This is a genomic window from Sciscionella sediminilitoris (genome assembly GCF_000737195.2).
In the GTDB taxonomy this organism is placed as follows: domain Bacteria; phylum Actinomycetota; class Actinomycetes; order Mycobacteriales; family Pseudonocardiaceae; genus Sciscionella; species Sciscionella sediminilitoris.
Genome location: NZ_JALM01000061.1, coordinates 1 through 44,364, shown reverse-complemented (window position 1 = coordinate 44,364; position 44,364 = coordinate 1). Strand labels below are relative to the sequence as shown.

Annotated in this window: 40 protein-coding genes and 2 riboswitches; of the genes, 12 read left to right on the top strand and 28 right to left on the bottom strand. The window is 69.7% G+C overall.

The window, feature by feature from the left end:
* Nucleotides 1-33: 33 nt before the first annotated feature.
* Nucleotides 34-714 (bottom strand): cache domain-containing protein, encoded by a 681-nt coding sequence (locus AD72_RS22605; protein WP_156365329.1) that lies wholly within the window; start codon nucleotides 712-714, stop codon nucleotides 34-36.
* Nucleotides 715-805: 91 nt separating this feature from the next.
* Complete coding sequence (locus AD72_RS22600; RefSeq protein ID WP_031468562.1) at nucleotides 806-1,537, bottom strand: FadR/GntR family transcriptional regulator; 732 nt, start codon at nucleotides 1,535-1,537, stop codon at nucleotides 806-808.
* Nucleotides 1,538-1,673: 136 nt separating this feature from the next.
* Here AD72_RS22600 and AD72_RS22595 point away from each other — a divergent pair, with 136 nt between their 5' ends.
* From AD72_RS22595 to AD72_RS22565, 7 genes are all read left to right on the top strand, one after another.
* Nucleotides 1,674-3,098, top strand: a complete 1,425-nt coding sequence (locus tag AD72_RS22595; protein WP_082469101.1) for a gamma-aminobutyraldehyde dehydrogenase — start codon at nucleotides 1,674-1,676, stop codon at nucleotides 3,096-3,098.
* 13 nt (nucleotides 3,099-3,111) lie between these two features.
* The gene (locus tag AD72_RS22590) at nucleotides 3,112-4,215 is read left to right on the top strand and encodes an ABC transporter ATP-binding protein (RefSeq protein WP_051898894.1); all 1,104 of its coding nucleotides are present in this window, start codon (nucleotides 3,112-3,114) and stop codon (nucleotides 4,213-4,215) included.
* Complete coding sequence (locus tag AD72_RS22585; protein ID WP_031468559.1) at nucleotides 4,215-5,420, top strand: ABC transporter substrate-binding protein; 1,206 nt, start codon at nucleotides 4,215-4,217, stop codon at nucleotides 5,418-5,420. The genes AD72_RS22590 and AD72_RS22585 overlap by 1 nt, the downstream gene beginning before the upstream one ends.
* Nucleotides 5,421-5,575: 155 nt before the next feature.
* Nucleotides 5,576-6,367 carry an ABC transporter permease gene (locus tag AD72_RS22580; RefSeq protein ID WP_425480779.1) on the top strand — a complete coding sequence of 264 codons (792 nt, stop codon included), beginning with the start codon at nucleotides 5,576-5,578 and terminating at the stop codon, nucleotides 6,365-6,367.
* Between the two features lie 7 nt (nucleotides 6,368-6,374).
* A complete protein-coding gene (locus tag AD72_RS22575; RefSeq protein ID WP_031468557.1) occupies nucleotides 6,375-7,178 on the top strand; it encodes an ABC transporter permease in 804 nt (267 codons plus the stop codon).
* A gap of 59 nt (nucleotides 7,179-7,237) precedes the next feature.
* A riboswitch (guanidine-III (ykkC-III) riboswitch) is annotated at nucleotides 7,238-7,305 on the top strand.
* A gap of 8 nt (nucleotides 7,306-7,313) precedes the next feature.
* Nucleotides 7,314-7,628, top strand: a complete 315-nt coding sequence (locus AD72_RS22570; RefSeq protein ID WP_031468556.1) for a DMT family transporter — start codon at nucleotides 7,314-7,316, stop codon at nucleotides 7,626-7,628.
* Between the two features lies 1 nt (nucleotide 7,629).
* The gene (locus tag AD72_RS22565) at nucleotides 7,630-7,998 is read left to right on the top strand and encodes a DMT family transporter (RefSeq protein ID WP_031468555.1); all 369 of its coding nucleotides are present in this window, start codon (nucleotides 7,630-7,632) and stop codon (nucleotides 7,996-7,998) included.
* On the opposite strand, the gene AD72_RS22560 is transcribed toward AD72_RS22565, so the two are convergent.
* A complete protein-coding gene (locus tag AD72_RS22560; RefSeq protein ID WP_037346996.1) occupies nucleotides 7,967-8,521 on the bottom strand; it encodes a dienelactone hydrolase family protein in 555 nt (184 codons plus the stop codon). The genes AD72_RS22565 and AD72_RS22560 overlap by 32 nt on opposite strands.
* Before the next feature lie 44 nt (nucleotides 8,522-8,565).
* Here AD72_RS22560 and AD72_RS22555 point away from each other — a divergent pair, with 44 nt between their 5' ends.
* A complete protein-coding gene (locus tag AD72_RS22555; RefSeq protein ID WP_031468553.1) occupies nucleotides 8,566-9,183 on the top strand; it encodes a nucleoside/nucleotide kinase family protein in 618 nt (205 codons plus the stop codon).
* On the opposite strand, the gene AD72_RS22550 is transcribed toward AD72_RS22555, so the two are convergent.
* Complete coding sequence (locus AD72_RS22550; RefSeq protein WP_051898893.1) at nucleotides 9,099-10,667, bottom strand: flavin-containing monooxygenase; 1,569 nt, start codon at nucleotides 10,665-10,667, stop codon at nucleotides 9,099-9,101. The genes AD72_RS22555 and AD72_RS22550 overlap by 85 nt on opposite strands.
* A 137-nt stretch (nucleotides 10,668-10,804) precedes the next feature.
* Here AD72_RS22550 and AD72_RS22545 point away from each other — a divergent pair, with 137 nt between their 5' ends.
* Nucleotides 10,805-11,869, top strand: coding sequence for a hypothetical protein (locus AD72_RS22545; RefSeq protein WP_031468551.1), 1,065 nt, complete (start codon nucleotides 10,805-10,807; stop codon nucleotides 11,867-11,869).
* Between the two features lie 7 nt (nucleotides 11,870-11,876).
* On the opposite strand, the gene AD72_RS22540 is transcribed toward AD72_RS22545, so the two are convergent.
* The 4 genes from AD72_RS22540 to AD72_RS22525 all read right to left on the bottom strand — a co-directional run bounded on the left by AD72_RS22540 (nucleotide 11,877) and on the right by AD72_RS22525 (nucleotide 16,569).
* Nucleotides 11,877-12,758 carry an RluA family pseudouridine synthase gene (locus tag AD72_RS22540; RefSeq protein ID WP_051898898.1) on the bottom strand — a complete coding sequence of 294 codons (882 nt, stop codon included), beginning with the start codon at nucleotides 12,756-12,758 and terminating at the stop codon, nucleotides 11,877-11,879.
* Between the two features lie 41 nt (nucleotides 12,759-12,799).
* Nucleotides 12,800-13,432 (bottom strand): signal peptidase II, encoded by a 633-nt coding sequence (lspA, locus tag AD72_RS22535; RefSeq protein ID WP_037346981.1) that lies wholly within the window; start codon nucleotides 13,430-13,432, stop codon nucleotides 12,800-12,802.
* Nucleotides 13,433-13,437: 5 nt separating this feature from the next.
* Entirely contained in the window at nucleotides 13,438-14,781 is a 1,344-nt protein-coding gene (locus AD72_RS22530) for an aminotransferase class V-fold PLP-dependent enzyme (RefSeq protein ID WP_031468548.1), read from the bottom strand.
* Between the two features lie 39 nt (nucleotides 14,782-14,820).
* Nucleotides 14,821-14,934, bottom strand: a riboswitch (SAM riboswitch).
* Nucleotides 14,935-15,090: 156 nt separating this feature from the next.
* The gene (locus tag AD72_RS22525; RefSeq protein WP_031468547.1) at nucleotides 15,091-16,569 is read right to left on the bottom strand and encodes a potassium/proton antiporter; all 1,479 of its coding nucleotides are present in this window, start codon (nucleotides 16,567-16,569) and stop codon (nucleotides 15,091-15,093) included.
* Nucleotides 16,570-16,637: 68 nt separating this feature from the next.
* Here AD72_RS22525 and AD72_RS22520 point away from each other — a divergent pair, with 68 nt between their 5' ends.
* A complete protein-coding gene (locus tag AD72_RS22520; RefSeq protein WP_051898896.1) occupies nucleotides 16,638-17,708 on the top strand; it encodes a methyltransferase in 1,071 nt (356 codons plus the stop codon).
* Nucleotides 17,709-17,733: 25 nt separating this feature from the next.
* Here AD72_RS22520 and ileS read toward each other — a convergent pair whose 3' ends face one another.
* The 20 genes from ileS to mraZ form a co-directional block, all read right to left on the bottom strand.
* Nucleotides 17,734-20,880, bottom strand: coding sequence for an isoleucine--tRNA ligase (gene ileS / locus AD72_RS22515; RefSeq protein ID WP_031468545.1), 3,147 nt, complete (start codon nucleotides 20,878-20,880; stop codon nucleotides 17,734-17,736).
* 227 nt (nucleotides 20,881-21,107) lie between these two features.
* On the bottom strand, nucleotides 21,108-22,028 hold the full coding sequence (locus AD72_RS37685; RefSeq protein WP_031468544.1) for a hypothetical protein: 921 nt from the start codon (nucleotides 22,026-22,028) through the stop codon (nucleotides 21,108-21,110).
* 80 nt (nucleotides 22,029-22,108) lie between these two features.
* Entirely contained in the window at nucleotides 22,109-22,990 is an 882-nt protein-coding gene (gene wag31, locus AD72_RS22505; RefSeq protein ID WP_031468543.1) for a DivIVA-like cell division protein Wag31, read from the bottom strand.
* 37 nt (nucleotides 22,991-23,027) lie between these two features.
* Complete coding sequence (locus tag AD72_RS22500) at nucleotides 23,028-23,312, bottom strand: YggT family protein (protein WP_031468542.1); 285 nt, start codon at nucleotides 23,310-23,312, stop codon at nucleotides 23,028-23,030.
* Between the two features lie 20 nt (nucleotides 23,313-23,332).
* Entirely contained in the window at nucleotides 23,333-23,917 is a 585-nt protein-coding gene (locus AD72_RS22495) for a cell division protein SepF (RefSeq protein WP_031468541.1), read from the bottom strand.
* 63 nt (nucleotides 23,918-23,980) lie between these two features.
* The gene (locus tag AD72_RS22490) at nucleotides 23,981-24,715 is read right to left on the bottom strand and encodes a YggS family pyridoxal phosphate-dependent enzyme (RefSeq protein ID WP_031468540.1); all 735 of its coding nucleotides are present in this window, start codon (nucleotides 24,713-24,715) and stop codon (nucleotides 23,981-23,983) included.
* Nucleotides 24,712-25,416, bottom strand: coding sequence for a peptidoglycan editing factor PgeF (pgeF, locus tag AD72_RS22485; protein ID WP_031468539.1), 705 nt, complete (start codon nucleotides 25,414-25,416; stop codon nucleotides 24,712-24,714). The genes AD72_RS22490 and pgeF overlap by 4 nt, the downstream gene beginning before the upstream one ends.
* Before the next feature lie 9 nt (nucleotides 25,417-25,425).
* On the bottom strand, nucleotides 25,426-26,793 hold the full coding sequence (gene ftsZ, locus AD72_RS22480) for a cell division protein FtsZ (RefSeq protein ID WP_031468538.1): 1,368 nt from the start codon (nucleotides 26,791-26,793) through the stop codon (nucleotides 25,426-25,428).
* Between the two features lie 198 nt (nucleotides 26,794-26,991).
* Nucleotides 26,992-27,723 (bottom strand): cell division protein FtsQ/DivIB, encoded by a 732-nt coding sequence (locus tag AD72_RS22475; protein WP_051898892.1) that lies wholly within the window; start codon nucleotides 27,721-27,723, stop codon nucleotides 26,992-26,994.
* Nucleotides 27,724-27,736: 13 nt separating this feature from the next.
* Entirely contained in the window at nucleotides 27,737-29,122 is a 1,386-nt protein-coding gene (gene murC / locus AD72_RS22470) for a UDP-N-acetylmuramate--L-alanine ligase (RefSeq protein WP_231644934.1), read from the bottom strand.
* A gap of 47 nt (nucleotides 29,123-29,169) precedes the next feature.
* Complete coding sequence (gene murG, locus AD72_RS22465; RefSeq protein ID WP_031468535.1) at nucleotides 29,170-30,294, bottom strand: undecaprenyldiphospho-muramoylpentapeptide beta-N-acetylglucosaminyltransferase; 1,125 nt, start codon at nucleotides 30,292-30,294, stop codon at nucleotides 29,170-29,172.
* A complete protein-coding gene (gene ftsW, locus AD72_RS22460; protein WP_031468534.1) occupies nucleotides 30,291-31,700 on the bottom strand; it encodes a putative lipid II flippase FtsW in 1,410 nt (469 codons plus the stop codon). The genes murG and ftsW overlap by 4 nt, the downstream gene beginning before the upstream one ends.
* An 8-nt stretch (nucleotides 31,701-31,708) precedes the next feature.
* Nucleotides 31,709-33,046 (bottom strand): UDP-N-acetylmuramoyl-L-alanine--D-glutamate ligase, encoded by a 1,338-nt coding sequence (gene murD, locus AD72_RS22455; protein WP_031468533.1) that lies wholly within the window; start codon nucleotides 33,044-33,046, stop codon nucleotides 31,709-31,711.
* The gene (gene mraY / locus AD72_RS22450) at nucleotides 33,028-34,107 is read right to left on the bottom strand and encodes a phospho-N-acetylmuramoyl-pentapeptide-transferase (protein ID WP_031468532.1); all 1,080 of its coding nucleotides are present in this window, start codon (nucleotides 34,105-34,107) and stop codon (nucleotides 33,028-33,030) included. The genes murD and mraY overlap by 19 nt, the downstream gene beginning before the upstream one ends.
* The gene (locus tag AD72_RS22445; protein WP_031468531.1) at nucleotides 34,104-35,588 is read right to left on the bottom strand and encodes a UDP-N-acetylmuramoyl-tripeptide--D-alanyl-D-alanine ligase; all 1,485 of its coding nucleotides are present in this window, start codon (nucleotides 35,586-35,588) and stop codon (nucleotides 34,104-34,106) included. The genes mraY and AD72_RS22445 overlap by 4 nt, the downstream gene beginning before the upstream one ends.
* Nucleotides 35,589-35,629: 41 nt before the next feature.
* Nucleotides 35,630-37,198, bottom strand: a complete 1,569-nt coding sequence (locus tag AD72_RS22440; RefSeq protein WP_051898891.1) for a UDP-N-acetylmuramoyl-L-alanyl-D-glutamate--2,6-diaminopimelate ligase — start codon at nucleotides 37,196-37,198, stop codon at nucleotides 35,630-35,632.
* A gap of 128 nt (nucleotides 37,199-37,326) precedes the next feature.
* The gene (locus AD72_RS22435; protein WP_231644933.1) at nucleotides 37,327-39,216 is read right to left on the bottom strand and encodes a peptidoglycan D,D-transpeptidase FtsI family protein; all 1,890 of its coding nucleotides are present in this window, start codon (nucleotides 39,214-39,216) and stop codon (nucleotides 37,327-37,329) included.
* 46 nt (nucleotides 39,217-39,262) lie between these two features.
* On the bottom strand, nucleotides 39,263-39,901 hold the full coding sequence (ftsL, locus tag AD72_RS22430; protein WP_051898890.1) for a cell division protein FtsL: 639 nt from the start codon (nucleotides 39,899-39,901) through the stop codon (nucleotides 39,263-39,265).
* The gene (gene rsmH, locus AD72_RS22425; RefSeq protein ID WP_031468527.1) at nucleotides 39,901-40,869 is read right to left on the bottom strand and encodes a 16S rRNA (cytosine(1402)-N(4))-methyltransferase RsmH; all 969 of its coding nucleotides are present in this window, start codon (nucleotides 40,867-40,869) and stop codon (nucleotides 39,901-39,903) included. Before rsmH ends, ftsL begins: the two co-directional genes overlap by 1 nt.
* Nucleotides 40,870-40,997: 128 nt before the next feature.
* The gene (gene mraZ, locus AD72_RS22420) at nucleotides 40,998-41,429 is read right to left on the bottom strand and encodes a division/cell wall cluster transcriptional repressor MraZ (protein ID WP_026197385.1); all 432 of its coding nucleotides are present in this window, start codon (nucleotides 41,427-41,429) and stop codon (nucleotides 40,998-41,000) included.
* Between the two features lie 481 nt (nucleotides 41,430-41,910).
* Here mraZ and AD72_RS22415 point away from each other — a divergent pair, with 481 nt between their 5' ends.
* Complete coding sequence (locus AD72_RS22415; RefSeq protein ID WP_037346974.1) at nucleotides 41,911-42,996, top strand: AAA family ATPase; 1,086 nt, start codon at nucleotides 41,911-41,913, stop codon at nucleotides 42,994-42,996.
* 11 nt (nucleotides 42,997-43,007) lie between these two features.
* Nucleotides 43,008-44,240, top strand: a complete 1,233-nt coding sequence (locus AD72_RS22410; protein ID WP_231644932.1) for a DUF58 domain-containing protein — start codon at nucleotides 43,008-43,010, stop codon at nucleotides 44,238-44,240.
* Nucleotides 44,241-44,364: the final 124 nt, after the last annotated feature.

Sequence of the window (44,364 nt, the reverse complement as noted above, 5' to 3'; positions counted from 1 at the left end):
TTTTGAAACCATCTCTAAAGCATTTCCGGCGGGCTACGGCAATTCCAGCAGGGCGAGCGGAAGCTGCCCGCAGTGGTAGAGCGGGCCGCCCGCGCCGTTCTCCCATAGCTGCACCACATCCGGGGAACGCACCAGGGAACCGGTCACCTGGCGGACCGAAGTGGACACGACCACCCTGCCGTGCGCGTTGACGAGCGCGATCCGCCCGCCGAGAGAACGCAGCAGCGGCATCAGCACCCGCTCGAGCCCGCGCACGTACACATCCGAACCGACGACACCGACGAACTGGTCCCCGTCATGCACCGGGAGCGTGAACGTGAGCGAGTACTCGTCGGTGCACAGATAATCCACGTAGGGCCCGGTCACGTGCCGCTGCCCGGTACTGCGCGGCGTGCTGAACCAGGGCTGGCGGGTGTAGTCGAGGAATTCCTCGCTGGTCGGGTCGAGGCTGACCTGCAGCCGCACCGGATCGTTGGGCACCTCGCCCTTCCACCACTCCAGCCAGCGGGGCCGGTCGGCGAGCATGCCGACATCGGTGATGAACCCGCAGCCGACCACGAGCCCGCGCTCGGTGCCGAGCATCCCGATGATCTGGCCGCGCAGGGCCTCCAGATCGGCGACCCCGGGGAACGCCCCGGTGCCGGTGCGCTCGGCATAGACCTGTTCGACGCTGGTGCGCAGCGTGCCGAGCGCGGCGAAGATGCGCTCCAGCATCGCCGTCACCTCATCCGCGACGCTGGTTACGGTCAACGTTGGCATCTGTAACACCGGTGCTCCAGGTGGTAATCGCTCCGACGAAGGCACCTTACGTCGTGGAGAGCCGCATGTGTAGTTCCGCGAGCTGTTCGATCGCTTCGAGTACGTGTTTCTCGGTCAACTCCCGCGCCCGCGGTCCGTCCGCATCGGCGATCGCCGCGGCGATGGCCGTGTGCGCCTCGCGTGCCGCGCGAAGTGCCCCCTGCTCGCTCGTCGGCAGCCACAGCAGCGCACCGAACTCCCCCTGCAGCCGCACCTCCAGCTGGGTCAGCCGGGGTGACTGCCCCGAGGCGGCCACCTCGAGGTGAAAGGTCCGCTCTGCCCGCTGCACGCCCGATTCGCCCGAACCGAGCTCATCGACACTGGTGCCGATCCTGGCGATGTCCTCGGCGGAGGCCCGTTCGGCGGCGAGCCGCGCCGCGGTGCCCGCGATGGCCGAATACTCGTCCCCGATATCGCGGATCTCGGCCAGGGTCATCTCGCGCAGCCGTGCCCGCACGGTGGCCTTGGCGCGGTCCGCAGGAGTGCGCACGAAACTGCCCCCGCCACGGCCGCGCCGCGTCTCGACGAGTTCCTGCTGCCGCAGCGCCGTCAAGGCCTCGCGAATCGTCACCGTCGACACGCCGAACCTCGCGGCCAGCTCCGACTCGCTCGGTAACTGCTCCCCGTCCTCGAGCAGCCCGAGGCTGATCGCATCGGTCAGCCGCTTGGCCACCGTTTCGGCTCTACCCCGCTGTTCGAGCGGTGCGAACACCGCCGAACGCGCCGCGCTCTCCGTCATCAAGGCACCCGTCACTCGATCCACCGCACGCACTCTGACGAGAATTCTGCCCGAAACTCTTGAACTTTGACATATAATCCCATAGGTTTTAGCACTCTCGGCAGGCGAACGACTACGGATGAGCAAAGGAGCTCTCGTGCGGCAGCTCAGCAACTTCGTGTACGGCGAAGCGAGGCAGGCACGTTCGGGCAGGTGCACCGAGCTGATCGACCCGGTACGCGAAGGTGTGAACGCCACCGCGCCGCTCTCCGGGCCCGAGGATGTCGCGGACGCGGTCGACGCTGCCGGGGCCGCGTTCGAGTCCTGGTCGGCGACCACTCCGGCGCAGCGCCAGCTGGCGCTGCTGCGGCTCGCCGAGGCCATCGAGTCCCGGGCCGAGGAGATCATCCGCGTCGAATCGGAGAACACGGGCAAACCGCTCGCGCTCATCCGGTCCGAGGAGATCCCGATGATGCTCGAGCAGCTGCGGTTCTTCGCCGGAGCAGCGCGCCTGCTCGAGGGCAAGGCAGCCACGGAATACCTCGCCGGGCACACCTCCTTCGTGCGCCGCGAGCCGATCGGGGTGTGCGCGCAGATCACTCCGTGGAACTACCCGCTGCTGATGGCGATCTGGAAGATCGCGCCTGCACTGGCCGCGGGCAACACCGTGGTGCTCAAACCCGCCGAGACGACGCCGGCGAGCACACTGCTGCTCGCCGAGCTCGCCGCCGAGCACCTCCCGCCCGGGGTGCTCAACGTGGTGTGCGGGGACCGGGAAACCGGCCGCGCGCTCGCCGAGCATCCGCTCCCGGCGATGGTTTCGATCACCGGATCGGTGCGCGCGGGCATGGAGGTGGCGCGCACCGCCGCGGAGGACCTCAAGCGGGTGCATCTTGAACTGGGCGGGAAGGCCCCGGTGCTCGTGTTCGAGGACGCCGATCTGGCCAAGGCCACGGCCGGGATCGCCGAGGCTGGGTTCTTCAACGCCGGTCAGGACTGCACCGCGGCCACCCGGATCCTGGTGCAGTCCGGTGTCTACGAGGAATTCCTCGCCGCGCTGACCGGACAGGCTGCGGCGACCCGCACCGGGAACCCGGACGAGGACGTGCTCTACGGGCCGCTCAACAACGCGGCGCAGTTCGCGAGGGTCGCCGGGTTCGTGGACCGGCTGCCGGACCACGCGAGGGTGCATACCGGCGGCGAACGCGTTGGCAGTCAAGGGTTCTTCTACGCGCCGACGGTGATCTCGGGTGTCCGGCAGGAGGACGAGATCGTGCGCGAGGAGGTGTTCGGCCCGGTGCTGACGGTGCAGCGATTCGATACCGAGGCCGAGGCGCTGCGGCTGGCCAACGACGTCGAGTACGCGCTCGCTTCGAGCGTGTGGACCCGCGATCACGGTACCGCCATGCGCGCGGCGAGACGGCTGGATTTCGGGACGGTGTGGATCAACGCGCACATCCCGCTCGTCGGGGAGATGCCGCACGGCGGATTCAAGCACTCCGGCTACGGCAAGGACCTCTCCGCCTACGGGCTCGAGGACTACACCCGCATCAAGCACGTGATGAGCAACATCGAGGAATGAAGGGCAGGCGCCGATGTCCGTGGCGGCGGAAACGCAAACCATTGCGGCACAACGAGAGGAACGCCCTCCGGCCATCCGGTTACGCGGGCTGCGCAAATCCTTCGGGACCGCGCGGGCCGTGGCCGGGGTGGATATGGACATCGCCGACGGGGAGTTCTTCGCCATGCTCGGCCCATCGGGTTCGGGCAAGACCACGATCCTGCGCATGATCGCGGGGTTCGAACAGCCCAGCGGCGGCACGATCACCCTGGACGGCAAGGATGTCACCGGGCTCGCCCCGTTCCAGCGGGATGTGCACACGGTCTTCCAGGATTACGCGCTCTTCCCGCACATGACCGTGCTGGAGAACATCGCCTACGGGCTGCGGGTGCGCCGGGTTCCCAAGGGCGAACGCCTCGACCGCGCGCGGGAGGCGCTGGACACCGTCCGGCTCGGGGACTACGCGGACCGCAAACCGAATCAACTCTCCGGAGGGCAGCGTCAGCGCATCGCCCTGGCCCGCGCACTCGTCAACCGTCCCAAGGTGCTGCTGCTGGACGAACCGCTCGGCGCGCTCGATCTCAAGCTGCGCACCGCGATGCAACTGGAACTCAAACAGCTGCAGCGCGAGGTCGGGATCACCTTCGTGTTCGTCACCCATGATCAGGAGGAAGCGCTGACCATGAGCGACCGGATCGCGGTGATCAACGAGGGGAACATCGAGCAGATCGGCACCCCCGCGGAGATCTACGAGGCACCGGGGAGCGCGTTCGTCGCCGGTTTCGTCGGTACCTCGAATCTGCTCGAACCGGCCGCCGCCGAACAGATCGTCGGCGAACGCGCCACTTTCAGCGTCCGGCCGGAGAAAATCCGGCTCGACACCGAGCTCGGAACCCCGGCCGCGCCGGACGAGTTCACCGCACCGGGTGTGCTGCGCGAGGTCGTGTTCACCGGTCCCTCGACCAGATACGTGGTCGAGCTGGACGCCGGTGGCACGCTCTCCGCGCTCCGGCAGAACGACGGCGCCACGAACGCCGGACCGCGGACCGCCGACCGAGTCCGCCTGAGCTGGGCGTGCGAACACAACTTCCGGATCGCCAGCTCCACCACGAATGAGTCAACAACCGGAGGAAAATGATGCGCAAACCAGGAAAACTCGGCGCCATCGCCGGGCTTCTCTCCCTCGGGGTCGCCCTGACCGCCTGCGGAACGAGCGGAAACGCCGGGGAAAGCAAGGGCGGTAACGGTCTCAATCCACCCAAACTCGAGGCCATGAAACAACTCGGCGCGGGCGAAGGACAGGTGAACGTGCTCGCCTGGCCCGGATACGCGGAGAACGGCTCCAATGATCCCAAGATCAACTGGGTCGGCCCGTTCGAGAAGGAGACCGGCTGCCAGGTCAACGTGAAGACCTTCGGCACCTCGGACGAGGCGGTCAACCTGCTCAAGTCCGGTCAGTACGACGTGGTCTCCGCCTCCGGGGACGCCTCGCTGCGGCTGATCGCCTCCGGGGATGTGGAGCCGATCAACACCAAACTGGTGCCCAACTACGCCGATATCCAGCCGTTCCTGAAGAACCGTGCCTGGAACAGCGTCAAGGGAACCTCCTACGGCATCCCGCACGGCTGGGGCGCCAATATGCTCACCTACCGCACGGACAAAGTGAAGCCCGCGCCCGATTCCTGGGACGTGATGTTCGGCGAGAATTCGCCGTACAAGGGCAAGATCGAGGGCTACGACTCCCCCATCCACATCGCGGACGCGGCGCTCTATCTCAAGGCGCACAAACCGGAACTCGGCATCAAGAACCCGTACGCCCTGGACGACAAACAGTTCAACGCGGCCGTCGACCTGCTCAAGAAACAGCGGCCGAACGTCGTCGAGTACTGGTCGGACTACCTCAAGGAAGTGCAGTCCTTCTCCAGTGGCAACGCCCATGTGGGAACCGCATGGCAGGTCATGGTGAACACCGCGAAGAAGAACGGCGCCCCGATCGCCGATGTGCTGCCCAAGGAAGGGGCGACCGGCTGGTCGGACACCTGGATGCTGTCCAGCAAGTCCAAGCACAAGAACTGCTCCTACAAGTGGATGAACTACATCACCGGACCGCAGGTGCAGGCACAGGTCGCCGACTACTTCGGTGAGGCTCCGGCGAACGCGAAGGCCTGCGATGTCGCCGAGGACAAGACGGTCTGCGACACCTATCACGCCAAGGACGCCGATTTCGCGAACAAGATCCAGTACTGGACGACCCCGATCGAGCAGTGCCTCGACGGGCGCACGGACGTCAAGTGCAAGGACTACAGCGACTGGACCAAGGCCTGGACCGAGATCAAGGGCTGACCTGAGGAGGGACGGGGTGGAGCGGTCGAGGCCGCTCCACCCCGGTCGAACCGATGACTACGAACACCGCACAACGCACCCGATTCGCCGACCGGATCTCCAGCTTCGGCTACGCACGGCCCCGGCTCCGCCTCGCCGGGCTGCTCTCGCTGCCCATGCTCTGGCTCGGCCTCGCCTATCTCGCCGCGCTCGCCGCCCTGTTCGTCTCCGCGTTCTGGACGACCGACAGCTTCACCGGGGAGACCGTCCGCGACTGGAACGTGGACAACTTCGTCAGCCTGTTCTCCGACGGGGTCTATCGCTCGATCACCTTTCGCACGCTCGGTGTCGCCGTCGGGGTGACCCTCATCGACGCGCTGATCGCCTTCCCCATGGCCTACTACATGGCGCGCTACGCATCCGTTCGCGCGCAACGGATCCTGGTGATCGCGATCCTCACCCCGCTGTGGGCGAGCTATCTGGTGAAGGCCTACGCCTGGCGCACCATGCTGGCGCCGAACGGGCTCATCGGCTGGCTGCTGCATCCGTTCGGACTGGACAGTCCCGGTTACGGCGTCACGGCCACCCTGATCACGCTTTCCTATCTGTGGCTGCCGTACATGATCCTTCCGGTGTACGCCGGGCTCGGACAGCTGCCACAGTCCCTGATCGAGGCCTCCACGGACCTCGGCGCGCGCGGCTGCCGCACCTTCCGCTCGGTGATCTTCCCGATGGTGTTCCCCTCGGTGATCGCCGGTTCGATCTTCACCTTCTCGCTGTCCCTCGGGGACTACATCGCGGTGCAGATCGTCGGCGGGACCTCGCAGATGCTCGGCAACGTCGTCTACGCCAATGTCGGTGCCGCGAACAATCTTCCGTTCGCCGCGACCGTGGCCACCATCCCCGTGGTGATCATCCTGCTCTACCTGTTCGCCGTGCGCCGCACCGGTGCGCTCGACAATCTGTGAGACAACCATGACCCGATCCCGTACCTCGCGGAACCTGCTTCTGCTCGCCCTGATCGCCGGGCTGGTGGTGATCTATTTCCCGCTGCTCGTCGTGGTGCTCAACTCGTTCAACGCCGACACCACCTTCGGCTGGCCCCCGGTGCGGTTCACCCTCGACTGGTGGGGCCGCGCCGCGGGCAACTCCGGCGCCATCGACGCGCTGGTGACCAGTGTCGAGGTGGGCCTGATCGCCACGGTCATCTCCCTGCTGCTGGGCACGATGGCCGCGTTCGCGCTGCAGCGCTACCAGTTCTTCGGCAGGGACACGGTTTCCCTGTTGCTGATCCTGCCGATCGCGCTGCCCGGGATCGTCACCGGTATCGCGCTGAACAATGCCTTCCGCACGATGCTCGGGGTCGAGCTCGGCTTTTTCACCGTGGTGGTCGCGCATTCCACGTTCTGCATCGTCACCGCCTTCAACAACATCCTCGCCCGGCTGCGCCGCAGCGGCACCAATCTGCAGCAGGCCTCGATGGACCTCGGCGCGAACGGGTTCACCACCTTCCGGCTGATCACCTTCCCGGTGCTGCGTTCGGCGCTGCTCGCCGGTGGACTGCTGGCCTTCGCGCTCTCCTTCGACGAAATCATCGTCACCCAGTTCACCATCGGCGCGGGTATGAAGACGCTCCCGGTGTGGATCATGGACAACCTCTCGCGGCCGAATCAGGCTCCCGTGGTGAACGTGGTCGCCACGGTACTGATCCTGGTCTCCACCGTCCCGGTGTACCTGGCCCAGCGACTGTCCGGGGACACCGCGACCGGGCACCGGTGATGACCGGCCTCACCACCTCGACCCCTTGCCCTGGACCGGCCGGTTGCTATCATCAGGGATAGGAGCCGCCTGGACGCGGCTCGCGGACGAGGGAGCAGTACCCGCACAGCGACAAGACTGCCGCGAAGGTTCGTCATGAGCTGGATTGTGTTGATCTGCTCCGGAATGCTGGAAGCGGTGTGGGCCACCGCGCTCTCGGCTTCGAACGGATTCCGGAAACCCAAACCGACGATTCTGTTCCTCGTCGCCCTGACCGCGAGCATGGCCGGGCTCTCCTTCGCCATGACCGCCATCCCGACCGGCACCGCCTATGCCGTGTGGGTCGGGATCGGCGCGGTACTGACCGCGGTACTCGCGATCGTGCGCCGCGAGGAACGTGCCACGCTCGTCCGCACACTGCTGTTGCTGGTACTCATCGGGTGCGTCGCCGGGCTGAAGGTGGTGAGCTGACATGTCCAGGCAGTCGAACACGAACACCGGATCGTCCTGGCTCGTGCTGCTGCTCAGCGCGGTGCTCGAGGCGGTGTGGGCCACCGCGCTCGGCGCCTCGGACGGATTCACCGAACCGGTCGCGGTGGTGATCTTCGCGCTCGGCCTGGTGCTGAGCATGACCGGGCTCGGTTACGCGATGCGCGGGATCCCCATCTCCACCGCCTACGCGGTGTGGACCGGGATCGGGGCGGCGCTGACCGTCACCTACGCCATGCTCACCGGTGAGGAGGCGGTCTCCGCGGTCCGGCTGGCGCTGCTCGCCGGGATCGTGGGCTCGGTGATCGGGCTGAAACTGGTCAAGCCCCCTGCGCGGCGAGGAACTCGGTGATCCGGGACCAGGTCTGCCCTGCCGCGGCGGTGTCCGCTTCCCGGTGCTCGGCCGTCGCGCCATCGGTGTACAGGTGCGAGCAGCCCGGGTAGCGGAACACCTGCGCCCCGTGCCCGGACCAGGCAGCGAGATCCGGCTCGTCCACGAACTCGTCCGGTTCGGCGACGTGGATCTGCGTGGGCAGCGGCGCCACCTCGGGAAGGTAGCTCGCGTCGTGCAACAGCACGAGCGCCGAGAAGGCGAACCGCTCGGCGATCCGGACCCCGAGTGAAGCGCCGAGGGAGAACCCGAGGAACACCGCGCCCGGCGGCAGATCCGCACAGGCCCGCTTCGCGCGTTCGTCGAGCACATCCCTGCCGAGCTCATCGCGATAGGCCAGCCCGTCGGCGATCCGGTCGAACGTGTTGCCCTCGAACAGATCGGGGACGCGTACGGTATGTCCGGCGGCGCTCAGCCGGTCCGCCGCCGCGTGCACGGCCGGACGCAGTCCGTACACCGAATGAAAAACCATGATCTCCGCCATCGGATCACGGTAGCCACCCGGAAAAAGCACGGCAAGGAGGATCGATGCGGGCGATCACCCCGGAGGCGCTGCGTACCGAGCTGGCCGAGCAGATCGGGGACCGCGCCCGCACCGGGCGTTGCGCGGTGCTCGTGGACGCCGCTCCGCTCGCCGAACCCGAGCGGTTCGCCGAGGATCTCGTGGATCCCTTGCGGGAACGGGGTTTTCCGGTGCAGCGGGTGGACGCGCGGGATTTCCTGCTGCCCGCCTCGCTGCGGCTCGAGCGCGGCCGGGAGGATCCGGACTCCTACTACGAGGACTGGCTCGACGCCACCGGTCTGCGCCGCGAGGTCTTCGACCGGTGGACCCGCACCGGCCCGTGCTCGGTGCTCCCGTCCCTGTGGGACGCACGCACCGACCGCGCCACCCGGGCCGAGTACCGCGAGCAGCCGGAGCACGCGGTACTGCTACTCGCCGGAACCTTGTTGCTGCACAAGGGTTTTCCCAGCGATCTCACGGTGCACCTCGGTCTTTCCGAGCGCACCCTGGAGCGTGAGCTGCCCGCGCGGGATCGCTGGACACTGCCCGCTTTCCGCCGCTACCGCGCCGAATTCGATCCCGAGGCCAGCGCCGATGTGCTCGTCCGCTTCGACCACCCGGACCGGCCAGCGGTGCGTCCCTGACCGTAGCGGACGTCGAACTGCCGCAGATCGATCCCGCGCATCGTCAGGCGCTGGTGCGGCGCCGATCCCGGCCAGGCGATCCGGTTGACCCGGTTCTCGTCGATGAAATAGCTCGTGCAGCCACCGATGGACCACACCGCCTCGCGCAGTTTTCCGTGCGCCCATTCGGTGAATTCCCGTTGCGCGCGCTCACCGACCTCGATGCGGCTGATCCCCTGTCTGCGCATCGCGGAGATCAGCCGGACCACGTGCGCGCTGTTCGCCTCGATGGTCAGCAGGAACGAGGTGTGCGCGAGTACCGAGTTCGGCCCGACGATGGTGAACACGTTCGGCGCCCCGCGCATCGCGATCCCCCGGTACCCTTCCAGGCCCTCCCGGTCGATCCGGTCCACGAGCGAATCCCCGTCCACGCGCAGATCCGGGAAGTACTTGTACATGTCCTGCACGTGGAATCCGGTACCCCAGACGATCGCGTCCACCTCGGTGCGCCGCCCGGTCTCGTCGATGACCCCGGTCTCGTCGATCTCGGTGACCCGGTCGGTGATCAGGTCCACGTTGTCCCGGGCGAACGTGCGGTAGTAGTTGTTCGCCACCATGGGCCGTTTGCAGGAGAACCGGTAGTCCGGGGTGAGCTTCGCGCGGGTCTCCGGATCGGGCACCTGGTTGCGCAGCGCGCGCAGGCACAGCGCCTCGAAGGCACCGAGCAGCCGGGGATTGAACTGCGCGTGGTGCAACAGCTCGTGTCCGCTGAAAATGGCGGCACGCAAGGCTTTCTGCGCCAGTGGGAGGTTGCGGAACGCGGCCCGGACCGGAGCGGTCAGCTCCAGGTCGAGTTTGGGCAGTACCCAGCCCGCCGAACGCTGGTACACGGTGAGCCGCTCCGCACGCTTGGCCAGTTGCGGCACGAACTGCACCGCGCTCGCCCCGGTGCCGAACGAGGCGATGCGTTTCCCGGTGACGTCGTAGTCGTGGCGCCAGCGCGCGGAATGGAACGAGGGCCCGGTGAATCGGTCCCGCCCCGGAATGTCGGGAATGTGCGGGAAATGCAGGCTGATACAGGCGAGCACCACGATCCGGGCGCGCACCGGGACACCCGAGGTCTCCAGCGACCACATGCCCTCGTCCTCGTCGAAGCTGCCGCCCAGCACCTCGGTGCCGAACCGGGTGCGCTCGCGCAGCCGGTACTTGGCGGCGAGCTTGCGTGCGTAGCCGAGCAGCTCCTCCTGCCCGGCGTAGGTGCGCGACCAGTCCGGGTTCGGTTCGAAGGAGAACGAGTAGAGCGGGGAGGCCACATCCACGGTGCAGCCCGGGTAGGTGTTCTCCCGCCAGGTGCCGCCGACCTCCTCGGCCTTCTCCAGGATCACGTAGTCGGTGATCCCGGCCTCGGCGAGCTTGATCGCGGTGCACATGCCGGAGAATCCGCTGCCGACAATCGCGATCTCGGTGACGATCCCGGTCCCGTCCCGCTCGTTTTCGGTGCGCATACGGCCTCCTTGCCGCCCGCGAGGATGACTTACCTGCAGTACTGACGGTATCTTCTCGCGGGCGGGCGGGCAATGCTCCGGCCCCGCACCTCCCCCGCACCGGACCCGCCCGATCGGGGTAGCGTGCGCACGTGACCATGCCGAACCCCACCGATCCCGCCGATCTGCGACTGCTGGCGCTGCTCGCCGAGGAAGGCAAGGGGGCCGTGCACGAGTTCGCCGCGCGCCTCGGGATGGACCCCCGCGAGGTGGCCACCCGGTTGATCAACCTCTCGGCGAGCGGGCTCCCGCTCGTGGTCGGCGCGGAATGCGATCAGCAACGGCTGCGCGGGACGGTCGCCGCCGCTCAGGCCGCGCAACGCCAGCCCCAGCATCCGGGCAGCCAGTACCCCGGCCAGCAGTACCCGGGCCAGCAGCATCCCGGATACGCCCGGCCCGGCTACCCGGCGCAGCAGCCGCCCCAGCCGTACCCGGCGCCGAACCAGGCGGCGCCCTATCCGGCTCCCGGCCCCTATCCGGCGCCGAGTCCGGTTCACCATCCGGCACAGCAGCCAGGGCCGTATCCGCAGCCGGGCGCGCAGAGCGGGCCCTATCCGGCCGCCGCACCGCAGCAGGCGGGTTCGGTGGCGCGCATTCCCGCGGTCGCCGAGCCGCCCGCGCCCCAGGATCCGCCGTCCGACGATCCGCTCAGCATCTTCGGGCCGCCGCAGAGCGCGTCCTGGACGCGTGGGGACAAACCGGTCGCGGGCACGGAGAAGCCGGGCCCGAACAACCCGGACGGCCCGGCCGCCAGCGGGAAGGTCGGCGAACGGCTGGACACCACGGGACTGGAGGGTGATCCGATCAGCGTCCGGCTCGTCGAGGTGGTGGATCCCGCCGATTCCCTCTACACCGCGGCCGGGTACACCCTCGGCGGGACCGAGCGCGCGGTCGTGGTGCACACCGAGCTCACCAATCGCGGCTCCCGCACGTACCAGACGCTGCCCGATCAGTATCTGATGCTCTACACCGCGGAGGGGCACTCCATCGGCAAGGCGGCGATCTCGCTGTCCTCGCGGCCACCGCACACGATGGGGGTTCCGCCCGGGGAAACCGTCGGCGGGCACGCGGTCTACATCCTCAACGAGCGCACCCGTGTCCTCGAGATCCGCTGGCTGGCCCGCCCCGACTCGCAGCGCGGCGGGCTCACCTGGGAGCTGTAGCGAACTTTCAGGCGCTGCGCAGCTTCTCCAGCGCGGCGGCCAGATCGGCCGGGTACTCGCTCGAATAGGACACCCGCCTGCCGTCGCCGGGGTGCTCGAAGGAGAGTTCGTGCGCGTGCAGCCACTGGCGGGTGAGCCCGAGCTGCTCGGCCAGCCGCGGATCGGCACCGTAGGTGACATCGCCGGCGCAGGGATGGCGCAGCGCGGAGAAGTGCACCCGGATCTGGTGCGTACGACCGGTCTCCAGGTGCACCTCGACCAGGGAGGCCGCCGGGAAGGCCTCGATGACCTCGTAGTGGGTCACGCTCGGTTTCCCGCCCTCCACGACCGCGAACTTGTAGTCGTGCCGCGGATGCCGGTCGATGGGTGCGTCGATGGTGCCCTGCGTGGGATCCGGATGCCCTTGCACGACCGCGTGATAGACCTTGTCCACGGTCCGTTCCTTGAACGCGCGCTTGAGCAGGGTGTAGGCGCGCTCGCTCTTGGCGAGCACCATCACGCCGGTGGTGCCGACATCCAGGCGGTGCACCACGCCCTGGCGTTCGGCGGCACCCGATTCGGCCAGGTGCACCCCGGAGGCGGCGAGCCCGCCGATCACGGTGGGGCCGGTCCAGCCGGGCGAGGGATGCACGGCCACCCCGACCGGTTTGTCCACCACGATCAGGTCGTCGTCCTCTGCCACGATGCGCAGCCCGTCGACCGGTTCGGGACGCGCGCGCAGCGGCTGCTCCGGTTCCGGCAGGGTCACATCCAGCCAGGCCCCGGGCACCAGCCGGTCGGACTTGCCCACCGCGGACCCGTCGAGCAGCACATCGCCCTCGGCGGCCAGCTCGGCGGCGACCGTCCTGGACAGACCGAGCAGTTTCGCCAGGCCCGCGTCCACCCGCATCCCGGCGAGCCCTTCGGGGACCGGGAGGGTGCGCTGCTGCCTCACGCCTTCGCCCCGTTCCCGGACTTGCCGTCCTCGTCGTCCGGCTTGTCCTTGGTGCGCCGTCCGTCGTAGTCCCTGCCGAGCAGTACGAGCAGCACGATCAGCGCACCGCCGACGGTGATGCCGGTGTCGGCGAGGTTGAAGATCGCGAATCCGGTGCCGTACGGGTTCAGGAAGGACAGAAAGTCCACCACGTGCCCGCGCAGCGGCCCGGGTGCGCGGAAGATCCGGTCGGCGAGGTTGCCCAGCGCCCCGGCCAGGACCAGGCCGATCCCGATCGCCCAGCCGGTCGAGCGCAACCGGGGCGCCATCCAGACGATGGCCACGATCACCGCGATCATGATCAGCGAGAGCACCCAGGTCATCCCGTTGGCCATGCCGAAGGCGGCACCGGGGTTGCGGGTCACCGAGATCCACAGCAGCCCGCCGAGCAGTTTGATCGGGGCGTGCCCCTCGACGTTGGCCACGATGAGCAGCTTGCTCACCACGTCCACGGCGAGCCAGACCAGGGCGACGATCGCCAGCACGCCGATCCTGCGTTTGGCCAGCGGCCGGGTGTGTTCGGCCACCTCCGGACCATCCCCCGTCCGTGCGCCCTCGGGGTGCGCCGTGTCCTCGCCGCCTTCGCTCACCCCGCCTATTCTTCCAGGAAGGCGGGCAGCGGGCGCGGGTCGGGGCTCGGGGCGTACTTCCCGTCCACGATCGCGTAGTCCCAGGACGGCCCGTACAGCACGATCGCACGCAATGCGGCGAGCAGCCGTTCGATGTGCTCGGCCCGGGTGCCGAGCCCGATCGAGACCCGCACCGCGGTCTCCGCCTCGGCCCCGGACTCGGCGAGCAGCCGCCCGGTGGCGATGTGCGCGCAGAACTTCCCGTCCCGCACACCGATCCCGTGCTCGGCGGAGAGCACCGCGGCCAGCAGCCCGGACTCGATCCCGTCCAGGGTGAAGCTGACCACGCCGACCCGCTCGCGCGCACCGTCGAACAGGGAGAGTTCGCGCACCCCGGGGATCGTGGCCAGCCCGGCACGCAACCGGTCCAGCAACGCGTTCTCGTGCTCGGCGACCGCCTCGGCGCTGCGCCCGAGGGTCTTGGCCGCCACCGCGAGCGCGTGCACCCCCACCACGTTCGGCGAACCGGCCTCGTGCCGCTCGGGCACCTTCGCCCAGGAGACCCCGAGCTGCTCGTTGACCAGTTTGGTGGCGCCCCCGCCCGCGAGGTACGGCTGCGCGGCGTTGAGCCAGTCCGCGCGGCCGATCAGCGCACCGGCCCCGTACGGCGCATAGCACTTGTGCCCGGAGAGCACCACGTAGTCCACGTCGAGCGCGCGGATGTCCACCGGGCGGTGCGGGGCGAGCTGGGCCGCATCGAGCACGGTGCGGGCACCGTGGCGGCGGGCGATCGCGGCGAGTTCGGCGACCGGCCACAGTTCCCCGGTCACGTTCGAGGCGCCGCACACGACGAGCAGCCGCGGTCCCTCCGGGCTCTCTGCCAATGCGGTGTCCACTTCGGACAGTGCACTGTGGACATCGCGCGGGGTCGGCACGTGGGTGACCCGGCCGCGCCAGGGAAGCAGGGCCGCGTGGTGCTCGGTGTCGAAGAGCACCACGGAAGTGCCGCGGGGCACCGATTCGGCGAGCAGGTTGAGCGCATCGGTGGTGTTACGGGTGAACACCACCGCATCCCGCTCGCGCGCCCCGGTGAACGCACGCAGGCTCGCCCGCGCCCCCTCGTACACCTTGGTGGAGATCTGCGAGAAATAGCCCGCCCCGCGATGCACGCTCGCGTAGTAGGGCAGGAATTCGTCCACGGCATCGGCGACCGCGTCCAGACACGGGGCGCTGGCCCCGTGATCGAGGTTCGCGTATTCCACCCGGCGCCCGTCCACGAGCGGGGCGGGCACCCCGGCGCAGCGGACACCGGGAACGGCGGCGCGCACCGGGGCGGGGTAAGTGGCGGGGCGAACTGGTGCGATGGTCATCGAGTTTTCCCTCCGGGGGTCGAGGACCCTTCCGCGAGGGGTCCGCGCTTGCCCGTGGCGTTCCCACGTGGCCAGGTCGTCACCCGGGGCACCCCACCGCGGAAGGAGGGTTGCCGGCCAGCTAGCCGGGGCTTGTCGCTGGCACTCATGACCTTTCGCGAAAGACCATAACGGAATCGCCGCGCACCGGTAAACCCCGAACACCGTGCGCTGAGATCCAGACCACAACTCTGAAAAGCGGCGAAGCCGCTCTCACCACCCACGCAGCTCGCACCGCGGCCGGACCCACCGAGCATCCCGGCCCGGGGATCAGCGACCCGTCTCTCCGCGCCAGGCGGCGTGCTTACCCGCCCGGTCCACGGCCCGAATCCGCCGTTCGGTCTTCTCCCGCGCGGCTTCGGTGGCCACCACGAGCAATTGGTCGGCCCGCCGCAGCCGGGTGGACGAGTCCGGGGTGAATCCCTCGCCCTCGCGCACCACGAGGCTGACCGTCGCCCCTTTGGGCAGCCGCAGTTCGGAGAGGTAGACACCGTGCAGTTTGGAGCTCTCCTGGATGCGCACCTGCAGCAGTTCGGCGCCGAGGGTGTCCAGTGGTGCGGCGTCCACTTCGAGTTCGGTCGGCTGGCCGCGCTGGCGCAGGCCGAGGATCCGGGCGAGTACCGGGAGGGTGCCGCCCTGGAACAGGGTGAGCAGCACGACGAGCACGAAGACCGTGTTCACGAGCAGCTCAGCGCGCGGTGCTCCCTCGGTGAGCGGGATCATGGCGAGCACGATGGGCACCGCCCCGCGCAGCCCGGACCAGGACAGGAATATCTGTTCGCGCCAGGGCAGCCGGAACGGCGCCGTGGACAGGAACACCGAGGCGGGCCGGGCGAGCAGCAACAGCACCAGTCCGGCCACGATGCCCGGCAGGATCGCCTCGAGCATCCTCTCCGGGGACATGTACAGCCCGAGCAGCACGAACAGTCCGATCTGGGCGAGCCAGCCGAGTCCCTCGGCGAAGGACAGCGTGTCCGAGCGGTGCGGCAGCTGGGAGTTCCCGAGCACCACCCCGGACACGTAGGTGGCGAGCAGCCCGGAGGCGCCCGCGAGCTCGCCGGTGGCGTAGGCGAGCACGCAGATGGCCACGGCGGCGAGCGGGTACAGACCGGTGGAGGGCAGCGCGGCGTGCCGCAGCAGCCAGGATCCGCCGAGCCCGAGCAGGCCGCCGATGATCGCGCCCGCGACGAGTTCGTAGACCACGAGCAGCGGGGTCTGCCAGCCGAGCGGGGCACCCGAGGCGAGCAGCACGACGGCAAGGTAGACCGGGGCGTCGTTGAGGCCGGATTCGAGCTCGAGTGCCCCGGCGATGCGTTTGGGTACCCCCACGGTGCGCAGCACGCTGAACACGGCGGCCGCATCGGTCGAGGAGAGCACCGCGCCCCAGAGCAGTGCGGTGCGCCAGTCGAGGTCGAGCAGATAGTGCAGCGCGGTTCCGGCGATCCCGATGGACACGATCACCGCGCCCGTGGACAGCGCGATCCCCACCCCGAGCGCGGGCCGGACCTCGCGCCATTTGGTGGTGATACCGCCTTCGGTCAGGATGAGCACGAGCGCGGCGATGCCGAGTGATTCGGTCAGTTTGGCGTTGCTGAACTCGATGCCGAAACCGGATTCGCCGAGCACGACCCCGATGCCGAGATAGAGCAGCAGGGAGGGAAGACCGAGGCGGGAGGAGACCCGGACGGCGAGCACCGCGAGCAACAGAACGAGCGCGCCGACTCCGAGTACCTCGCCGAGTTCCTCCACGCCACCTCCCAGTTCTCCGATACATTTTCTCGTGCGGGTGCGAACCAGACGAAACGGGGTGCATGGCGATGGGCGATCGACCTGGTACTACCCGCACATCCCCGGGTTCCGGACCCGGCCCGGATGTGGTGCGTGGCACCGATGAGCTGACCGCCGATGCGGCGTATCGGCTCACCCGTTCCGGGACCCGCATCGAGTGGCGCGGGGATTACCAGAACGCCCGCCAGTTGCTGGCGGCCATGGGCCGGCGGGCCCGCAAAGGCAAACCACCGCGCGATTTCGCGGCACAGCGCCGCGCCACCGCGGAACAGGCGGAGATCCTGGGCCGGTTGCTGATCCCCGTGGAGCCCGGCTGCGTCATCCCGCTGCGCCGCGCCCCGGATGTGCGGCAAGCCTGCCTGGCCGCGGGATGCCCACCGGATGAGGCGTTCACCCTGTCCCTGCGCGAGCTGCTCGGCATGATCGGCGCGCAGCAGTGGCGGGAGAAGGGCGTGTACGTTCCCGCGCTCGCCGAGCGGATCCACCCGCACTACGGCGTGTTCTCCCCGGTACGCGGGGAATACGTGGATCTGGTCGCCGAGGCCCCGTTGCCCGGCGGTGGCACCGCTTTCGACATCGGCACCGGGACCGGGGTGCTCGCCGCCGTGCTGGCCCGCCGTGGCCTGGATTCGGTGATCGCCACGGACACCAATCCGCGCGCCGTCGCGTGCGCCCGGGACAATATCGATCGGCTCGGCCTCGCGGATGTGGTCGAGGTGCGCGAGACCGACCTGTTCCCGCCGATGCGCGCGGATCTGGTGGTGTGCAACCCGCCGTGGGTGCCCTCGGCTCCGAGTTCCGAGCTCGAACAGGGCATCTACGACCCGGAAAGCCGAATGCTGCGCGCCTTTCTCGCCGAACTGGCTCCGCACCTGAATCCGGGCGGGGAAGGCTGGCTGGTCCTTTCCGACCTCGCCGAGCATCTCGGCCTTCGCGGGCGCGAAGAACTGACCGGAATGTTCGCCGCGGCAGGCCTTTCGGTGACGGGCCGGCTCGAGGCGCAGCCGAAGCACAAGCGCAGCAAGGATTCCAGCGATCCGCTGCACGCCGCGCGCGCCGCCGAACGTACCGTGCTGTGGCGGTTGCGGGCGCAGGACTAGTTCCCGCGCCCGCAACCGGGATCAGTCAGGCGACCTTGGTGACCCGTGCGGTGATCTCGACTCCCTCGCCGACGGTTCCGGTGAACCCGTCCGCCTCCGCGGCGTACTCGACCGCGTCGGCGAGGGTTTCACTGCGCAGGAATTCCTCGTGTGCCCGGATTTCCCCGGCGACATCGGCGGGCGCGGCAAGGGTGACGGTGATCCGGTCGGACACGTCGAGACCGGCCTCCTTGCGCGCCTGCTGCACCACGCGCACCGCGTCCCGCGCAGTGCCCTCGGCGCGCAGTTCCGGGGTGACCTCGGTGTCCAGCACGACCAGCCCGGCACCGCCGGGAAGGGCCGCGGTGGCACCGCTGTCCGTTGCCACGAGTTTGCGTTCGTACTCACCCTCGAGCAGCGGTATCCCGGCGGCGACCACGGCGCCCTCGGCGTCGAGTTCCCACTCCCCCGCCTTGACCGCCTTGATCACCCGCTGCACGTCCTTGCCGAGCCGCGGCCCGCAGGCGCGCGCGTTCACCGCGAGCTCGAAATGCCCGTGTGCGGCGACATCCGTGTCCAGCTCGACGGACTTGACGTTGACCTCCTCGCGGATCTGGTCGAGGAATCCGCTCAACCGTGCCGAATCCTCGGCGGCCACGGTGAGTTTCGCCAGCGGCAACCGCACCCGCAGCTTGCCCGCCTTGCGCAGGGACAGCGCGGTCGAGACCACGGCCCGCGCCTCGTCCATCCCGGCCACGAGTTCGGCGTCCGCGGGCAGCTCCGCGGCCCGCGGGTAGTCGGTGAGGTGCACCGAACGCTGCCCGGTGAGCCCGCGCCACACGGCCTCGGTGGTCAGCGGGAGCAACGGGGCGATCGCGCGGGTGGTCACCTCGAGCACCGTGTGCAGGGTGTCGATCGCATCCCCGTCGCCCGACCAGAACCGGTCCCTGGAGCGCCGCACGTACCAGTTGGTCAGCGTCTCCAGGAAGTCGCGGACTTCCGCGCACGCCCCGGAGATGTCGAAGGCGTCCATGGACTCGGTCAGATCCCGCACCAGATCGTGTGTCTTGGCGAGGATGTAACGGTCGAGCACGTGCGCCGAATCGGTGCGCCACTGCCCCGGCCGGTCCGCGGCGTTCGCGTAGAGCGCCAGGAAGTACCAGCTGTTCCACAGCGGCAGCACGGACTGGCGCACCGCCTCGCGGATCCCGCGCTCGGTGACGATCAGGTTGCCCCCGCGCAGGATCGGCGAGGACATCAGGAACCAGCGCATCGCGTCCGAGCCGTCCCGCTCGAACACCTCGGTGACCTCGGGGTAGTTCCCCTTCGACTTGGACATCTTCTGTCCGTCGTCGCCGAGCACGATGCCGTGCGCGACGCAGGTGCGGAACGCCGGCCGGTCGAACAGCGCGGTGGCCAGCACGTGCATCAGGTAGAACCAGCCACGGGTCTGGCCGTTGTACTCGACGATGAAATCGCACGGGTAGTGGTGCTCGAACCAGTCCCGGTTCTCGAACGGGTAGTGCACCTGGGCGAACGGCATCGACCCGGACTCGAACCAGCAGTCGAGTACCTCGGGAACCCGGCGCATGGTGGAGTTCCCGGTCGGGTCGTCCGGGTTGGGCCGGGTCAGTTCATCGATCAAGGGCCGGTGCAGATCACCGGGCCGGACCCCGAAGTCGCGCTCGAGTTCGTCCAGCGAGCCGTACACATCGGTGCGCGGGTAGCGCGGATCGTCGGAAACCCACACCGGGATCGGCGAACCCCAGTACCGGTTACGGGAGATCGACCAGTCGATGGCGCCCGCGAGCCAGTTGCCCATCTGGCCGTCCCGGATGTGCTCGGGAACCCAGGAGATCTCCTTGTTCAGTTCCACCATCCGGTCCCGGAACTTGGTGACCGCGACGAACCAGGAGTCCACCCCGCGCTGGATGAGCGCGTTGTCGCAGCGCCAGCAGTGCGGGTAGGAGTGATCGTAGGTCTCCCGCCGGAACAGCCGCCCGGCCGCTTTCAGGTCCGCCATGATGGGCAGGTTCGCGTCGAACACGTGCATGCCCTCGTACGGCGGCACCTCGGCGTTGAACTCGCCGTGCACGTCCACCGGGGTCGCCGCGACGATGTCCGCGGCGTCGGTGACCTGTTTGTCGATCTCACCGTAGGCGGGGGCGATGTGCACGATCCCGGTGCCGTCCTCGGTGCTGACGTAGTCGGCCAGCAGCACCTGGTGCGCGTTGCGCCGCCCCGCGTAGAAGTCGAACGGCGGGGTGTAGGACAGCCCGGCGAGCTGGGCTCCGGTGTACTCGCCGAGTACCTCGGGATCCTCGCCGAGTTCGCGGGCGTAGGCGGCGAGCCGGTCCCGCGCGAGCAGATACTTGGCATCGCCCGCGCGCACCACCACGTAGTCGACCTCGGGGTGCACCGCGGCGGCCAGGTTGGACGGCATGGTCCACGGGGTCGTGGTCCACACCAGGATGCCGACCCCGTCGAGCTCGGGCCGGTCCGGGGCCACGATCGGCAGGGTGACCGTGATGGCCGGATCCTGGCGCGGCCGGTAGACTTCGTCCATCTTGGTCTCGGTGTTGGAAAGCGGGGTCTCGCACCGCCAGCAGTACCACAGCACCTTGAAGTCGCGGTACACCAACCCCTTGTCCCACAACGACTTGAACGCCCAGATCACCGATTCCATGTAGTCGGTGTCCAGGGTCTTGTAGTCGTTGTCGAAGTCCACCCACCGCGCCTGGCGGGTGACGTACTCCTGCCATTCGTTCGTGTAGCGCAGCACGTTGTCCCGGCACGCCTTGTTGAACGCGGCGATGCCCATTTCCTCGATCTCGTTCTTGTGCTTGATCCCGAGTTCTTTCTCGGTGGAGATCTCGGCGGGCATGCCGTGGGTGTCCCAGCCGAACCGGCGCTCGACCCGGCGGCCGCGCATCGTCTTGTAGCGCGGCACGATGTCCTTGACGTAGCCGGTCAGCAGGTGCCCGTAGTGCGGGAGACCATTGGCGAAGGGGGGACCGTCGTAGAAGACGAACTCGTTGGAGCCGTTCTCCCCCGCCGGGCGTGCCTCGACGCTCGCGCGGAAGGTGTCGTCGGCGGCCCAGTAGTCGAGGATCTCCTGCTCGAGCTCCCCGAAAACCGCCTGGGAGGGCACCGATTCGGCCCCTGCTCGTGGGTAGCGTCGTTCGGCGGACATGGGTGATGCGCTCCTAGCAGTAGTCGTGCCCGTACTCGATTCTCGTACGGGGACGACCCTGCGGCCGCGGTACCACCCCGTTTGCGCGCCGCCTGCACGGCGGCGCGCCACTCGATGGCCGGCTGTCTCGGGCCGGACCCGTCCGGTTCTACTGGGAGCCCGGCCGGGCTCTGTTCTTCCGGAGACTCCCCGGTGATGGCCGGATCTACGTCAATGGTTCCAGGATATCAACCGCGCTTGGCGCGGGAGCGGGCGGCGAGCACGCGGTCGGGGCCGCAGATGCCGCACGGGGTGAAGCCGAGATCGCGGGCCTCGCGCACCGGGAGGGGAATCGTGTCCCGTTCGCCGAGCCAGCCGCAGGCGGTGAGGTGGTACCTCGGCCGTTCGTCGATGACCACGACCTCGTCCTCGAGTTCGGTGACCGTGAGGAGATCGGCCGCGTCGGTCTCCTCCTCGCCCGGCTCCACATCGTCAAGATCGTCGCGCACCTGTTCGCTCCCCGTCTCACGCCCGCCGTCCCCGGCGGTCTCGCTCGCCGCTTCCCGGGACTCGGCCATCCCGGATCCGGCCACCCCGGCCGATTCCGGTTCGGCCGGTTCCTGCCCCGCTGCTTCCGGCGCAGCTGATTCCGGCTCTGCCGGTGCCGACTCGGTCGATCCCGCCGCGTCCGGTTCCGCTGCCGCCGGTTCCGGCGCGGTGCCGTCCGATCCGGCCGCCGGGAGCACGGTCGTCGCCGCGCTCTCCGTGGCGGGCCGTTCGATCTCCCCGGTTTCACCGGCCTCGTCCCCACCGGGGGTGTCTTCTCGTTCGCTGTCCTGCCCGGACTCGCCGGGCCCGGCCAGAACCTCGGTGGCCTCGCCGGCTGCCGGTTCCGCGGCGGCGGTGTCCGGCGCCTGGGCTTCCTCGGCCGCCTCGGGTTCCGCCGTCGCCTCGGTGTCCGCGGTGTCTTCGGGAACCGGCTCCGGTTCGGCCTGTCCCTCCGGCTCTCCCCGGCCGGAGCGCCTGCGGAGCACATCGACCACGAGCACGATCGCGGCGAGGACGCTCGCTCCGATGGAGAGCCAGGCGAACAGGCCGTAGCCGACGGCCAGCGAAGCGACGAGCAGCCCAAGCGCGATGATCACGAGGGCGAGGACAATGATCAACACGTGGCCTGCCTACCAGCGAGCGTGGCCCGACGCCAGTGACGACGCCGAGCCACGCTCAAATCGATGACGAACCGAAAAACCTATCCCGCTTCGGCGCGTGGGCTGCCGAACGAGTACCCACCCTGCTGGGAGCCGGACTGGTTGCCTTCCGAGGGTGCCGCCGGTGCACGGTTGTCCAGATCGCGCAGGCTGGACTCGAGCATGGTCTTCAACCGCGTGCGGTATTCGCGTTCGAAGGTACGCAGCTTCTCGATCTCCTGATCGAGCGCGTTCTTCTCCTTGGTCGCCTGTCCGATGACCTCGGTGTGCTTGCGCTGTGCTTCGCGCTCGAGCGAGGTGGCCTTCTCCCTGGCCTGCCGCTCGACGGTCTCCGCGCGGGTGCGCGCCTCGTTCAGCATGGTCTCCGCGCGGGTGCGCGAGTCGTTGACCATGGTGTCCGCCTTGGCGCGCGCTTCGGAGAGCAGCTGCTCGGACTTGGTCCGCGCCTCGGAGAGCATCTTGTCCGACTCGGACTTGGCCTCACCGGTGAGCCGGTCGGCCATCTCCTGGGCGAGTCCGAGCACCTTGGCCGCCTGGACGTGGTGGTCACCGCCCTGACCGGCCGCGCCCGCCAGTGCCGCCGCCGCGCTCGCGGGGCCGCCGGCACCCGGCTGCTGCGCCTGCGTCTGCTCGAGCGCACCTGCCGGGGGCACCGTGGAGAGCCTGCGCGGCTCGTCGGCGCGCTGCTGCGGGGCCGCTGCCGCCGCCTTGCGTGCCTCGTCCGCCTCCGAACGCGCCTGCTCGAGCTGTGCGTCGAGCTGCTCGATCTGCTGCCGCAGTTCGGTGTTCTCCTGGGTGAGCTGGGCAAGCTCGGACTCCACGAGGTCGAGGAATGCGTCAACCTCGTCCTCGTTGTAGCCGCGCTTCCCAATAGGCGGCTTACTAAACGCGACGTTGTGCACGTCCGCGGGGGTTAACGACATCAGATCACCTCACGCGCTCCATAGCTGCACGCACCCTTCACCCCGGGTACGACCACCGCATCCCGATGAACACGGCGAACAGCAGCACCATAATAGATAGGTCCAGTCCGACGCCCCCGATCCGCACCATAGGAATCAACCTACGGAGCAGCTTCACCGGAGGGTCCGTCATTGTGTAGATCGTTTCCAGCGTGACCGCAACCCCTCCGGCCGGACGCCAATCCCGCGCGAACGAACGCGTGAGTTCGACGATGATCCGGCCGGTGAGCAGCACCCAGTACCCGAAGAGCACGTAGTAGAGCACTAGCCGGAAGAGGTCCACGCCGTAACTCTACCTTTTCGTTATCTACGACCGAAGTACCCACCCTCGGCGATCCGCCGCTTGTCCTCCGCGGTGACGTCGATATTGGGTGGTGACAGCAGGAAAACTTTACTTGTGATCTTGTCGATGTCCCCGCGCATGGCGAACGCGAGGCCGACCGCGAAGTCCACCAGCCGCCTGGCGTCCGCGTCCTCCATCTCGGTGCAGTTCATGATCACCGGGGTGCCGTCCCGGTACGGCTCGCCGATCTTGCGGGCCTCGTTGTAACTGTGCAGGTGCACCGTGGTGATCTTGGACAGCGGCAGTTCCTCCGGAACCGGTGGGGCGGCGGGGACCGCGCGGATCCTCGGCACCGGTTCGGGCTGGGGCTCCATGGCCAGCGAACCGCGAACCGGCGTGCGGGACGCTGCGGCCGACTCCCAGGGCCGCGGCGCGGGGCGCACCGGTTCGTAGTCGTCCTCGTAGTCGTCCCGGAACTCGTGGTGGTAGCGGTCGGCGGGTGCGCGCCGGTCCCGGTAGTCGTGCGCGAACTCGTCGGAGTAGTCGTCGACCTCGTCCGCGGGAATCATGCCGAAGTAGGCCTTCAGCTTCCGTAGTGTGCTCATGGCCCTCCCGCCACTTACCTCGCCCGATAGCGGCCGCAGGGCCCTGCCCTACCGCGCGATCTCTTACTCTTCCGGGGAGATTAGTGCCCGTTCGCCGAGCAATGCGGTTCCGACACGCACGCATGTCGAGCCGTGCGTGATCGCGGCCTCCAGATCGCCGCTCATCCCCGCCGAGAGCCGGGTGGCATCCGGATGTTCGGCACGAAACGCCTCGGCGAGCGCGGCGAGACGGGCGAAGGCGGGTTCGGGTTCGGCGTCCAGTGGGGCGACCGCCATCAGGCCGCGCAGCCGCAGGGTGTCCGTGCCCGCGATCGCCGCGGCGATCTCCGGGATTTCCTCCGGCGCGCACCCGCCGCGTCCCGGCCGCTCGTCCAGGCAGACCTGGACGAGCACATCCAGTTCCGCGGTGCGCTCCCCCGCCTCCAGCGCGTTGCCGGTGGCCCGCTCCAGTGCCCCGGCCAGCCGCACCGAGTCCACCGACTGCACCTCATCGGCCCAGCGGACCACCGAACGCGCCTTGTTGCGCTGCAGCTGGCCGACCATGGACCAGCGCACCTCGGTTTCCGGATGTTCCCTGGTGAACTCCTCGACCTTGGCGGCGGCGTCCTGGGCCCGGTTCTCCGCGAAGGCGCGCAGGCCGAGCTCGGCGAGCAGCGCGTTGTCACTGGCCGGGAAGGTCTTGGTGACGGCGAGCAGTTCGACCTCGGCGGGAGCACGATCCGCCGCGGCACAGGCCCGGTCGAGCCGGTCCCGGACATCCGCGAGGTTCGCCTTCAGCGTGCCGAGCCGCCCGGTCACGGCTCGATCCAGGTGAGCGCGGCGAGCCTGCCGGTGGGCGCCGTCCTGCGATGACTGAACAGGGTGCCCTCCTCCACGGTGCACCGCGGATCCGCGCCGACCTTGCCGACGCCCAGCTCGGCGAGCTGTCGCAGCAGCCCGGCGCGCAGATCCAGCCCAGGCGTGCCGCGGCGGGTGGTGCACGCACTGCCCGGAAGGCGCTCCTCCACCTCGGCGCGCATCGGCTCGGGGACCTCGTAGCAGGCACCGCAGACCGAGGGCCCCAACAACGCCTCGGTGTCCCCGGCCCGCGCACCGAGCCCGGTCATGGCGTCCACCGCGGCACGGAGCACACCGGCACGGGCACCGACCCGGCCCGCGTGCACGGCGGCGACCACTCCGGCGCGCGGATCGCCGAGCAGGATAGGCACACAATCGGCGACCAGCGCGATCATGGCCAGCCCCGGTTCCGCGGTGACCACCGCATCGCTGGCCTCGACCGGTTCGGCGCACGGGCCGTCCACCACGGTGGCCGTCCTGCCGTGCACCTGTTCCATCCACACGAGCCGGTCCTCGGTGAGGCCGAGCTCGGTGGCCAGCCGCGACCGGTTGGCCGCGACCGATTCCGGGTCGTCGCCGACGTGATCGCCGAGGTTGAAGCTCGCGTACGGCGGCTTCGAGACGCCGCCCTCGTTCGTGGTGATTATCCGACGGATCCGCACGTGGCGAGTCTATCGGCGCATGAACGGCGGAACGTCGACCTCGTCGCTGTCCTCATCGGTCACCGGGACCGCGTTCGGCATGGTCGTCCCACTGGTGGGCAGTTCGCCGCCACGGGAGCCCTGACCCGGCTGCTGCTGGCGCTGCCCGGGATCACCCATCACGTTGCCCTGCACCGGGGTGTTGCCCATCGGATTGGAGTCCTGACGCGGGAACGGCTGCGGAGTGGGCGCCTGCACGGTCGGCGGTTCGGTGACCCCGGCGCCGTTGGCCGCGGCCTCGGGTGCCGCACCACCGGCCGGACCACCGTTGCTCTGGGGCGCGGGCTGAGCGGGCGCGCCGGTCTGCTGCGCACCGCCCTGCTGGGCCTCACCCTGCTGCGGGGTCTGCTGGCGGGCGATCGCCTGCGGCTCGAGCTTCTTGTGCGTCGGGGTGCCGCTGTCGAACCCGGCCGCGATCACCGTGATGCGGACTTCGTCGCCGAGCGAATCGTCGATGACGGTACCGAAGATGATGTTCGCCTCGGGGTGCGCGGCCTCCTGCACGAGCGAGGCGGCCTCGTTGATCTCGAACAGCCCGAGGTCCGAACCACCCGAGATGGCCAGCAGTACCCCGTGCGCACCGTCCATGGAGGCTTCGAGCAGCGGGGAGTTGATGGCCTTCTCCGCGGCCTGCACGGCCCGGCCCTCACCGCGCGCCGAACCGATACCCATCAACGCCGAGCCCGCCTGCGACATCACGCTCTTCACGTCGGCGAAGTCGAGGTTGATCAGCCCGGGCGTGGTGATCAGGTCGGTGATGCCCTGGACACCGGAGAGCAGCACCTCGTCCGCGTTGCGGAAGGCGTCCATCAGGGACACGCCCTGATCGCCGAGCTGCAGCAGCCGGTCGTTCGGGATCACGATGAGCGTGTCGCACTCGTTGCGCAGATCGGTGACCCCGGTTTCGGCCTGGTTGCCGCGCCGCTTCCCCTCGAAGGTGAACGGGCGGGTGACCACACCGATGGTGAGGGCGCCGAGCTTGCGCGCCACCGAGGCCACGACGGGCGCCCCGCCGGTCCCGGTTCCGCCGCCCTCGCCTGCGGTCACGAACACCATGTCCGCGCCCTTGAGGACTTCCTCGATCTCCTCCCGGTGGTCCTCGGCCGCGCTGCGCCCGACCTCGGGATTGGCCCCGGCACCGAGACCGCGGGTGAGTTCCCGGCCGATGTCGAGCTTGACGTCCGCATCGGACATCAGCAGTGCCTGCGCGTCGGTGTTGATCGCGATGAACTCGACGCCCTTGAGGCCGACCTCGATCATCCGGTTGACGGCGTTGACGCCGCCGCCGCCGATGCCGACGACCTTGATCACCGCGAGATAGTTTTGCGGGGGTGTCATCGACGTCCGCCCTCCTGCGTTGCTTGACCGTGTACCGCGAACAAAACCTTTGACCTCTAGTTAAGACTTAGGGCCGGATCAACCCCGTAGGTCATCGAAAGACGCTATGCAGCGCGCCCGGTTCGGTAAAGCAGCCACGCCGTACGAGGGCGAATTCCGGTGACAACACAACACCGAAGCGAGACTCCTGCCGGACACTCAGCCCCCGGAGACGGTCGGCATGTCGGGCGTCGCCACGTCGTAGATCTTCCCCTTGCGGGTGAGCAGCGCGGCGAGCACCTTGTTCTTGCGGTCGTTGTCGACGTTCCCGCCCCACTTCACGGTTTTCCCGTCGCGCAGCACCAGTTCCACGTCGTCCGGGGAATTGGCCGTGATCGCCGCGGTCTTGGCACGCAACTGCGGGGTGATCCGCTCGGCGATCCCGAGTGCCGCGCGCACCTTCAGATCCCCCGGCTGCACCGGGCCGACCCGCAGTTCCATCTCGTCCTTGGGCGGTTTCGGCGCGCTGGCGAACGGAACCCCGTTCGCGTCGATGAGCTGCACGGAGCCGTCCGCACCCCGGGTCCAGGCAGCCGGACTGCGTTCGGTGATCCGGATGTCGATGGTGGACGGCCAGGAACGGGAAACCTCGGCGGTTTTCACCGGGGCCAGTCCGGTCACCCGGTCCGCGATCGCCCCGGTGTCCGTGCCGAACATCGAGGACCCCAGTTCCACGTTCGCCGTCTTGCGGACCAGATCGGCGGACACCCGCGAGTTCCCGCTCACCGCGACCGAGCCGACGGTGAACAGCGGGGTGAAGAACAGCACGATGATGATCGCCAGCACCAGGAGCACGATCCCCAGCGCGACGAGCCGCCTGGTACGGATGCGCCCGCGCGAGGGCCCGTCGGGGCGCCTGCTCGGTGCCCGCCGCGCGCTGGTTGCCGTCATGCCGTCCGGTCCCTCACTCGCTCGTTCCCTCGGCGACTCGTTCCAGGGCGGCCAGCAGGTCGGAGCCGAGCATGGTGACGTTGCCCGCGCCCATGGTCAGCACCAGATCACCGGGACGGGCGCGTTCCACGACGAGGGCGACGGCCCGCTCGAACGAGGGCTCGAAGTGCACCTTGTCCTCGGGCAACGGCACCTGCGCGGCGATGATCCCGCCGTGGACCCCGGGTTCGGGTTCCTCGCGCGCGCCGAACACGTCCAGCACCACGACCTCGTCGGCCTTGCCGAGCGCGGCGCCGAACTCCGCGGCGAAGTCCCGGGTCCTGGAGTACAGGTGCGGCTGGAAGACCACGATCAGCCTGCCCTCGCCGACCACCAGCCGGGTCGCGGTCAGCTGCGCGTCCACCTTCGTCGGGTTGTGCGCGTAGTCGTCGTAGATCCGCACCCCGGCCGCGCGGCCCTTGAACTCGAACCGCCTGCGCACCCCGCTGAACGCGGCGAGCCCGTCGAGCAGCCCGTCCAGTTCTGCGCCCAGTTCCAGTCCGGCCAGCAGCGCCCCGGCCGCGTCCAGTGCCATGTGTTCACCGGGCACCGAGACCCGCAGATCGACCTGTTCGCTGCCGATCCGGACCACGACCGAGCCCCCACCGGCGCGTTCGGCCCCGTCCCCGGGAACCGGCTGGAACTCGGCGAGGACCGCGTCCTGCTCGCCGCTCGCGGAGAACCCGTAGCGGCGCACCCGGATGCCCCGCTGCTCGGCGCGCTCGGCCAGTGCCGCGGAACCGGGATCGTCCGCGCAGGCCACCAGCACTCCGCCGGGAGCGAGGCGCCCGAGGAACTGGTCGAACACCTCCACGTAGGCCGCGGTGCTGCCGTGGTGATCGAGGTGGTCCGCCTCCACGTTGGTGACCACGGCGACCGAGGGGCTGAAGGACAGGAAGGAGCCATCGGACTCGTCGGCCTCGGCGACGAACACCCCGCCCTCGCCGTGATGCGCGTTCGCCCCGGACTCGTTGAGGTCCCCGCCGATCGCGAAGGAGGGATCGAGCCCGCAGTGCTGCAGCGCCACGGTCAGCATCGAGGTGGTCGAGGTCTTGCCGTGCGTCCCGGTCACGCACGCCACCCGATGCCCCTCCATCAGCGCGGCGAGCGCCTCGGCCCGGTGCAGCACGGTGAGCCCGCGCCTGCGTGCCTCGGCCAGTTCCGGATTGGACTCCTTGATCGCGGTGGACACCACGACGATCCGGGCTCCCCCGTCGAGCTGGTCGAGGTTCTCCGCGGCCTGCCCGATCGCGATCCGGGCTCCCTGCGCGCGCAAGGCCAGCACGGTGCGGGATTCCTTGGCGTCCGAACCGGAAACGTGGGCCCCGCGGGCGACCAGGATGCGGGCGATCCCGCTCATCCCGGCGCCGCCGATCCCGATCAGGTGGACGTTGTCGAGTGGTGGATTCACGAGACCTCTCCGAGAACCATGTCCGCGAGGACATCGGCGGCCTCCCGGTGCCCGGTTCGCGTCGTCGCCGCGGTCATGCCCGCGAGGCGCTCGGGATCGGTGAGGATGCCGGTGACGAGTTCGGTGACCTTGCCCGCGCTGAGCGCCTCGTCCTCGACGAGCACCGCCGCGCCCGCGTCCACGGCCGGGCGCGCGTTGTTCGCCTGTTCCCCGTTGCCGTGCGGGAGCGGGACGTAGACCGCGGGCAACCCGAGCGCGGAGACCTCGGCAACGGTCATCGCCCCGCTGCGGCACAGCACCGCGTCGGCGGCCGCGTAGGCGAGGTCCATGCGCTCCAGATACGGCGTGGTCACATAGGCGGGTGCGCCGGAAACCTGTTGCACGGCAACGGTGTTCTTCGGGCCGTGCGCGTGCAGCACCCCGATCCCGGCCCCGGCGAGCCCCGCGGCGGCCGAGGCGACCGCATTGTTGATGCTGCGCGCGCCCTGCGAGCCGCCGAACACCAGCAGGGTCGGCGCTTCGGGGTCGAGGCCGAAGTGCTCGCGGGCCTTGGCGCGCATGCTGGTGCGGTCGAGGGTGGTGATCGACTCACGCAGCGGGATACCGATCGGGCGTGCCCCGGGAAGGGCGATCCGGTCGTTCGCGGTCGCCACCTTGGCGGCCATCCGCGCACCGACCTTGTTCGCGATCCCGGGCGGGATGTTGGTCTCGTGCACCACGATGGGCACGGTGCCGCGCGCCGCGAGGTAGGCGGGCAGCGCGACGTAGCCGCCGAACCCGACGAGCACATCGGCCCCGTTCTCGCGCAGCACCTTGCGGGTGTCCCGCACCGCGGCCCGCACCTTGAGCGGGAGGCGGAGCAGTTCACCGCTGATCTTGCGAGGCATCGGCACCGGCGGGATCAGCTCCAGCTGGTAACCGCGCGCCGGCACGATCGTCTTCTCCAGTCCGCGTTCGGTACCGAGCGCGATGATGCGCGCGTCCGGCCGCTTGCGGCTGATCGCGTCCGCGAGGGCGAGCGCGGGCTCGATGTGTCCCGCGGTGCCGCCACCGGCGAGCACCACGCACGGTGCCTTGCCCTGGGGTGCGTTCTCGCCGTGTTGTGTCGGGGCGGTGCTCACCGCCTGCCTCCTGCTCTACGTTCGTCTCGGGGCATCCGCCTGTTCGGTTCCCACTTGCTCATATGGGCACGACGATAGCCGTTCGCTCCCGGGCCCGTCGGCGGGCGCTGTGCCTGCCGGGGCGGAGTGCTCGGCCTGGTCGGGGCTCGCTTGCTCGGCGGGGCCTTGTACGGCTCCGGCGCGGGCAGCCGGAGCAGCCTGCCGAAGGTGCCCGGGCCCTGGTTGCGCAGCGCGGAGACCGCCTCGGGTTCGTTGCGCGCGCAGTTGGCGAGCACCCCGAACACCGCGAGCGTGACCGCGGCCGAGGTACCACCGTAGGAGATCAGCGGAAGGGTGACCCCGGTGACCGGGAGCAGGCCGATCACGTAGCCGATGTTGATCGCGGCCTGGGTGACCAGCCACACCGTGAGCGCGGCGGAGACCAGGCGGATCCACGGATCGGTGTTGCGTGCGGCGATCCGCAGCCCGGCCCAGGCCAACAGCGCGAACAGGCCGAGGACCACGGCGCAGCCGAGGAACCCGAGCTCCTCGCCGATCAGCGTGAAGATGAAGTCCGTGTGGATATTGGGCAGATAACCCCATTTCGAGGCGCCCTCACCGAGCCCGCGACCGAAGAAACCGCCGTCCGCGAGCGCCTGCAGGGACTGGTTGTACTGCAGACCCGCACCACGTGGATCGGCGTTCGGGTTGAGGAAGGAGAACACCCGCGCCACGCGGTAGGGGGCGGCGAAGGCGAACAGTCCCGCGACCACGACCGCTCCGGCCAGGATCCCGCCGAACAACCGCAGCGGGGCACCGACGAACCACAGCAGCGCGAGCAGCACGATGCCGAGTGAGACCGCGCTGCCCATGTCCGGCTCCAGCGCGACAAGGGCGAGCAGTACGAGGCCCACCGGAAGCAGCGGAACCAGCAGATGCCGGTAGCGGTGCAGCAGATTGCGCTTGAGCACCAGCACGTGCGCCCCCCACAGGGCCAGCGCCAGCTTGGCCAGCTCGACCGGCTGCACCCCGAACCCGCCGATCCGGATCCACCCGCGCGCGCCGTTGACCGCCGGGGTGAACAACACGAGTACCAGCAGCAGCGCGCAGACCCCGATGAAGATCCCGGACAACCGCCGGATCAGGGACAGCGGGGTGCGCAGGCCGATGTAGAACAGCACCAGCCCGATGCCCATGAAGACGGCCTGCTTGGTGAAGTACGAATAGGCGCCGCTGCCCTGCTGTACCGAGAGTGTCGAGGAAGCGGAGAGCACCATGATCAGCCCGAGCACCATCAGCAGGCCCATGACGGCCAGGATCAGGTGGAACGAGGCGAGCGGGCGGGAGAGCCAGGCCGTCAGCGTCTTGCGGGCCCCGCGCAGGAGCTTGCCGAGCGCCTTCGGCCCGGCGTTCGATGTTGTCGCCATGCCGCGGATTACCTCGTCACGGCCGCCGCGAAGGCCTCGCCGCGTTGCTTGTAGTCGGTGAACATGTCCATCGACGCGGCCGCCGGGGCGAGGAGCACGGTGTCACCGGGTTTCGCGAGCGAGCGTGCCGCGGTGACGATCTCGGACATGGTGCGCATGGGATTATCGTGCCCGCTGAAACCCTTCACGACCGGGACCTCGGGCGCGTGTCGGGCAAGCGCGGCCTCGATCTGGCCCGCATCGGTGCCGATGAGCACCGCGGCGCGCAGCCGCGAGGCGGCGCGTTCGACCAGTTCGTCCACCGAGGCGCCCTTGAGCAGACCGCCCGCGATCCACACCACGTTCTCGTACGCCCCGAGGGAGGCGGCGGCCGCGTGCGGATTGGTGGCCTTCGAATCGTCCACGTAGCGGATCCCGTCCCGTTCGGCGACGGTCACCGCGCGGTGCGCGTCCGGGCGGTAGGCGCGCAGTCCTTCGCGCACCGCCCGCGCGTCCGCCCCGGCCGCCTGGGCGAGCGCGGCCGCGGCGAGCGCATTGGCCAGGTTGTGCGGTCCGGGCGGGTTGACCTCGGCGATCGGGGCGAGCTCGGTACCGTCCGGGGCGAGCAGGGCCGTTCCGGAGAGCCGGTAGCCGTGCTCCGCCTCCCCCGCGGTGAACGGCATCCGGTTCGCCGCGCGGCCCGCGAGCCGGGCCGACCACTCGTCCCGCGCGTTGTACACGGCAAGCGGTTCGCCACGGTAGATGCTGCCCTTGGCCTCCGCGTACGCCTCCAGGCCACCATGCCAGTCCAGGTGATCCTCGGCCACGTTGAGCACCGTGGCCGCGGTCATCCGCAGGGTGTTCGACCAGTGCAGCTGGAAACTGGACAGCTCCACCGCAAGCACCTGGTGGCCGTCCCGTACCGCCTCGATCACCGGGAGCCCGACATTGCCGCAGGCCACCGCGTCCAGTCCGGCGGCGCGCAGCATCGATTCGAGCATGCCCACGGTGGTGGTCTTGCCGTTGGTGCCGGTGACGCCCAGCCAGGTGACCGTGTCCGGAGCGGCCCGCCAGGCCAGCTCCACCTCGCTGATCACCTCGATACCGCGCGCCGCCGCGGCCGCGAGCACCGGTGCGTCCGGGCGCCATCCCGGGCTGGTGACCACGAGTTCGGTGCCCTCCGGGGGCTCGGTGAGCCCGGCCTCGGTGTGCACGGAGAACTCGCGCAGCCGTTCGGCGTTCGCATCGGTGACCGTCACCTCGGCACCGGCCTCGATCAGCGCGGTGACCACCGAACGCCCGGTCACCCCCGCCCCGGTGACCAGGACCTTCCGTCCGGCGAGCGCGGTCACGCGACGCTGAGCCATTCCGTGTAGAACACGCTCAGCCCGACGAGCGCGCAGATCGCCGCGAGCAGCCAGAACCGCACGATCACCGTGGTTTCCGCCCACCCGGCGAGTTCGAAGTGGTGATGGAAGGGCGCCATCCGGAACAGCCGCCGCCGGGTCGTGCGGAACACCGCGATCTGCAGCACCACGGTGATGATCTCCACCACGAACAGTCCGCCGATGATGATCATCAGCAGCTCGGTGCGGGTCACGATGGACAGGCCGGCCACGAGTCCGCCGAGCGCCAGCGATCCGGTGTCCCCCATGAAGATCTTGGCCGGTGCCGCGTTCCACCACAGGAATCCGCCGACCGCGCCGAGCGCACCGGCCGCGACGATCGCGAGGTCCTGGGGATCGCGCACCAGGAAGCAGCCGGGGGCGAAGCCGACCGTGCAGGAGTGGCTGAACTGGAAGAACGTGATCACGATGTAGGTGGTCAGCACCATCGCGGAGCAGCCACCGGCGAGCCCGTCCAGGCCGTCGGTGAAGTTCACCGCGTTCGACCAGGCCTGCACGGCGAGCACCGCGAAGATCACGAACCCGATCGCGCCGAGCGGGATGATGCTGATGTCCCGGATGAACGAGAGGTTCGTCGAGGCCGGGGTGATCCCGGAACGGTTCGGGAAGTTCATCGCGAGCAGGCCGAAGGCGACCCCGGCGAGCACCAGCCCGATCGTCTTGCCTGTCTTGTTCAGCCCGAGGTTGCGCGCCCGGCGCAGGCCGATGAAGTCGTCGAGGAAACCCACCAGGCCGAGTGCGGTCATCAGGCCGAGCACGAGCAGCCCGGAGATGCTGATCCCCTCGGCGTTGTCCGAGGTCAGCCAGGAGATCAGGTGGGTGATCAGGTACCCGGCCCATGCGGCGGCCACGATCGCCACCCCGCCCATGGTCGGCGTGCCGCGCTTGGACTTGTGCCCCTTCGGCCCCTCATCCCGGATCTCCTGACCGAAGCCCTGCTTGGAGAAGAGCTTGATCAGATACGGGGTGAACAGGATCGACACCACGAGCGCTGCCCCGGCGGCGATCAGGATCCCCTTCACTTCGTGCCTCCATCGGTGGTCGTGGCTGCTGTCGGCTCGGCGAGCACCGCCTCGGCGATGCGCCAGAACCCGAGCGAGTTCGCGGCCTTGATCAATACCACGTCGTGTGGGCGCAGTTGCGCGCGCAGTAGCCGAACGGCGGCATCGGGGTCCTCGACGAAGACCGCTTCCTCACCCCAGGAGCCTTCCATGGTCGCCCCGGTGTGCACCGGCCGCGCCCCCTCACCGACCACGATGAGCTTGGCGATGTCCAGGCGCACCGCCAGCCGCCCGATCTCGTCGTGCAGCCGCGCGGACTCCGCGCCGAGTTCGGCCATGGCACCGAGCACCGCCACGGTCCGGCGCGGCGGTGTGGCCGAACGCCCCATGGTGGCCAGCGACTTCAGCGCCAGCCGTACCGCCTCCGGGCTCGCGTTGTAGGCGTCGTTGACCACGAGCACGTCGTCGGCGCGGGTGCGGACCTCCATCCGCTTGCCCGAGCGCGGTGTCGCGATGCGCAGCGCCTCGGCGATCCCCTCGATCCCGGCCCCGGCGGCGTGCGCCACCGCGGCGGCCGCGAGCGCGTTCGGCACCTGGTGGCTGCCGTGCAGGCCGAGCGCGACCTCGGCACGCCCGTCCGGAGTGACGAGGGTGAACCGGGCCCGGTCGAGCTCGTCGGCGCGGATGTCCTCGGCGCGAATCTCGGCGTTGTCCCCGGTGCCGAAGCTCAGTACCCGGGCCCGGGTCGCCATCGCGGACACGTAGGGATCGTCGGCGTTGAGCACCGCGGTCCCGTCCGCGGGCAGCGCGGCGGGCAGTTCACCCTTGGCTTGCGCGATCGCCTCCCGGGAACCGAACTCGTCCACGTGCGAGGTTCCGACGTTGAGCACCGCGCCGATCGAGGGAGTGGCGATCCGGCACAGGTTCGCGATGTGCCCCGCCCCGCGCGCGGCCATCTCGAGCACCAGGAAGCGGGTGTCCCGATCGGCGCGCAGCACCGTCCACGGCACCCCGATCTCGGCGTTGAACGATCCGGGCGGGGTCACGGTGGGACCGAGCGGTTCGAGCAGCTGACCGATCAGGTCCTTGGTGGAGGTCTTGCCCGCCGATCCGGTCACCCCGATCACCCGCAGCCCGCCGGCGGCCAGTTCGCTGGCCACGTGCGCGGCGAGCGCGGCCATGGCGGCGAGCACCGCGGCCCCGCTGCCGTCGGTATCGGCCTCGAGCGCGTAGATCCCGCTGTTCGCCGCGGCGGGCGGCACGATCACCGCGGGAGCGTCCACCTCGCGCGCGGCCAGCACCCCGCTCGCACCCGCCTCGACCGCCTTGGCGGCGAAGGTGTGCCCGTCCACCCGTTCCCCGGGCAGGGCCACGAACAGGCCGCCGTGGCCGAGCTTGCGCGAGTCGAACTCCACGGTCCCGGTGACCGTCTCGGAACCGTCCGCCCGGTGCAGCCTGCCGCCGACGATCTCGGCGATGCGTGCGAGTGTCAGTTCGATCAACTACTCGGCCCCTGTTGCTCTCGTGGTCCCTGCGCTCCCGGTCACTGTGCCCTCCTGATCGCCGCTTCGAGCTCGTCCCGGTCCGAGAACGGGTGCACGACACCCTCGATCTCCTGACCGGTCTCGTGCCCCTTTCCCGCGACGACGAGGACATCCCGTTCCCCGGCCCGGCTCACCGCCTCGGTGATCGCCGCGCGCCGGTCCCCGATCTCGAGCACCTCGCCGCGCTCGCCCTCGGGCACCGCGTAGGCGCCCTCGAGCATCGCTTTCCTGATGGTGGACGGGTCCTCGGAGCGCGGGTTGTCGTCGGTGACCACGAGCACATCCGCCATCCGCGCGGCCACCGCGCCCATCTGCGGGCGCTTGCCCCGGTCCCGGTCCCCGCCGCAGCCGAGCACCACGATGATCCGCCCGCCCGAACCGGACCGCTCCAGCTGGGTGCGCACCGCGCCGATTGCGAACTCCACGGCCGCGGGCTTGTGCGAGTAGTCCACGACCGCGGTGAACGACTGGCCCGCGTCCACCCGCTCCATCCGGCCGGGCACATCCACCGAGGAGAGCCCGTGCGCGATGTCACCGACCGGGACACCCGCCGAGTAGAGCACCGCCGCGGCCAGGATCGCGTTCGCGACGTTGTACGAACCGGGAAGGCGCAGCGCCACCTCGAAGTCCACCAGCGGCCCGTGCGCGATGAAGGACTGGCCGCCGTCCGGAAGGGAGCGCACCCGGGAGGCCGACCACAGCGCGTCCGGCCCGTCCTCGGTACTGCGCACGGTGATGGTGCCGGACCGGACCAGCCGCCTGCCCCATTCCCCGTCCACGTTCACGATCTCGGTTCCCGATCGCCCGTCGAACAGCTTCGCCTTGGCCTGGAAGTAATCCTCCATGTCCCGGTGGAAGTCCAGGTGGTCCTGGGAGAGGTTGGAGAAGGCACCCACCGCGAACCGGATCCCGCCGACCCGGTGCATCACCAGCGAATGGCTGGACACCTCCATGGCCACGTCGGTGACCCCGCGCTCCACCATCACCGCGAGCAGCGCCTGCATGTCCGGCGCCTCCGGCGTGGTGAACGCGCTCGGCAGCCGTTCCCCCGCGACCCTGGTCTCCACGGTCCCCACGAGCCCGGTGGTCCGGCCCGCCGCGGCGAGCCCGGCCTGGACCAGATAACTGGTCGTCGTCTTGCCCGAGGTGCCGGTGACCCCGAGCACGGCGAGGTGCTCGGAGGGGTTGCCGTACACCTGGGCCGCGAGCTCACCGAGCACGGCGCGCGGGTCCTCGTGCACCAGCACCGGCAGCCCGGTACCGGTGACCTCCTCGAGCACGGCGCCCGCGGGATCGGTGAGGATCGCCGCGGCCCCACCACGGTGGGCCGCGTCGGAGAATTTCCCGCCGTGCACGTTCGCCCCGGGCAGTGCCGCGAACAGATCCCCGCCGAGCACGTGCTGCGCGCGCAGGGTCACCCCGGTGACGAGCGCGTCGGTGGTACCGGTCAGCCGCGCGCCCGCCGCGGCCGCCAGTGCGCCGACGTCCACCGGCGTCGTCCGGGCAGGCCGGGGTGGTGGCGCGGCGACCTTGCCGACCCCTGCCGCGCTGGCGAGCTTGTTCACCACATGAATTCCCTGCTGTTGCTGCTACCGCACGGAGAATATCCGTGTGCGCGCAAAGGTTACCGGCGAGCCGATCGCGCGCCGTTCTCGCCTCGGCGAGTCGGCGGCGAGCGGCCCCGAACCGCCGGTGATCAGTTGAGTACGAACTTTACCTTCGGGGTCGGACCGTCGGAGAGCGGCACGTTGTAGCGCTGCGTCAGGTACGAGGCGAGGTCGTGGAACAGCGGTGCCGCGGTCTGTCCGCCCTGACCGGTCGGCCGGTCGAGCATGATGGCCGCGACGAACCGCGGATGGTCGGCCGGGAACAGTCCGGCGAACGTGGTCGTCTGCTCGGACTGGGAGTACTTCCCGGTCTTCGGATCGACCTGCTGCGCGGTACCCGTCTTGCCCGCCACCTGATAGCCGTCCAGGGCCGCCGAGGGCGCGGTGCCCTCGTTCGGCGAGGGCGCCTTCTGGGTGACCGAGCGCATCATGCCGACCAGTTCCTTGGCCGCCTGTTCCCCGATGACCCGGGTCCCCTTCGGCGACTTGTGCTCGACCACCTTGCCGTCCGGTCCGGTGCTGGACTGGATGATCCTGGGCGGGATCCGCATCCCGCCGTTCGCGATCGCCTGGTAGACGCTGGCCATCTGCAGCGTGGTCATCGAGTAGCCCTGACCGAACGGCAGGTTGCCGAAGGTGCTCGCCGACCAGTTCTTGCGCGAGGGCAGGAATCCCGGGCTCTCCCCGGCGAGCTCGATCCCGGTTCGCTGCCCGATGCCGAACTTTTTCAGGTACTGCTCGAACTTCTCCGGTCCGAGCCGGTTGGCGATCTTGAGGATGCCGACGTTGGAGGACTTCGCGAGGATCCCGGTGAAGGAGAACTGCTGCGTCGGGTGCGACCAGTCGTCGTGCACCGTCCGGTCGGCGACCTTGACGCTGCCCGGAACGGTGATCACGTCATCGGGTTTGGCGACGCCTTCCTGCAGCGCGCCGGCCGCGGTGATCGCCTTGCCGACCGAACCCGGTTCGAACGGCGAGGAGATCGCCGGATCGCCCATGTTGTTCGAGTTCAATGTGGACGGATCGTTCGGGTCGTAGTTCTTGTCGTCGGCCAGCGCCACGACCTTGCCGGTCTTCACGTCGAGCACGGCGATCGAGCCGCCGCGCGCCTTGACCTTGTCCCGGTACTCGTCGAGCAGTTGCTGCGTCTTGAACTGCACATCCTCGTCGAGGGTCAGCTGCACATCCATGCCCGGAACGGCAGGGCGCACATCCCGTTCGGTGCCCGGGATGACCACATCGCTTCCGTTGCCGGTGTCCACCTCGCGGCGGCCGTCCTTGCCGGCGAGCTTGGCGTTGAGCGCGTGCTCGAGCCCGGTGAGCCCCTTCATCCCCGGCGGCTTCTGATCCTTGCGCCAGCTCGCCATGCCGACCACGTTGGCCGCGACGCTTCCGGCGGGGTACCGGCGCATGGAGCGCTTTTCCTGCCCGATGTCCGGGAACTTCTCCCGGATGGTGGCGGCGACCTGTGGGTCGACCTTCTCGTCCAGGTAGGTGAAGGTGCGATCGGAACGCAGCCGGGCGAGCGCGTCCTGCTCGTTGAACTGATCTCCGAGCTGCTGCTTGAGGAACCCGGCGATGTCCGCAGCGTGCTGATCGTAGGAGACCGCCCGGCCGCCGCTCTTGACCACCTTGCTCTGCGCGTCGTCCCAGATGCCGCGCATCGCCTTCGGCCGGGCGGTCAGCGCGACCACATCCACGGAGAAGGCCATCTTGGTGCCCTGCGCGTCGGTGATCGTGCCGCGCTTGGCCGGGATGGAGACGGGGGTGATGCGCTGATCCTCCGCGGCGGAGGCCAGCTGCGGACCGTCGAAGGCCTGCACCTTGACCAGCTGCACGGTCGCGAGCACGAGTGCGCCGACCAGCAGCACCCGTCCCACGATGATGCGTGCCGGCCTGCGCGTCTTGTCCGCTCGGGACAGCGCGCGCGAGATCGACGCCTTGCGTACGCCGATACTGCCTCGCGTTCGTCCTGGCATTGGGGACCTCCCTCCCTCTGGCCTTCGTGGACCGCTAGCGATTCGGCTAATGCCCTGCCGGTGGCCGCGCGCCACCCGCCACGTTGTCCCCGTTGTCGGCGGGGGCCGCGTTGTCCGTCGGTGCCCCGCCCGGGCTCTCTCCCCCGTTGGCCTTGGCGGGATCCTCCGCGGGCTTCGGTTTCCCGATCAGCTTGACCTTGCCGTTCTTGTCGACCAGCAGGTGCGCCGGATCGGCTGCCGGAACCATGCCCAGCTGCTTGGCCCGCTGTGCCAGCGACGTGGCCGAGTTGGCCTCGGCGACCTGCTGCTGCAGGCGTTCGCGCTGCTGACCGAGCGAGGTCGTGGTGTCCTTGAGCTTCTCCAGGCGGTAGGAGTCCGCCGTCGCCTGCGTGGACAACCACAGCGTCGCCCCGACCCCCGCGACGAGCAGTGCGATGAGCAGGACGACGAACGAAGCGGTGGAAGCACTCGCCGCGGCCACCCTCGTCCTGGCCGCGGGCTTCGCCTGGCGCGGCTGGCGCACCGGCTGGGTGCGGTGCAGCAGCTTCTGCGAATGCTCGAAACGTTGTGCTCGCCGGGCGTACGCCTTTGTCGCGGCCGCCGAACGGGGCCGTGCCCCGGTTCCCCGGGTGCCGGCCGTGCCGCGGGTACCCGTCCTGGTTCCTGGTGCGGTACTCGTCGTCATCAGCGTGCCTTTCCGCTCTCGGGAAGTTTCTCGGCCGCGCGCAGCCGAACCGAGGCCGCGCGCGGATTGTGGGCGCACTCCTGCTCCCCTGCCTGCTCGGCGCCACGCGTGACCAGCCGCAGGCTCGGCCCGTGTCCGGGCAGTTCGACCGGAAGGCCCTCCGGTGTCCTCGACCGGGCCCGTCCGGCAAGCTCGCGCTTGACGATGCGGTCCTCGAGCGAGTGATAGGACTCGACGACGATCCGTCCCCCCGGGGCGAGCGCGTCGAGCGCCGCGGGAAGTGCCGTGCGCAGCACCTCGAGCTCCGCGTTGACCTCGATGCGCAGCGCCTGGAAAGTGCGCTTGGCCGGGTGCCCTCCGCTGCGCCTGCTGGCCGCGGGCAGCACCCGGTAGAGCAGTTCCACCAGCCGTGCGCTCGTCTCGAACGGAGCCCGCTCGCGTTCGCTGAGCACCGCCGAGGCGATCTTGCCCGCGAACCGCTCCTCCCCGTACTCGCGCAGGATCCTGGCCAGTTCACCGTGCGGGTAGGTGTTCAGCACCTCCGCGGCGGTGATCCCCTGCTCCGGATCCATCCGCATGTCCAGCGGAGCGTCCTTGGCGTAGGCGAATCCCCGCTCGGCCGCGTCCAGCTGCAGCGAGGAGACCCCGAGATCGAACAGCACCCCACGCAGTTCGTTCCCGGTCCGCCCGGCTTCCTCGGCGACCCGGCCGAACTCGTCGAACCGCGCGTGCACGCCCTGGAAACGGGCCCCGAATCCCGCCAGACGTGCACGCGCGCGTTCGAGTGCGCTCGTATCCTGGTCGACCCCGAACACCGTGAGCCCGGGAAACCTCTCCAACAGCGCCTCGGTGTGCCCGCCGAGGCCGAGGGTGCAGTCGACGAGCAGCGCGCCGGGCTCACCGAGCGCGGGCTCGAACAGCTCGAGTACCCGCTCGAGCAGCACCGGCTCGTGCGTGTACCCGGCCACCGCGGTTCCCTTCGCCGGCTCCCCGCCGATGCGCTGTGGTCTCGGTCCGCCGCCGTTACCTGACGCCGGGGAAGTTGCGTCAGGGCCCGAGTACGGGCGGACAGAGACCACAGCGCACCGCGAGCGCGTCAGAACACGCCTGGGAGCACCTCCTCCTGCGCTTGCGCGTAGGAGTCCTCGTGTTCGTCCTGATAGCGCTGCCAGGCCTCGGCGTCCCAGATCTCCAGCCGGGTGACCGCACCGATCACCACGCACTCCTTCGCCAGCCCCGCATAGCGGCGCAGCTCCGTCGCGATGGAGATCCGCCCCTGACCATCCGGCCGCTGCTCGTCCGTCCCGGCGAACAGGTACCGCTGGTAGGCGCGCACCGCCTCGTTGGTGAAGGGCGCTTCCGCGACCTTGCGTGCCATCTGTTCGAACTCGTCGCGGGGAAACACGTACAGGCAGTGATCCTGTCCCTTGGTGATCATGAGCCCGCCCGCGAGGGCGTCCCTGAACTTCGCGGGCAGCGTCAACCTGCCCTTGTCGTCCAGACGCGGAGTGTGCGTACCGAGGAACACCGGCACTCACCTCCGCGCAGCTCCGGCAACCAGCGACCGAACCGTCCGCCACCGCGTTGCCCCACATGTCACCACTGTACCCCACGATCAACCACCGTCAACCGCTCCCACTCGGTATACCGCATCGAAGGAATGACGTCCATGCAGGCCAGCGCGGTGGAGCGAGGTGGGGGCGAAGTGGGGGAAACGCGCCCTGCCGCCGCTCCCAGGCCGCCCATCCAGGCCTCCCCCCACCGCCCACCACCGGTAAAATCGCAGGTCAGGAACGATCACCGGAAGCTGGTGGGGCAAAACGGGGGGCGAAGTGGGGAGCGTGGTGGAGCCCGTGGTGGGGACTCGTGGGGAGGGAGGTGGTGGCGTTCACCTGCACGGTGCGGGAACCTGAGGGCAGTACGTGGGCGGGATTCGTCGCGAATCGCCTTCGGGCCACAATTGACGGGCGCACTGCCAGCACACCAGGGTCGGCAGACAGGAGGGTCGAGTGACGACGAGTCCGAGGACGGGTACCGACGACGGGGTCCTCGGCAGGCACGAGCACCTGCCGGTCGGCGAACACGGCGCACACGCGGGCGCCGGGATCGACGGTGCCGGGTTCGAGGGCATCGACCGGGAGACGATCGACCACGTCCGCTCGGTCGCCGGACGGATCGGCGCCAATGTGGAGCGCGTGCTCGTCGGCAAGCCCGAGGTGGTCCGGATCGCGCTGGTCACCCTGCTTTCCGAAGGGCACCTGCTGGTCGAGGATGTGCCCGGGGTCGGCAAGACCTCGCTGGCCAAGGCACTCGCCCGGTCGATCGACTGCTCGGTCTCCCGCATCCAGTTCACCCCGGACCTGCTGCCCAGCGACGTGACCGGGGTGTCCATCTTCAACCGCTCCACCGGCGATTTCGAGTTCAGCCACGGTCCGGTGTTCGCGAACCTGGTGGTGGGCGACGAGATCAACCGGGCCTCCCCGAAGACCCAGTCCGCGCTGCTCGAGTGCATGGAGGAACGCCAGGTCACGGTGGACAACACCACCTATCCGCTTGACCGCCCGTTCATGGTCGTGGCCACCCAGAACCCGATCGAGATGGAGGGCACCTACGCGCTGCCGGACGCCCAGCGCGACCGGTTCGCGGCACGCGTCTCGATCGGTTATCCCGACCCGAGCGCCGAGCTCGCGATGATCGACGAGCACTCCGGGCACGATCCGCTCGCCGAGCTCGGCCCGGTCTCGGGCGCCGCGCAGGTGCGTTCGCTGATCGCGGCGACCTCCCGGGTGTTCCTGGCCGGCGAACTGCGCCGGTACGCGATCGAACTCGTCGGGGCCACCCGGCGGCTCGCCGAACTGCGCCTCGGTGCCTCCCCGCGCGCCACGCTGCACCTGGTGCGGGCCGCCCGGGCGCACGCCGCCCTTTCCGGACGGGAGTACGTGGTCCCGGACGACCTGCAGGCCGTCGCCGTTCCGGTACTCGCGCACCGGCTCGTGCTCACCCCCGAGGCGGCCGCGGCCCGCCGCTCCCCCGGCGAGCTCGTGCGCGCACTGCTCGGCAAGATCCCGGTACCGCACGCACCGGCAAGGCGATGATCAACACGGGCATGACCACACGGGGGCGCTGCCTGCTGGCTGCCGGGGTCGCCGCGGCCGGGTGCGCGGTGGTGCTGGATGAGCGGGACATGCTGCGGGTGGCCGTATTCGTGTTCGCCCTCCCACTGCTCGCCACCCTGGTCGCGCGCTGGGCGCGCACCCGGCTGCGGTGCACCCGGAGCCTGCGCCCGCACCGGGTCGCCGCGGGCAGCAGGACCGAGGTGCTGTTGCACCTCTCCAGTGCCTCCCGGCTGCCGACCTCCGGGGTGCTCGTGGAGGACACGGTGCCCTACGCGGCGGGCGCGAAACCCCGGTTCGTGATCGACTGGCTCACCTCGGGCACCGTCGAACTGCGTTATCCGCTGCATCCGATGCTGCGCGGCGTGCACCCGATCGGCCCGGCCGTGGTGCGCGTCTCCGATCCGTTCGGGCTGGCCGAGTTCAGCCGCAGGCTCGGTGAACCGGCCGGTCTGCTCGTGGTGCCGCGCACGGCGAAGCTGCACGGGATGCCGGTGGGACACGGATCCGCGGACAGCTCCGGTCCACGGCGCGCCCGGGCCGGGCACGGTGAGCAGGACGCGATCGTGCGCCAGTACCGGCACGGCGACGATCTGCGCAAGGTGCACTGGCGGTCCACCGCGCACCGGGACGAGCTGATGGTCCGCATGGAGGAGCGCCCCTCCGGTGGCGGCAGCACGGTGCTGCTCGACCACCGCGCGGCGGCGCACCGCGGGCACGGTACCGGGGCCTCGGTGGAGTGGGCGATCTCCTTCGCCGCGAGCGTGTGCCTGCACCTGCACGCGCACGGTTTTCCGGTGCGGCTGGTCACCGAGGACGGTGCCGAGCTCGCCGGGCAGGACGGCGCGGCCGATCAGGGCCAGGCCACCCTGGACGCGCTCGCCGCGCTGCGCCCGACCCACCGGCGCGAGCTCGCGATGCCGGGCGGGCTCGCCGAGGAGCGGGCGATCATCGCGGTGCTCGGCGCCTGTTCGCGGCCCGCGCTCGGGGAACTGATCGCCAGCACCGCGGGGCACACGAGCGGACTCGCGGTACTGCTCGATGTCGGGGCGTGGAGCCCGGGTGACACCGGCGAGATCGCGGATGTCCACGAGGGCGCGCAGCTGCTCACCGCGGCGGGCTGGGCGGTCGTGATCGCCGGACCGGGCGATGGGCTCGCCGACACCTGGCAGCGGTTGTGCGAGGCGGCGAAAGCGGCGACCGGACACCTCGAGGTTCAGCCGTGAGCGCGCATATGAGCGAACCGAGGACACCGCGCCCGCGCGAAGCACCCAGCTCCCCCAGGCAGCGAGCGCACGTGAACGAGCTTGCGAGCGAACCGAGGACACCGCGCCCGCGCGAAGCGCCGAG

Coding starts and splice junctions, on each gene's coding strand:
- AD72_RS22605 (WP_156365329.1), bottom strand. CDS start 714: ATGCTGGAGCGCATCTTCGCCGCGCTCGGCACGCTGCGCACCAGCGTC.
- AD72_RS22600 (WP_031468562.1), bottom strand. CDS start 1,537: ATGACGGAGAGCGCGGCGCGTTCGGCGGTGTTCGCACCGCTCGAACAG.
- AD72_RS22590 (WP_051898894.1), top strand. CDS start 3,112: ATGTCCGTGGCGGCGGAAACGCAAACCATTGCGGCACAACGAGAGGAA.
- AD72_RS22585 (WP_031468559.1), top strand. CDS start 4,215: ATGCGCAAACCAGGAAAACTCGGCGCCATCGCCGGGCTTCTCTCCCTC.
- AD72_RS22580 (WP_425480779.1), top strand. CDS start 5,576: ATGCTCTGGCTCGGCCTCGCCTATCTCGCCGCGCTCGCCGCCCTGTTC.
- AD72_RS22575 (WP_031468557.1), top strand. CDS start 6,375: ATGACCCGATCCCGTACCTCGCGGAACCTGCTTCTGCTCGCCCTGATC.
- AD72_RS22570 (WP_031468556.1), top strand. CDS start 7,314: ATGAGCTGGATTGTGTTGATCTGCTCCGGAATGCTGGAAGCGGTGTGG.
- AD72_RS22565 (WP_031468555.1), top strand. CDS start 7,630: ATGTCCAGGCAGTCGAACACGAACACCGGATCGTCCTGGCTCGTGCTG.
- AD72_RS22560 (WP_037346996.1), bottom strand. CDS start 8,521: ATGGCGGAGATCATGGTTTTTCATTCGGTGTACGGACTGCGTCCGGCC.
- AD72_RS22555 (WP_031468553.1), top strand. CDS start 8,566: ATGCGGGCGATCACCCCGGAGGCGCTGCGTACCGAGCTGGCCGAGCAG.
- AD72_RS22550 (WP_051898893.1), bottom strand. CDS start 10,667: ATGCGCACCGAAAACGAGCGGGACGGGACCGGGATCGTCACCGAGATC.
- AD72_RS22545 (WP_031468551.1), top strand. CDS start 10,805: ATGCCGAACCCCACCGATCCCGCCGATCTGCGACTGCTGGCGCTGCTC.
- AD72_RS22540 (WP_051898898.1), bottom strand. CDS start 12,758: ATGCGGGTGGACGCGGGCCTGGCGAAACTGCTCGGTCTGTCCAGGACG.
- AD72_RS22530 (WP_031468548.1), bottom strand. CDS start 14,781: ATGACCATCGCACCAGTTCGCCCCGCCACTTACCCCGCCCCGGTGCGC.
- AD72_RS22520 (WP_051898896.1), top strand. CDS start 16,638: ATGGGCGATCGACCTGGTACTACCCGCACATCCCCGGGTTCCGGACCC.
- ileS (WP_031468545.1), bottom strand. CDS start 20,880: ATGTCCGCCGAACGACGCTACCCACGAGCAGGGGCCGAATCGGTGCCC.
- wag31 (WP_031468543.1), bottom strand. CDS start 22,990: ATGTCGTTAACCCCCGCGGACGTGCACAACGTCGCGTTTAGTAAGCCG.
- AD72_RS22495 (WP_031468541.1), bottom strand. CDS start 23,917: ATGAGCACACTACGGAAGCTGAAGGCCTACTTCGGCATGATTCCCGCG.
- ftsZ (WP_031468538.1), bottom strand. CDS start 26,793: ATGACACCCCCGCAAAACTATCTCGCGGTGATCAAGGTCGTCGGCATC.
- AD72_RS22475 (WP_051898892.1), bottom strand. CDS start 27,723: ATGACGGCAACCAGCGCGCGGCGGGCACCGAGCAGGCGCCCCGACGGG.
- murC (WP_231644934.1), bottom strand. CDS start 29,122: ATGAGCGGGATCGCCCGCATCCTGGTCGCCCGCGGGGCCCACGTTTCC.
- ftsW (WP_031468534.1), bottom strand. CDS start 31,700: ATGGCGACAACATCGAACGCCGGGCCGAAGGCGCTCGGCAAGCTCCTG.
- murD (WP_031468533.1), bottom strand. CDS start 33,046: ATGGCTCAGCGTCGCGTGACCGCGCTCGCCGGACGGAAGGTCCTGGTC.
- AD72_RS22435 (WP_231644933.1), bottom strand. CDS start 39,216: ATGCCAGGACGAACGCGAGGCAGTATCGGCGTACGCAAGGCGTCGATC.
- ftsL (WP_051898890.1), bottom strand. CDS start 39,901: ATGACGACGAGTACCGCACCAGGAACCAGGACGGGTACCCGCGGCACG.
- AD72_RS22410 (WP_231644932.1), top strand. CDS start 43,008: ATGACCACACGGGGGCGCTGCCTGCTGGCTGCCGGGGTCGCCGCGGCC.